Source organism: Sinomicrobium halophytocola, from assembly GCF_052983395.1.
Genome location: NZ_JBRKIT010000036.1, coordinates 1 through 57,671, shown reverse-complemented (window position 1 = coordinate 57,671; position 57,671 = coordinate 1). Strand labels below are relative to the sequence as shown.

Genomic DNA, 57,671 nt, shown 5'->3' with positions numbered 1-57,671 from the left:
TAAATTTCATATTGTCCTATGTCTTCGCGGCTTTTGCGGATCTTGGGAAAGATAACCGTTAAGTCCTGGGAAAGAACAAGTGTTTTTTTGACAGGAAGCAATCTCTTTAAGTCCGGAAAATAACGCTATTCGTGACATAGTTGGGTGCGCTGGTCGAAAAAGTTTTAGCATATGGACCATATTGAATAGTTTAGTTTCGAAAAAATAATCACATTCATACCGTTAGTTATGCATCGATATTTAGTACAAGCTAATGATATTAGCCACAAGGAAGTGGGGAAATTCGAAGAAACCCGTTACGAAAGGTTTCACAATGAGGTCTTTGAAAATTCTTACCAGGCTTCTGTCCTTGTTGCCGAGGAAATAGCGCAACTTATTAAGGACAAACAGGAAAAAGGGAAAAACTGCGTGCTCGGTCTTGCTACGGGATCTTCACCTATAAAGGTATATGAAGAACTGGTGCGTATGCATCGCGAAGAGGGGTTGAGTTTTGCTAACGTAATTACTTTTAACCTGGATGAGTACTATCCTATGAATAAGGATAACCACCAGAGTTACCATTACTTTATGCATCAGCACTTGTTTGATCATATCGATATAAAACCGGAGAATGTTCATATCCCTGACGGCAGGGTGTCCCTGGAAGAGATCCACCAGTATTGTATCGATTATGAAATGAAGATCAAGGAACACGGCGGGCTGGATTTCCAGTTGCTCGGAATCGGCCGTACGGGGCATGTCGGATTTAACGAACCGGGGTCTCACTACAATTCCGGGACGAGGATCATTACCCTTGACTACTTGACCAGGGGAGATGCCGCATCGGACTTTAACGGTATTGAAAACGTGCCGAAAAGGGCTATAACCATGGGCATAGGTACGATACTTAAAGCCAGGCGTATTGTACTGCTCGCGTGGGGTCATAAGAAGGCGGATATCGTCAAGAAGACGATAGAAGAAGATATTACCTCCAATGTTCCCGCAACATACCTGCAACAGCATAAAAATACTACGTTTATACTGGATTATGAGGCAGCTTCGGAGCTTACACGTTTTAAAACTCCATGGCTCGTAGGGCAATGTGTATGGACTGATGAGTTGAAGCGCAAGGCGATGGTGTGGCTCAGTTTAAAAACAAACAAACCTATCCTGAAACTGACAGACAGGGATTATAACGATAACGGTATGTCCGGCTTACTGGCTCAGGAAGGCTCTGCTTACGAGTTGAATATACAAATGTTCAATGTGTTGCAGCATACCATTACCGGCTGGCCCGGAGGAAAACCCAATGCGGATGATACCAATCGTCCGGAAAGAGCGGAACCTGCCAAAAAACGGGTGATTATATTCAGCCCGCATCCCGATGATGATGTGATCTCTATGGGAGGTACCTTCTGTCGTCTGATAGATCAGGGGCACGATGTGCATGTAGTGTACCAGACTTCCGGTAATATTGCCGTAACGGACGCGGAAGCCCTGAAGTTTGCCGAGGTAGCCAAAGACATTAACGGGGATGAAACCCCATCCGTATTTAAAGAAGCTATAGATTTTCTCAATAACAAAAGGGAAGACCAGATAGATTCCCTGGACGTAAGGAAGCTGAAAGGGCTCATACGAAGAAGGGAATCCTACGGGGCTACACGTTACGTGGGTCTGGAAGATAAAAAAGTACATTTCCTCGATCTGCCTTTTTACGAAACCGGCGAAGTAAAGAAAAATCCGCTCGGGGAGGAAGATATACAGATCATCGTAGATATCATAGCGGAGATAAAACCGCACCAGATATACGCTGCCGGAGACCTGGCCGATCCGCATGGTACACATAAAGTGTGCCTGGACGGTATTTTTGAAGCGTTGAAGCGATTAAAACCCGAATCTTACATGGATGACTGCTGGGTGTGGTTATATCGCGGAGCATGGCACGAATGGGGGTTGGATGAAATTGAAATGGCAGTGCCTATGAGTCCGGACCAGGTGATCCGTAAACGGAATGCTATTCTTTTCCACCAATCGCAAAAAGACCGGGTGATGTTCCAGGGAGATGATTCCAGGGAGTTCTGGGTCAGAGCAGAAGAGAGGAACAAAGCCACCGCAAGGTTATACGATGCTTTAGGGTTGGCCGAGTACGAAGCCATAGAGGCGTTTAAGAGATATCATTTTTAGTGTTTTTCAATTATTAATCATTACGTTCCGATCCGCCTGTTTTTTAGCAGGCGGATTTTGAATTATAGATGGCGGGATATTGTTGGTTCTTTGTCAGGAAAGAGGGAGTTTTTCCGGTAACTTTATATGGATCAAAAAAGGTTTTCGTCAGTCCCCATACTTATAATAAAATTGTAGAAATAGCATTTATAGGTCGATGAATGGCTTTTCGTGTTAAATAATGAACGCTGAAAGTTAAAAGTTTTTAACGAAAACGTTAGAAATGCACAAACATCCGCAATAAGATTTTTAAGTAAAAAATTATTAAATATCTTTGGTAGCTTTTAAAACAAAAATCATGTCAAACATTATAAAAAAGGTTGCTGTTCTAACTTCCGGAGGGGATTCTCCCGGTATGAATGCAGCAATCCGTTCCGTTGTTCGTACCTGTGCATATTATAAGCTGGAATGTGTTGGTGTCTACAGGGGGTACCAGGGAATGATAGAAGGCGATTTTAAGGTTATGAATGCCCGGAGTGTGAATAACATTATCACCAGGGGCGGCACCATCCTGAAATCGGCAAGATCTAACGATTTTCGTACTGTTGAGGGCAGAAAGAAGGCATATGAGAAGCTGAAAGAACACGGAATAGAGGCCTTTGTGGTCATCGGAGGAGACGGGTCTTTTACGGGGGCGATGATCTTCAGTGAGGAATTCGGTTTTCCGGTAATGGGTATTCCCGGTACTATTGATAACGATATTTATGGTACGAGTTTTACGCTTGGTTACGATACGGCATTGAATACGGTGGTGGAAGCCATTGATAAAATACGGGATACGGCTATTTCCCACAACAGACTGTTCTTTGTTGAGGTTATGGGACGTGATGCGGGGCATATTGCACTGAATACCGGTGTTGGTGCCGGTGCTGAGGAAATTCTTATCCCCGAAGAGAACCTGGGGCTGGAAAGATTGCTCGAATCCCTGGAGAGAAGCCGGCTGTCCGGAAAATCTTCCAGCATTGTCGTAGTAGCCGAAGGAGATAAAATAGGGAAAAGCGTTTTTGAACTTAAAGAATACGTGGAACAAAACCATCCGGACTATGATGTCAGGGTAACAGTACTCGGGCATATTCAGCGGGGCGGAAGCCCTACCTGTTTTGACCGTGTCCTGGCCAGCAGAATGGGCGTGAAAGCGGTAGAAAGCCTGCTGGAAGGTAAGTCCAACTATATGGTTGGTTTCCGTGAAGATAAAATCCTGCTTACCCCATTGGAAAAGGCAGTAAAAGGAAAAACCGAAATAGACAAGGAGCTTTTGCGCGTGTCGGATATTATGACCACATAACCCCCGTTTTTTCGTAACTTAGAGGAAAAATAAAAACAGCAAATCAAAGTAAATCATAAATAATTATTTAGATCATGTCAAACTTAAAAATTGGTATTAACGGTTTCGGAAGAATCGGACGACTAGTGTTCAGGGAAACCGTAAAAAGAGATAATGTAGATGTAGTAGCTATTAACGACCTGTTAGACGTAGATCACCTGGCATACCTGTTGAAATATGATTCTGTACACGGTACATTCCAAGGTACCGTAGAAGTAAAGGACGGTAACCTTGTGGTAAACGGAAAAACTGTCAGGATCACTGCCGAAAGAGATCCTAAAAGCCTGAAATGGGACGCGGTAGGAGTTGATGTAGTGGCAGAGTGTACAGGTATTTTTACTACCCTCGATACTGCTCAACAACACATAGAGGCCGGAGCCAAAAAAGTAGTTATCTCTGCGCCTTCAAAAGATGCTCCTATGTTTGTAATGGGGGTAAACCACAAAGAAGCAAAATCTACCGATAATATAGTGTCTAACGCTTCCTGTACCACCAACTGTCTTGCGCCGATTTCTAAAGTGCTGAATGACGCTTTTGGTATCGAGGAAGGTCTGATGACTACCGTACACGCCACTACGGCGACACAACTTACTGTAGACGGTCCGTCCAGAAAAGATTTCCGCGGGGGAAGAAGTGCGATGCTCAACGTTATTCCTGCAGCTACGGGTGCTGCCAAAGCCGTTACCAAAGTAATCCCCGAACTGGAAGGTAAACTTACCGGAATGGCATTCAGGGTTCCTACTGCGGACGTATCTGTAGTAGACCTTACCGTCAGGCTTAAAAAAGAGACTTCTTACGAAGAGATCAAAAAAGCGGTAAAAACCGCTTCCGAAGGCGAATTAAAAGGAATCCTCGGATACACGGAAGAATTGGTAGTGTCTCAGGATTTCGTAGGAGATACCCGTACCAGTATCTTTGATGCGGATGCAGGAATAGAGCTTAACTCCAAATTCTTTAAAGTTATAGCATGGTATGATAACGAAGCGGGATATTCCAGCAAATTGGTAGATCTGGCACTTCACGTATCTTCATTATAATAAGATAGTAGTCAAAAAAGATAAATAGAGTAAAGGAAAATATATACAGCTTCTCTATTTGTACTTTATTAATAAATTATTGAGAATATGATATTAATTGTTGATAGTGGAGCCACAAAATCAGATTGGATCGCCTTAGATGAGGAAGGAAACAAGTTATTTTTAACAAAGACCCTGGGGCTTAGTCCGGAAGTGCTTACCCGGGAAATTATAGACGAACGTCTTGCCAATAATTTCGAACTGAGTAATAATAAAGATAAGGTAACCCAACTCTATTTTTACGGTGCCGGCTGCGGTACGGACAGGATGAAGACATACCTTACGAAGATTTTTAAGAATTTCTTCGTAAATGCCAAGACATTCATCAAAGAAGATACCTATGCGGCAATACACGCTACGGCAGAGCCGGGAGAGCATGCTATTGTCTGTATCCTGGGAACCGGGTCCAATTGCAGTTATTATGACGGCAGCGAAGTTTTTCAGAAAGTGATATCCCTGGGGTATATACTTATGGATGATTGCAGCGGAAATTATTTCGGTCGTCAACTGCTACGGGATTACTATTACCACAGGATGCCGAAAAGTCTGGCACATAAGTTTTCGGAAGCTTATGACCTGGAGGCGGATGTCATTAAAAATAACCTTTATAAACAACCTAATCCGAATACGTACCTGGCAACATTTGCAAGGTTTGTTATTGAAAACCGCGAACATGAATACAGCCAGAAGCTTATTCGGAAAGGAATGCAGTTGTTTATAGATAATTCCATACGCCAATACGAACAGGCGGAATCAGTCCCCGTACATTTTATAGGTAGTATTGCATATTATCTTCAGGAAGAACTGAACGAAGTTATGGCGCAGAACAATTTGAAAGTGGGTAAGATATTACGTCGTCCTATCGACAACCTTGTAGAATATCACAGGTCTATTGTATTCAATAAGTAGCATATAGAATATACAAATGTGAAAAGAGGTTGCCTAAAAAGGTAACCTCTTTTTTTATTCCGTATATATGGTTAATGCTTTCTGTGTAGGCACCACCGGCCGGGGAAAAGCACACTCCTTTCTTTTCCGGATATCATTTTTAAGTTATCTAAGTGTTCTTTTTAGAAGTATAAAGGAACATCTTTTTATAGCTAAATTCAATTCTATATGCTTGTAGGGTATAAAAAAACAGATCCCGAAAATTATCGGGACAAAGAATTTTCCCTCCAAGCCATAAAATGCACGACGAATCTGCTACAATGAATAATTCGTATATCCGTGGCAAAACAAACAGACGCTAAAGTTCGTAACAGTTTATTTTCCCGCAATCATGGAGATCTCCACGTTTACGAACTTAGGTAAATTGGCGACTTCCACAGTTTCTCGGGCAGGGGCATTTTCTTCACTGAAATACCTGCCGTAGACTTCGTTTATTTTGGCGAAGTTGTTCATGTCGCTTATAAAAATGGAAGATTTTATCACGTTTTCAAATCCCATTCCGGCGGCTTTGAGGATGGCCTCCAGGTTTTGCATTACCCTGGTAGTCTCTTCTTCTATGGAGTTCAGGTTTAATTCCCCGGTGATGGGATCCAGCGCGATCTGTCCTGAAATATAAAGCGTATCTCCTGTGAGTACGGCCTGGTTATAAGGGCCTATCGGTGCCGGTGCCTGATCGGTGTTGATTATTTTTTTCATATGCTTAGAGTTTTTATCGTTTCGTTTTTGGTTCCTTTGAAACGTGTTACTACAGGTTTCTGTCCGGAGCTCGTCTCTTTTCCCATTTGAGATCGCTGAGCATGGAACTTTTTATCCCGATAAAGAAGTACCAGGCGGTGCGGGTACCGAAGGGAGTCCAGCTAAAATTCATACGCCAGCTTTCGAGGTCCCTTTCAAAACGGAGCTGGGTGTAGGAGAACCCTCTGTTCTTAAAATCATATCCGGAAGACACACCTACCCGCCATTTGGGCGATAGCTCTACGTTGCCCGAGAACATCAGCGAGTTATTGCTGATTTCGTTCTGCCTGTTCGAATTGGAATATGTCATAGAATACGCCAGTCTCAAGTCCCACGGCAGCGTAGCGCCATAATACTTGGTCTCTTCCTCCTCTTCCTCGTCTTCTTCATCGTCGGCAAACATCCGGCCGTCACTAAAGTCCTGGTTAGTACCAAAAAGATCGTCATCTCTTCCTCCGCTGGACGTATTGTCCGTTTCACGATCCACGCCGCTGCCCTTAAATGTTTTACTTGAAATGGTGTAACTGGTTGTAAGGTTGGCATTGGTAAGCCGGAACAGGCTGCCACCATTGTCAATGTTGAATTTTTCTATCCTTCTCCCGCTGTTGTCTATGGCATAAGGGTCTAATGTGGCCCCGAAATTGACTGTCATTTTATTGTCAAACAGGGGGATTCCTCCGGTAACTCTCAGCGGACTCCAGGGTAGGGAATCTGCCGCAATATTATAGCTTGTTGAGAAATTCAGGTTATTGAGCAGGATTATCTTTTTGGGTTCGGTTGCCGTGGTGTCTTTATCCGTTACTTTAGCTTCGAGGGTGTTGCTTAGAGAAATTCCGATGTTGTTGGAATTTCCTCTGCTCGGCGTACCGTAAACACCACCTTCGAACCTGGTATATTGTTCGACATCTCCTTCTTCGTTGGCAATATATTCGTCGTAATACTGGTCAAATCCGGGGGTGTAACCATAGCTGATGGATGGTCGCATAACATGCCGGATAGCCTGTATTTTTTTACCTTCTTTAAAAAGGAACGTACCATAGACCGTAGTACCCAGACTGGCGCTGAAATTGTACTGTCCGAAACGGTCAAAACCGCTTATGGTATCTATGGGAGCCTCTTCCAGTTCCTCGCTGTAATCATGCCTTTTAATGGTTTTCAGTTGCCATACCTCGTCGTAATTCACACTTGTGGATACGCTCAGGTATTTCATTATCTTAAAGTTGGTGCTTACCGGAATACTGTGTCGAAACCCGGTTTTGGCGTCTTCGAACATTTCCTTTTTAAAAAACAGCGAATCCGTGGTCTGGAAACGGTTTTCAGCCCTCAGGTTGTACTGGAAGTTAATGTTCTGGAAAAATCCTTTTTTAATACCGGATTTCGGGGCAAAAGGATAAATGCGCTCCACACTGGCCTGCAAAGTCGGAAGGGTCATATTTATAACCTCGGTATTGGTATTTTGGGAATGCGTGGCGGTCACGCTCAGGTTGACCGCAGGGTATCCCGGAAATGATTTGGAATAAGACACGGACGAGGACAGGGTATTGTTCATAAAGTTCCCTGTATTGATCTGGTTGTAAGAGTCTTTATAGTAGCGGCTGCTTCCCAGGTTTACACTTGCCGAGAACCTTGAACTGGGGTTGGATTTGGCATCCTGCGAATGCGACCACTGTAAGTTGTATGTCGTCCCCCTGCTGTAATCCGGAAATCCTTTTTGTCCCTGCACCAGGTTCTCAAACCGAAAATTAAAGTTTCCCCGGAAACGATATCTCACCGCGTAGTTTGTCTCTGTGCGGAAACCATAACTGCCATTGGTGTAATAGTCTCCCAGTACGGCCAGGTCTAAAAAGTCATTAATGGCAAAGTAATAACCCCCGTTCTGTAAAAAATACCCCCGGTCGTTGATCTCTCCAAAGGTTGGGAAAATGAGCCCGGATTCACTGCTTTTTTGGGACATGGGAAAATAGGCGAAGGGTACGGCTATGGGGGTTGGTACATCAGCAATATACATGTTGCTGAACCCGGCGATAACTTTTTTCTTCGGAACGAATTTTGCCTTACGAACCCGGATATAGTATTCCGGATCATCCAGGTTCTTGGAAGTGGTGAGTTTTCCTTCATGCAGGAAATACACCGAATCATTTTCCTTTTTAGTGATCTCTGCAAATACATTCATCTCACCACCTACGGTCTGTTCTGACCTGGAGTTCCATATCAGGGCCTTTTGTGTGTCGAAATTATACCGGATGGAATCGGGTTCGACAATATTGCTCCCCTGTTTAAAGTAAGGGGTCTGGGTCAGGGTGCCGGTAGAATCTTTGATCCGTCCTGCATATACCTCCTTTTTTTCGTAGTCAATAACGATGATCCCTGCTTTCAGTTCGGTATCCTGGTAATAGACTTCCGCTTCGTTATACAGGTGTATTTTGTTTTCGCTGCGTATGGTCTTCTGGTAGTCTTTGGCCTTGTATTTGATCTGATCGTCCAGGAACCCTTTTTTTTGGGGTACGCTATCTTTTTGTATACTGTCTCGTTGTATACTGTCTGTGAGCTGTGTACTTTCTGTTAAAATGTTATTGGCAATAATGGAATCACGTACCTGTATGTACGGTGGTAACTCATTTACAGGGACCTGTGTAGAGTCTTGTTTGGCTTCAATGTTTAAAGGCCGCTTTACCGGAGTTTCCTGTGCGATGAGAAACGATTGGCCGAACAGCAAAATAAGCATTAAAAGTATGTAAGGGTTGTTTGCTCGCAACGCTTTAAATCCTATTTTTGTAAAAATATAGCTTGGTGTTCCGTTTGTGATACAGGACTTTATTCCCATCCTGGGTTTCACACAGGCAAAGATGTAAAAAAAATATACGAATTCCTCGTAACGGGTTTTGATTTTATGTTTTTTTTGGCAGCTTCATATAATCCTCTGCGCGGAAAACATCCGGAGTTGTGTATTCCTTTTCAGGATGTAAAAATAGGCGGATTACCGTTAATAACGTCATCCTTTTTGACAATATTTCAGATTCGTGACGTTTTAATTATAATTAAAGTATAGGTAACTGCAGTAATGTTTGCTGTAAAACAAAAGTAAATGATAAGAAAAATTTGGTTATTACCGGTTTTGCTTACCGGATTTATCTGGTTGAGTTCGTTTGGAGGAGGAGATAAGAAAGAAAAGGCAAAAAAAGTTTTTACCGTCGTCCTGGATGCAGGACATGGAGGGCACGATCCTGGGAATATAGGTAATGGAGCCAAGGAGAAGGATGTGGCTTTGGATATTGTCCTGGCTGTCGGAAGGGAGTTGGAAAAACATCAGGATATAAAAGTAGTTTACACGCGGAAAACAGATAAATTTATAAATCTGTATGTCAGAGGTAAAATAGCCAATGAGGCTAATGCGGATCTCTTTGTGTCTATACATTGTAATTCGCATAACTCCAATGCTTACGGAACCGAGACATTTGTACTTGGGCTGCATGCAAACAAACGAAACTTCGAAGTGGCCAAAGCGGAGAACGAAGTGATTTACCTGGAAGAAGACCACGAATCCAATTATGCTCAATACGATATTAATTCCCCGGAATCTGTTATTGGTCTTACTATTATGCAAGAAGAATTTTTAGGACAAAGTATTCGGCTTGCCAAGTTTTTGCAGGATAATTTTACCGTAAAGCTCAAACGGAAAAACCGGGGCGTAAAACAGGCCGGGTTTATTGTACTGCATCAAACCTTTATGCCTAGTGTGCTGATTGAAACCGGTTTTTTAAGCAACAAGAACGAAAAGAGCTATCTCGCATCTAAAAAAGGCAAGACGGAAATGTCAAATAATATAGCTGAGGCTATTGTCCGTTATAAAAAAGAACTCACCAGTAACATAGCGGTCGATGATGTGCCCGTAAGCCCGGCCCCGGAAAGTGATGTCGCTACCGGGGTGGTGTTTAAGGTACAGGTGGCCGCCGGAAGCAATAAAATAGAACCCAAACGCTATAATTTCAGGGGGCTTGAGCCTATATCTATGGAGAACGTTGGCAGTGTTTACCGTTATCTTTACGGAAAGACCCCCAGTTATCAGGAAGCTAAAAACCTGCAACGCCAGGCTAAAGATAAAGGATATACAGAGGCTTACATCGTTGCATACAGGGACGGGGAGCGGATTTCGGTAGATGAGGCCTTAAAGGGAAATTAACCCTTTTTGCCCGGCTGCCGCTTATAGCGTACTTTCTTATATTACCCGGAAGGAGATGTCTCCGGGCAAAATTATTGGTTGTAATACGTTGGAAATACTTAATAGCGAATTTTGTGAATGGCGACTTCCTAAAAATAGCATCTTTAATATCCGTAATCTAAAAAGCGTCTTAAGAAAATTATTTCTAAATTTGTTCACAACGCAAAAGTGAGAACATTTGAAGATATCAAGAGAAATTAAGACAGCTATAATAGTACTAGGCGGTATATTGTTGTTTATACTGGGATTTAGCTTTTTGAAATCCAATCCAATATTTAAATCATATCGTACCTATTATGCTGTGTATGATCATGTGGGAGGACTGGCAACGGGCACTTCGGTGAGTATTAACGGTTTCCCGGTAGGGAAGATCATGGATATTCGCTTTCTGGATGAAAAAGGTAAATTACTGGTGACGTTTTCCGTGGAGAATGATTTCGAATTTTCCCAGAGCAGCAAGGCCGTGCTTTTCGATACGGGTATCATAGGCGGAAAAGGCATCCAGATCGTTCCGGTCTTCGATGGCAGCCCGGTATCGGTTTCCGGGGATACTCTCCCTTCTTCCATAAAACCGGGACTTACGGAACTGGTAACACAAAAACTGACCCCTTTACAGGCGCAACTGGGCAGTATGCTGGAGCATGCGGATTCTGTCCTTTCAGGGTTCAATACCATATTGGATGATGAAGCCAGGGCAAACCTCCAGGGCAGTATGGCCAATTTAAAGGAAATAACAGATAATTTTAAAAGCAGTTCCGCTGCGCTAAACGGGCTTTTACGGGATAATAAAGAAAAACTGGACAACTCCATTAATAATATTGAAGGGCTCACCGGTAACCTGAAAGATGTTTCCGGCACACTTGCTGAAGCCAACCTGGGCCAGACAATGGCGGAGTTACAGCAAACGATCAACGGTTTTAACAATGTCATTGCAAAAATAGACCGGGGAGAAGGTTCCGTGGGAAAACTGTTGAAAGACGAAGAACTTTATGATAACCTTGCCGGGGCTTCCCTGCAGTTGGAACAACTTCTGGAAGACATGAAGCTCAACCCCAAACGATATGTTCATTTTTCCCTTTTCGGCAAAAGACCGAAACCTTACGAAACCCAGGAAGAAGAAACCGGGAACAAAACAGAGGATCAATAAGGAAAGGATGTAAGAGTTGGTCCGGGTTATAATCCAAAAAACGTACTATGGCTATCATACCTAACATAATTTTTGCTGTTATCCTCTTTGCAGGGATTTTCTTTTTCGTAAGGAATGTACGCAAGCTGATCCGCAACATCAGGATGGGGAAAGCTACGGACAGGTCAGATAACAAAGCTGAACGTTTCAGGAACATGGCCCGTATTGCCCTGGGGCAGCAAAAAATGGTAGTTCGCCCCGTGGCGGGGATACTGCATATCATCGTTTATCTCGGGTTTATTATAATAAATATAGAAGTACTTGAGATTATTATTGACGGCCTTTTTGGTACCCACCGGATATTCTCATTCCTCGGGGGTTTTTATGCTGTTCTTATAGGAGGTTTTGAAATCCTGGCCTTGTTGGTATTGGTCTCTGTTGTTGTCTTCTGGATACGGAGAAATATTATTCGTCTACAGCGTTTCTGGAAGCCGGAGATGAAAGGATGGCCCAAAAATGACGGTAATTTCATCCTGTATTTCGAGATGGTATTGATGGTGCTTTTCCTGGTGATGAACGCCACCGATGTTTCTTTTCAGCAAATGCAGGCGGGTAATGTGGTAAGCGGATTCATAGCGCCGTTATTTAACAGTCTGCCGGAGTCTACACTGCATGTCATCGAACGAAGTGCATGGTGGTTGCATATTACGGGAATACTGATTTTCCTGAATTACCTGTATTATTCCAAACACCTGCATATTTTACTGGCATTTCCGAATACTTATTTTGCAAGCCTGAACCCGAAAGGACAGATGGATAATCTGGAAGCGGTGACTAAAGAAGTAAAACTGATGATGGACCCCAATGCCGATCCGTTTGCCGCTCCTGCCGAAGGAGAAGCTCCCCCGGAAAAATTCGGGGTATCGGATGTAGCAGATCTCAACCGGGTCCAGTTGTTGGGTGCTTATACCTGTACGGAATGCGGAAGATGTACCAGCGAATGTCCGGCGAATCAGACCGGGAAAAAACTTTCCCCGAGAAAAATTATGATGGACACTCGGGATCGTCTCGAAGAAGTTGGAAAAAATATAGATAATAATGGTACTTTTGTAGAAGATAATAAATCATTATTGGATGATTATATAACCAGGGAAGAACTCTGGGCCTGTACTTCTTGCAATGCATGTGTGGAAGCCTGCCCGGTAAGTATCAATCCCATGTCGATTATCCTGGATATGCGGCGTTATCTCGTTATGGAACAATCGGCTGCACCGGCCGAGCTGAACAATATGATGACGAATATAGAGAATAACGGAGCGCCATGGCCGTATAATCAAATGGACAGGCTTAACTGGAAGAATGAATAAAGACAAGTAAATTAAAGTATAACCAATCCAAATGAGGTCCGCGAGAGGACGAGAAACTATGAAAAAGGAAGACGTAGAAAGGCTGTTGCACGATAAAGTAGAAGCAGGAGAACATGTAAGCCCGGTATTGCCCGAGGGAATAAAAAACTACCTGATCGACATTGACGGTACCGTTACCGAAGACGTGCCGAACGAAGAACCGGAAAGAATGGCAACCTGCGAGCCGTTCCCGGATGCCCTGGCAACGTTGAACAAATGGTATGAAGAGGGACATGTGATAACCTTTTTTACCTCCCGTACGGAGGATCACAGGAAGGTAACCGAGGAATGGCTGGATAAACACGGATTTAAATATCACGGGTTGCTTATGGGAAAACCCAGGGGTGGTAATTATCATTGGATAGATAACCACCTGGTAAGGGCTACAAGATATAACGGTAAGTTTACAGATCTTATCGAAAAAGAAGTTACCATCGAGGTATTCGATGACGGAAAGCACGACTAAAAAGTATTTGTGATTTCGGGTCGACGGTTTGCAGATACATAATATAGCTTCTGGCCGAAGATCCGAAATCGTAAATCCAAAAATCGTATATTTATGAAAGTACCTACCATGGCCGAAATGATGGCGGAAGGAAAACAGCCCGAAGTACTGTTCTGGGTAGGCTGTGCCGGAAGTTTTGATGACAGGGCCAAGAAGATCACCAAGGCACTTGTAAAGTTGCTTAACAAAGCCAATGTGGAATTTGCCGTACTCGGAACAGAAGAAAGTTGTACGGGAGATCCGGCAAAGAGAGCGGGGAACGAATTCCTTTTCCAGATGCAGGCGGTGACGAATATAGAGGTGCTTAATGCTTATGAAATTAAAAAGATAGTAACCGCATGCCCGCATTGCTTCAATACCCTGAAGAATGAATATCCTTCGCTTGGCGGGAATTATAAGGTCATGCACCATACCCAGTTCCTGAAGGCCTTGCTGGAAGAGGGCAGGCTTTCTATAGAAGGAGGTAAATTCAAAGGTAAACGGATTACCTATCACGATCCGTGCTACCTGGGACGTGCCAATGACGTCTATGAAGCCCCACGCGATCTTATACGAAAGCTGGATGTGGAACTGGTAGAAATGCGCAAATGTAAAAAAGCCGGACTGTGTTGTGGTGCCGGAGGGGCACAGATGTTCAAAGAACCCGAAAAAGGAGCTAAGGATGTCAATGTCGAAAGGACCGAACAGGCGCTGGAAACCCAGCCGAATATCATAGCGGCCGGTTGTCCTTTTTGCAATACCATGATGACAGACGGAGTGAAAAGTAAGGAAAAAGAGTCTGAAATAGCGGTTATGGATGTTGCGGAACTCATAGCCAATGCAGAAGACCTGTAATTCATCCGGATTTTAATTCAAGGGTTCAGGGAAAAGTCTTCATCCCCCAGGATTCTCATAGGAGTATAAACAAATCTAAAATCGTAAATCCATCATGTATATTGCCTTTAATGAACTCCCCGAAACATCGAGGATATGGATATACCAGGCCAACAGGAGCTTCACCGAGAAGGAGCTGACAGAGATCAAGGCCAGGACAGAAGTATTTTTAAAAGAATGGACGGCTCATGGCGCTGCATTGCAGGCCGCTTTTGAGATCAGATACAATCGTTTTATTGTAATTGGGCTCAACCAGGATGTGCACACCGCTTCCGGATGCTCCATAGATGCGTCCGTACATTTTATCCAGCAACTGGAAAAAGACTATAATGTGGATCTTCTGGACAAAATGAACGTATCTTATAAACAAGGTGATTTTGTCGCTTATAAGACCCTTATGGAATTTAAGAAGATGGCCAAAGACCGGGCCGTTTCCGGAAAGACGATCGTTTTCAACAACCTGGTGTCTAACAAGCAGGAATATGAAGAACACTGGGAAGTACCCGCTGAAGAAAGCTGGCATTCCCGCTTTATAAAGTAAATGAGTTCAATGCCCATTGTTGTCTGACCCGTAATTTCGGGTCTTTTTGTATACTGAGAATACAGACCCTGGTTCCGGAGTTGGGAGTCACGAAAGATGAATTAGCTTTTAATCTCTCATAATGATGTTTTCTTGCTCGATAGTATCAGGGGATGTCCGAATCGCTATCGAAGATAATTGCATTAAAAAACGCAGAACTACCGACTAAAGACTTCATAATTTTCACACCCGATCCTATATAAAAAGTGCTTGAGCACATAAATCCGGCATTGTTGATAATCCTGTCAGTAATTTTGTCTTTTTAATTTACCGAGATAACCGTATATTGCCTGTGTTTTCCAGAAAACAAGGTGATTTATGAAGAAAATATTGGTATTGCTGTTAGTGATCCCGTTATGGTGTTTTGCACAGGAAACTGACCCTCTCTCGGTAGGAAATGAGTATTTACAGCAAAAATGGGTAGACAGTATCTATACGAAAATGAGCCTGAAGGAGAAGATCGGGCAATTATTTATGGTAGATATCTTCCCGGAGAAAGGAGAAAAACAAGTAGAACGGGTAGAAAAACTGATCCGGGAATACCATGTTGGCGGCATTATTTTCTTTAAGGGGCATCCCTATGAACAGGCCCTGCTTACCAATAAATTTCAGGCTATGTCCAAAGTGCCACTTATGGTGGGGATGGATGCCGAATGGGGATTGTCCATGCGCCTGGACTCCACATTTGCCTACCCGTGGAATATGACCCTGGGAGCAGTGAAAAATAATAAACTGATAGAGCAGGCAGGATACCAGATAGGAAAGCATGCACGAAGATTGGGAGTCCATATCAATTTTGCACCGGATATCGATATCAATACCAATCCGGAAAACCCGATTATAGGTAACCGCTCTTTCGGAGAAGACAAATACAATGTAGCGGATAAAGGTGCCGCTTTTGCCCGGGGAATGCGGAATGCCGGTATACTGGCCTGTGGAAAACATTTTCCCGGGCACGGGGACACCCAGACCGATTCGCACAAAACGCTTCCCATCATATCTTTCAGTAAAACCCGAATCAGCAATGTGGAATTATTTCCCTACAATCGCCTTATTTCGGAAAATCTCGAAAGTGTTATGGTCGCGCACCTGGATGTGCCGGCGCTGGAAAGCAGGTCCGGGTACCCGTCTTCCATATCCAAAAATATCATTACCGGGTTGCTTAAAGAAGAACTGGGATTTGAGGGGCTCATATTTACCGATGCCCTTAATATGAAAGGGGCTTCCGATTTTACTGTTCCCGGAGATATAGATCTCGCAGCTTTTATGGCCGGCAATGATATGCTGGTTATGTCTCTCGATGTCCCGAAAGCGACTCAGAAACTTACACAAGCTTATGAAAAGGGAGAAATTACTGAAGAAAGGCTGGCCTATTCCGTAAAAAAGATACTCAGGGCAAAGTTTAAAGCCGGACTGCAGCGCTATGTGCCCATACAGACTGAAAACCTTTATCAGGATCTGAATACCCGTAGGGACAGTATTCTGGAAGAAGATATTTATGCCCATGCCATTACCGTGGCAAAAAATCAGGATAGCCTGTTACCGCTTACTTCCCTGGAAGAAAAAAAGATAGCTTACGTGCATTTGGGAGATGATAGGGGAGGTGATTTTTTAAAAGCCCTGAACCGGTACGCACGTGTGGATTATATTACCGCAGAGAAACCGGATAGGCTTCTCAAAGACCTGGAGCCCTATAATACGGTGATTATCGGGCATCACAGGTCCAATGCTTCTCCGTGGAAACCTCATGATTTTACGGTAAAAGAGTTGACATGGCTTTATGAAATTGCCAGGGAAAAGAAAGTAATACTCACCACTTTTGTAAAACCCTACAACCTCCTCAAATTAAATACCCTGGAGAACATAGAGAGTATAGTTATTGGCTATCAGAACAGTCCGGTGGCACAACGTAAGGCTGCTGAGGTTATCTTCGGGGCTATCGGTGCCAGTGGAATATTGCCTGTCACGGCAAACAAGGACCTTTTGGTAAATACCGGTATAGAAACTGTTCCGTTGGGAAGGCTGCAATACGGTATTCCGGAGAGCGTTGGAATGAGTTCGGATATCCTTAAGAAAATTGATTCCATAGCAAAAGATGCTATAAAGACCCTGGCTATGCCCGGAGCACAGATCCTGGTGGCCAGAAAAGGAAAAGTAGTTTATAATAAAAGTTTCGGGAGGCATACGTATACCGGTAATACCGCGGTTGCAAATGATGATATTTACGATGTGGCTTCCCTGACCAAGATACTTGCCACACTTCCTCTGATAATGAAAATGGACGATGAGAAAAAAATAGCGATAGATTCTACCCTGGGCAGTATTTTGCCGGAGTTTAAAGGGACGAACAAGCAGGACCTTACCGTTAAAGACCTCTTGCTCCATTATGCCAGGGTAAAACCCTGGATACCGTTCTATCGGTATACGCTCGATAAAGAAACCAAAAAACCGCTGGAAAAATATTATCGCAAGAGTCCGCAGGGTAATTTTAACGTAAAGATAACGGAGCATCTCTACATGCGTGAAGATTATAAAGATTCTATTTTTAAGGATATAAAAGAGAGCGACCTGTTGGCCAAAAAAGAATACAGGTACAGTGATCTCGGTTACTTCATACTGCAAAAATTCATTGAAAAGGCTTACGGGAGCTCAATGGATTCTCTCGGGGAAAAGTTTTTTTACGCTTCTCTGGGGGCGGACCATACCATGTTTAACCCGCTGGACCGTGGAATGGAAAAAGAAAAGATAGTACCTTCAGAAGCCGACGATTATTTTCGTTACGAAGTCATCCAGGGATATGTTCATGATATGGCGGCTGCGATGAAAGGCGGGGTTTCCGGACATGCAGGCTTGTTCTCGGATGCCAATGACATTGCCAAGATTATGCAGATGTATCTTCAAAAAGGATATTACGGGGGGAAGCAATATTTTAAGGAGGGCACGGTAGATAAGTTTAATACCTGTTACTATTGCAGCAGAGATGTAAAACGAGGGCTGGGATTTGACAAACCCCGGCCGGAAAGCCTGGGCAAGGAAATGTATGACAGGGTTCCGAAAAGCAGTTTCTGCCATTCCGGTTTTACCGGCACCTATGCCTGGGCAGACCCGGAAAATGAAATAGTATACGTATTTTTGTCCAACCGGACCTATCCGACAGCGAGTAACCGAAAACTTATAACCCAGGGGACAAGGACCGAAGTATTACGCGTTATTTACGACGCTATAAAAAATTAACAAGTACGATACGGAACAGAGAAGGAAAGTAAACCTATACCCTGAATCCGGACTCAAACACAACACACATGAAAATAGCTATAGTATGTTATCCGACCTTTGGCGGAAGCGGGGTGGTCGCTACAGAACTGGGCATCGCCCTGGGCAACAGGGGACACGAAATTCATTTTATTACATATAAACAACCTGTGAGACTGGCTTTGCTGAACAGTAATATCCATTTCCACGAAGTGCATGTGCCCAAATATCCGCTCTTTCACTATCAGCCTTATGAACTGGCCCTTTCCAGTAAGCTGGTGGATATGGTAAAACTGCACAAGATAGAACTTCTTCATGTGCACTATGCCATACCACATGCTTATGCCGGGTATATGGCCAAACAGATGCTTGCGGAAGAAGGAATTTCCATACCTATGGTAACCACACTGCACGGTACGGATATTACCCTCGTAGGGAGCCATCCGTTTTACAAACCGGCGGTGACTTTCAGTATCAATAAATCCGATGTGGTGACTTCCGTGTCCCAGAGTCTCAGGGAAGATACATTACGACTGTTTGAAGTGAAGAACGATATTCACGTTGTTCCGAACTTTATAGACATGAGCAAGTACAAAAAGAAATTTGAGGATTGCAGGCGGAGTATGATGGCCGATGAGGGAGAGAAGATAATAACCCACATCAGTAATTTCAGGAAGGTAAAGCGTATCCGGGATGTGATAAAGATATTTTACGAAATACAGAAAAAAGTGCCGGCCAAGTTATTGATGATAGGCGAGGGGCCGGAAAAAGAGGGTGCCGAATTACTGTGTGAGGAATTGGGAATCGCGGAAAAAGCTTTGTATCTTGGTAACAGTAATGAAATAGACCGTATTCTCTGTTTTTCAGACCTGTTCCTGCTCCCGTCCGAAACCGAAAGTTTCGGGTTGGTTGCACTTGAAGCCATGGCCAACGGTGTTCCGGTAATTTCCAGCAATACAGGAGGGATTCCGGAAGTAAACAAAAACGGGGTAACCGGTTTTCTAAGCGAGGTCGGTGATGTGAAAGATATGGCTCACAATGCCATTAAACTGCTGACCGATGAAGAAAAGCTGGAAACATTTAAGAAAAATGCAAGGAAAGAAGCGGCTAAATTCGATATAGAGAATATAGTTCCTTTATATGAAGAGATATATCAAAGGGCCTTTACGGTAGCATGATGAAAAAAGGGGCTTAATGCTCCCGATATGTTTCCGGTTTATCCCGAATCAAAATCATATACCATGAAAAGATCCATATTACTGCTGTTTATACTCGTTGGCTGGTACTGCACAGGCCAGGAAGATAAGATTGCGGATAAGCAGGTTTTGGATAAAGCCTTTGATGCTTTTCGGGAAAAGAGTATTACGGATCGTAAATTTACACATAGCGACATTGAACCTCTGATACGTAAAAGGGAAGAGAACGGTGTTTTTTCCGTTCATAAACTCGGTGCATCTGTGGAGGGAAGAAGTATCTACCAGTTACGTTGCGGAAGTGGAAAGACAAAGGTAATGCTGTGGTCGCAAATGCATGGTAACGAAAGTACGGCTACTATGGCGTTATTTGATCTTTTTAATTTCCTGGAAGGCAGGAACGATGGTTTTGACCAGCTTCGTAATCGTATTCTGGAAAACACCATATTGTATTTTATCCCGATGCTCAATCCGGACGGGGCAGAAAAATTCCGCAGAAGGAACAGTTATGATTTTGATCTTAACCGGGATGCCGTGAGAGCTGCTGCACCGGAATCTGTTATCCTGGGTGAAGCAAGGGCCGGAGAAGAACCGGATTTCGGTTTCAATCTGCATGACCAGAGTATATATTACAATGTTTCCGGAACTTCCGAACCTGCGACGATCTCCGTTCTTGCACCGGCCTATAACCGGGAGAGGGAGATAAATGATGTTCGTAAACGTGCTATGCAGGTTATTGTAGGGATGGACCGGCTTTTACAGGAGTACATTCCCGGGGGTGTTGGGAAATACGATGATACTTTTGAACCCCGTGCTTTCGGCGATAATTTCCAGAAATGGGGAACCAGTACCATTCTTATAGAATCCGGGGGATACCCGGATGACCCCGAAAAACAATTTATTAGGAAACTGAATTTTTCGGTTATACTTCATGCCCTTTCGGAAATCGCATCGGGCAATTATGAACAATACCATACCGAAGACTATTTCAGGATTCCGGACAATGATTCCAAACTGACGGACCTTCTTATCCGTAATGTGGAAGTAATAGGGAGGAGCGGGGAACGTTTCCTGACGGATATCAATATTCGTAAGGGAGAGGAAACTCCCCGTATCACCGACCTGGGAGACCTTTCGGTATTTTACGGATATAAGGAACTGGATGCATCCGGTTATACCTGGATGCCCGGTAAGGTCTATGAAAAAACTTATTCATCGGTTCGTGCCATTAGTCCCGATGAAGCTATGTCGCTGCTTCGAAAAGGATATGCCGCGGTTCGGATAGGCTCTTCAGAAAAAGATGAAAAAACAGATATTCCCTTGTTGCTTCTCGGGGAAAAAGAAAATCTTTCCGAAGGGCTGTTTATCGGAAGACCGGGCTATTTTTTCCTGGCCAAAGATGGTAAACCGGTCTATGCTGTGGTGGATGGAGAAGTAGTGAAGTTATAATCTGGCTTTACCCGTTTTTCGGGCACGACCTCATTTCTTAATTTTTATCCTTTTTCTTTCCCCCGAAAAGTCGCTTAAAGAATCCTTCTTTTTTCTTCTTTTTCTTTTCTTTTGTCTTTTTTCTGTTTTCCCGTAGCTCCTTTTTGCGCACTTCGTCCGGATTTCCGAAGATTTTTTCAAGGAAAGTATCTTCGCGGATATTGTCACAGTTCAATTCTTCGAGAACGGAGGCCGATGTGGCCGGAAAACGGGCAGCGGTATAGTTGACATAAGTAGTGTCCCGGTTCATTTTTTGCATGAATTTCGCAAAAACGGGTAGTGCGGAGTTAGCTCCCTGTCCCATGCTTGTGCTGCGGAATCCGATCCGGTGATCGTCTGCCCCTACCCAGGTCACGGTAACGAGGTTAGGCGTAATACCCACAAACCATCCGTCTTTGTTGGATTGTGTAGTGCCGGTTTTTCCGGCGATGGCATTTTGCAGTTTATAAGAATAACGTAACCTGGATGCTGTGCCTTCGTTTACCGTGGCTTTCATCATTTCCAGCATGACCTGCCTGGTGTGTTCAGAAAATGCGGGTTTGGTTGTTTGTTCCGGTTCGAATTCCACAAGTACGTTACCCTCATTATCTTCTATACGGGTAATGAAAAAAGGTTTTACAGGCCTGCTTTTGTTTACATAGGAAGCATAAGCCCCCGCCATTTCTTCCACACTGATCCCTGCTGTACCCAATGCCAGCGAAGGTACTTCGGGTAAAGGAGAAACGATGCCCAGTTTTTTGGCCATAGCAATGGTATTCGGAATGCCAGCGTAGTCAAGTACCTTTACCGCCACAGTATTTATAGAACGACTCAGGGCGTATTTGAGGGAGTAGTTTATAAATTCCTCTTCTTCTTTATCCGTAGCATTGGAAGGGCTCCATCCGTCATATTCTTCGTAAACTACTTTTTTCGGAGAAAAGTACGTGCAGGGATACAGCCCGTTTTCAAGGGCCGTGGTGTAAACGATCGGCTTAAAAGTCGATCCCACCTGCCTTTTGCTCTGCCGTACATGGTCGTACTTGAAATATTTGTAGTTAATGCCACCTATCCAGGTGCGTACCGCCCCCGTTTGCGGATCAATACTTATCATCCCCGTATTGAGGAATTTCAGATAATGCAGTATACTGTCTATGGTACTCCTGTTCGCTATCGTATTTTCTTTCCAGTCAAAGAGCTCGATCTTCCGCGGTTTATTCAGGGAGTCCATGATCTTTTCTTCATCCCATCCCTGCTGTTTCAGGGAAAGGTAAGGTTGCGATCTTTTTATGGCTTCTTCCGTTATTTTTGCATTTGCCATCCAGGGTGCACGTTTGCCGTAACTTTTTTCAAACTGTTGCTGTAGTTTGGAGAGGTGCTCTTGCATGGCCTCTTCGGCTAATGATTGCATTTTGGCATCCAGGGTGGTGAATATCCGGAGGCCGTCCCGATAAATATCATAGGTTTTACCTTCTGAATCGGGGTTTGCTTTGCACCAGGTTTCCACTTCTTTTTTTACCTGTTCCCGGAAATAAGGGGCAATGCCTTCGTCATGAGAATACGCAGTATAATGTAATTCGGTCGGAATTGTTTTCAGGCTGTCATAGACATCCTCTTCCAGGTAGTCATATCGGACCATCTGGTGGAGTACGGTATTACGGCGCTCCCGGCTTTTTTCAGGGAACAGCCTGGGATTGTAATAATAATTGGCCTTGAGCATACCTACCAGGGTGGCTGCTTCATCTGCAGAAAGCAGCCTGGCTCTTTTACCGAAAAATTTATAGGAAGCACTCTCTATACCGTATGTATTATCGCTGAAAGGTACGGTGTTAAGATAAAGGGCCAGGATCTCTTTTTTGTCATATACCCTTTCTATACGCCTGGCGATGATCATTTCACGAAATTTGTTTACCGCGATACCGAGCCTGCCGTAGTTTTTCCTTTTATAAAGGTTCTTTGCCAGTTGTTGTGTGATGGTACTCCCTCCTCCGGAAGAATCGTCACGGAGCAGGATACTTTTGAAGAATACCCGGAAAAAACTGCGGTAATCAATACCGCTGTGGTCATAAAAACGGAAATCTTCCGTGGCGATCAGGGCATCTATCAGGTTCCCGGGAATATCCTCATAAGGGATAGATTGCCTGTCAAACATGTAGTATTTTCCGATGAGTTTATCTTCCTGACCGTATACTTCCGAGGCCTCGGTCTGTACGATCTCTTCTAGTTCTTTCTTGTCCGGAATATGCCCCCACAAGCCAAAGTAGATACTCCAGTAAAACAATAAAAAAGCGAGGGTAAGCCCGCCAATTCCCATAAGGGACCATCGTAACCATTTGGATTTGATCTTTCGCATACGCTAATATATACGCAAAATGAACAATATTAGTATGTCTGTTTGAGATTTTTTTGAATCTGCTGTTGAAATTTCATCGGCATTTCCCGTAAAAGAGATAAAGTATGTATATTTCCGGTAAAAGTCTGCCCTGATTCTTATCGGGTTAAATTTTACGGGATACGGGACAGAACCTTTTTATTTTTGTATTTTGACAACGAATGTAAGGACAGGTAAAAAACAGGTTATGGTAGATATTACACATAAAATAACAACACTGCGTGTAGCTACGGCACAGGCGGAAGTGCAGGTGGGGAAAAAGGAAACGATAGACGCTATCCGGAATGACCTGGTACCCAAAGGAAATGTCCTTGAAATGGCGAAGACAGCAGGCCTTTTTGCCGTGAAAAATACCAGCCAGGTTATCCCGGATTGCCATCCGTTGCCCATCGAATACACTGCGGTGGATTACGAGATCGAAGAACTTAAAATACGTATTGTTTTTACAGTGAAGACCGTGTATAAAACCGGGGTAGAGGTAGAGGCCATGCACGGAGCATCGGTAGTCGCTCTTACGATGTACGATATGCTGAAACCCATAGATAAGGAAATAGAGATCAAACACATTAAACTGTTGCATAAAAAAGGAGGGAAATCTTCTTTTGTTAATACCTTTTCCACACCCTTACTGGCCGCTGTAGTGGTCTGTTCCGATACTATATCCGCCGGAAAAAAGGAAGACCGTGCCGGAAAGGTGATCATAGACAAACTGGACCAATTTGGTGTGCAGGTAGCGGCATATGATATTATTCCCGACGAAGCTGATATTATAGAGAACAAAGTACGTGAGCATACAAAGAACAATGACTTACTGATCTTTACCGGTGGAACGGGGCTTTCCGGGAGAGATGTTACTCCCGAGGCCTTGTCTTCCCTTCTGGACCGCCGGATACCCGGTGTGGAGGAGGCGATCCGCAATTACGGACAGCAACGCATGCCATATGCCATGTTATCCCGGAGCGTGGCCGGAATGGCCGGAAATTGTCTCGTACTGGCATTACCGGGGTCTACCAACGGAGCGGCAGAATCCATGGACGCGGTATTTCCGCATCTACTGCATATTTTTAAGGTAACCGGAGGGCAGCGGCACGATTAACCCCTTTTTTATCCGGCCTGTAAGGCTTTGTTGACAAGTAAAAGTACTTCCGGGGATAACTTTAATTGCAATGCGGCCTCCTGACCGGAAACAGACATTTTTGCCCAGGTCTTACGTACGATGTCCACAACCTTGTCTTCCGGATGTTTGGTGGCAAAATCCTGGAAATAATATTGCAGGAAAACCAGGCACACCACATCTTCCAGTATCTGGCTTTCTTCATCCTTTTTGAGTTGCTTTTTGCGTATAAGCGCTGCAACCCGCCCGGTGAAGTCATCCGTAAAGCCGAGGTCTTTTAATATTCCCGTAGTTTTTTCCGCGTGGAACTTTTTCAGTTCTTCCCGCCATTTCAGATAACCTATCCTGTCCATGGCATACGCATCCCTGTTTATTTTCCACCGGCATATATGCTGCGCCCTGGCCGCTATTTGAAGTTCTCCGGAAGCATCGGGGTAATAATCCAGCAGTTTTTCCGTCATGCGCCTGGAATAAAGGAGCTCTTTTGGAAACTCTACTCCACCGATGATCTCTGCATTCGGGTCTTTTGCATTTTCCGCATCTATTTGTGCGATAGCCATTTCAATTTTGGATACGTGTTGCATCTTATGGGTTTTTCTGGATTGGAATGCGTTTCTAAAAGAAAAACAATATACATATTTTTCAGATTTTCCCTTTAAACCGGGAAACATTTTTACCGGGCTTCCGGAATGCAGAGCCAAAAGTATGAAAGATTTGTTTTTATATCGGGAGATACAGAACCATCACCCACGTATGTTTTCTATAATTTCTTTGAGTTGTAACAGGTCCATTTCCACAAGTTTTGCATCCTGGACATACTGTTTTTCCGTCATTCCCGGTAATTGGAATAACGTAAACACCACTTCACAGCCGTCGGCATTAGAAAATGCCCGCATAGGGTTATATACGGTTTCTCCGGAAGGAAGAGTTACATTGTGGTCCTGTATGCCAAGATCATTATGTGGTACAAAGGCTACTTTCACGGCACCCATAGGAGATGCTGCGATCCATGTGTCGCCTTCCTTTCTGATCGATCCGCTCAACCCGGCGGCCCACTTTGGCAGGTTGGCAGGATCGGAGGCAAAATCATAGACCAGTTTTACCGGTTTTTTAATAGATATGCTGATATGTCTTGATGGTAAGGTCATTTCGCTTTTTTGATGATTATCAAAGTTAGGGACTTTTTCAGAGAATGAGAGCAGAGAAAATAACAATGTGCATAATAGTTGACTTTGTCAACTATATTTATTAATTTGCCCTTGTTTTAAAACATGGTAAATATGGAACAGGTTCTGGTGGATGAAATACGGGCATTCAACCGTTTCTATACGGATATCATCGGCCTGCTGGACCGCAATTTTCTGAACAGTCCGTATTCTCTTGCGGAGATCAGGGTTATATATGAAATTTTCCATCAACAGGGAATCAAGGCTTCGGAGATCATGGATATGATGCACATTGATAAAAGTTATCTGAGCCGTATGCTGAAAAAACTGGAAAAGGGTGGGTTGGTTACCAGGGAGCAATCCGGAGAGGACGGACGTGCTTATCTGTTATTCCTTACGAAAAAAGGGAGAACGGAATTTACCGGTTTGAACGAGGCTTCAAACAAACAGATTATAGGATTGCTGGAGCCGCTAACCGAAAATGAAAAAGAACGATTGGTAGAAAAAATGAGAGGCATAATACAAATATTAACCCCGGAAACATAATCATCATCATGCAAAATACTGTAAATTCAGAGAGTATTAAGATAAGGACAGGTTTACGTCCTGGAGACCTTGGCTACATTGCCTATCTGCACGGCAAAATATATGATGAAGAATGTGGTTACGGCCGCGGATTCGAAAGCTATGTGCTGGAAGGACTGGCAGCGTTTTTACGGGAATATAATCTGTCCAAAGACCGGGTATGGATATGTGAGGACGGAAATAAGATCGTAGGTTTTCTGTCCGGGATGTATCGCGATCATCTGGTACAACTGCGGTACTTTATTCTATTGCCCGAATACCGCGGTTATGGATTGGGGAAAAAACTCATGCAATCTTTCATAGCGTATATGAAGGAAATCAAATGCCCGAAAGCATATCTCCGGACCACAAGAGAACAGGAAACGGCTATAGCTCTTTACAAAAGGTTTGGTTTCCGGCTTAGCGAAGAAGCCCCTTCCGAATCTTTTGATAAGCCTTTAGTGGAACAGCGTTACGATTTGGAACTTTAAAAAAATGCACAGGATCACAGTACTACGATCCTGTGCAAAAACATTAATTCTTGCCGGAAAGTGCCCGGTCTACCGAATGTTTTCCTCCACCGAGAATAAAGATAACGATACTTAGAAGCAGAAAAACAAAGGCGATTGCTTTTGTATCAAAGGGGTCGGCTGCGTGAGCAACAAAAAAAGCTACGCACATGGTAATAAAGATCGGAATTACGGCAAATCGCGTAAACAGCCCTATAGTGACCAGGATACCACAGAAGAATTCCGCAAAAATCACCAGGATCAGCGATAATTCCGAACCAATACCTATAATATCTCCAAACATGGGCAGGATGTCATTGTAAGACACCAGCTTCATATAGCCATAACGGATAAACAACCCCCCGAAAATAAGTCGAAGGAATAATGTTGCCACATCGGTGTTCAGGGAACGATAGTCAATAAATTTTTTCATATTTGTCTGGTTTGGTTAACATTATGTTAGATAAATGTAGAAATTATTTTTTTATTTTGAACAGATCAGGGAGAATACATTGGAAATAAATCCATTTTAGCCCATACACTACCGGTCCGGAAATGAGATTTGTACAATAATGCCCTGTTTTCGGATTATAGTACTCCACAAAATAGATATATTTATACCGAACCTTAAGGTGAATATTAGAAAATAGATAATTTATGGTTTTAATTATTTTTATTTTCCAAAATATTAACAATATTTACAGGGTTATTTTTAAAAACTGATTATCCTTGATAAAAGGAAGTGGATTTGCTTTTTCATCGTAGTGAATGTTGTACACAAATGGATATGCGTCGTATTTTTCACCTCATTTTTCCCTTATTTTTTTTGCCGTTAACTACAGCGTCCCAAAATGACGTATATACTTTTCGGCATTTATCTACTGCGGACGGACTTTCCCAGAGTTCAGTAATTGCTATCAAGCAGGATGGTTCGGGGCAGATGTGGTTTGGAACACGCGATGGTCTCAACAAATACGACGGTACCAGCTTTTCGGTTTATCGAAATGACCCGGAAGATCCTTTGTCCATAAGTAATAGTGATATACTTTCCCTGGAAGAAGATCGTTCCGGTTATGTCTGGGTAGGGACATATAACGGCCTTAACCGGTACGATCCCCGCAAGGATATATTCAGAAGATATTTTCATACCAATTCCCCCCATTCTCTCAGCAATAATATGGTGCTGGGCATACGTGAACTTAAGAACGGGGAGATCTGGATAGGGACCGCAAACGGCCTTTCCATATATGATCCTGAAGAGGATAGTTTTATTTCCGTTTCCCACACGCAAGGCGAACCGCGCAGCCTTCCGGGTAATTTTGTCTCTGCCATCCTGGAAACTACAAACGGAGATGTCTGGGTAGGAACTTCCCGGGGAATGTGCAAGGTTTTACGAAGAGAAGGAAACCTCTTTTATTTTAAATCATACCGGGCTTCGGACGGATCGGAGCTTTTTATCCGGGATATGGCCGAAAGTCCGGATGGGGATATTTGGATAGGGACCAAAGACCACGGTCTTTACAAACTTTATACCGCTACAGGTGAAATAAAGTTGTTTTCCGGCGACGGTGCCGAAGAAAAAATAGATGAAGATGTCCGGACACTTACCCTTGATAAAGACGGGGTGTTATGGGCCGGGACCTATAATGGGATCAATACCATAGCGCCGGATGGTACGGTGCGGAAAATTCTGAACCAACAGGGAAATATATCCGGTCTTAGCAGGAACACCGTAAAATCCGTATATACCGACAAGAAGGGATCGGTATGGATAGGGGCTTACTATGGGGGGATCAATATCTGGGATAAAGCCAATGTTAACTTCACCAATTATCGTCGCACCACAGAACCTAACACCCTTGGGTATGATGTAGTGAGCTCTATTGAAGCCGACAGGCACGGAAACCTGTATTTCGGAACAGAAGGCGGAGGGATAACCGTAAAGAATAATGAATCGGGGAAAGCAGATTACATACAGGTTAATAACGGTTTGCCGGGGAATAATATAAAATCCATGTACCTGACCGGCAAAGAGCAATTGTGGATAGGTACCTTTAACGCGGGAATTACGGTTTATGATACCCGAAGTAAAACATTTGCAGATGGTATATTATCCCGGTCCCTCAGGAATTTTCTGGATCAGGCAGGGGTTTATGCCATCGGGCAAAGTGATACAAATACTTTCTGGCTCGGAACATTCGGTGAAGGACTGGTACGTTACGATAGCAAGAACAAGACTTTTTTTGTGCTCAGACATGATCCGGAGGACCTGAATTCTATCTCCAACGACCAGGTAAGGACCATCCTGGCAGATTCTGTAGACACGGTATGGGTAGGAACCCCAAGCGGGCTGAATCGCCTTGTTTTTGACAAAAATAATCCGGATAAGCCGAGAATAAAACACTTCTTTTATGACGCGGAAACACTTTCGGGAGATGATATCCTTACCGTTTTTAAAGATAGTAAGCGAAATTTATGGGTGGGTACAAAATCCCGGGGATTGTTCCGGCGGGACGGAGATACATTTACCAATGAACAATTACATACGGATAATCAGTCCATAACTGCAATACACGCTATTGTTGAGGATGAAGAGGGATATCTGTGGATCAGTTCCAACCAGGGAATCGTAAAATACAACCCTGTTGCCAGGAAGACAAAACTGTATAACCAGAAAGACGGGCTGGTGAGCAATGAATTTAATGATAATGCCTGTCTGAAATTGGCCTCCGGGAAAATGTATTTCGGGGGACCGATGGGAGTATCTTCTTTTGACCCGGCTAAAATTGCAGTGAATTCATACACCCCCGGGGTCATCCTTACCGATTTCAAAGTGCGTAACGAATCGGTATACAAAAGGAAAGAGGGAGAAATACTGGATAAAAGTATTAACCATACCAAGGCTTTGACGCTGAACTATGACAAAGCCAATTTTTCGATTCACTTTGCCATTCCGAATTTTATAAATGCTACAAATAATCAGTATGCCTATCGGCTTATAGGGCTCGACGATCAATGGAATATCACCTCCGCTACGGAAGCTTCCTATACGATACAAAAACCGGGGACATACCGTTTTGAAGTAAAAGGGGCCAATAATGATGGCGTATGGAACGAAATTCCTACGGTACTGGAAATCACCGTCCGCCCCGCTCCCTGGAGGAGCTGGTGGGCGTTTACACTCTATGCCCTGCTGATAATGCTGGCACTTTACGGCCTGATACGAATTATGAAATCCAAAGCCAGGCTCCGGCATGAACTGGAACTGGAGCACCTGGAAAGAGAAAGGGTCAAAGAAATAAACCGGGCCAAATTACAATTTTTCACCAATATTTCCCACGAATTCCGGACACCGCTGACGCTTATACTCGGACCCCTGCAACAACTTCTGTCTGACTATAAAGGCAGTAACAAAATGTACAAAAAGCTATTGGTCATAGAAAGCAGTGCCAATCATTTGCTGCAGCTCATCAACAGGTTGATGGACTTCAGGAAACTGGAAAACGAACGATTTAAGCTACAGTCGGCCGAAGGGAATATGGTGAAATTTCTCCGGGAAATATACCTCTCTTTTACCGAATACGCCAAAGCAGGAAATTATACCTATACTTTTGATACTACAGACGAAGAAATACCGGTGTATTACGACAGAGACAAGCTGGAACACGTGTTTTATAATCTTATTTCCAACGCATTCCGTTATACCTCCAATGGCGGACAAATAAAACTGGAGGTAAGAAAAGGAACTAAAAATATTATCGTCGAGGTAAAGGACTCCGGAGTCGGGATACCCGAAGCGTATATAGACAAGATCTTCGACCGTTTCTTTGAGGTCGGAATGCAGGGCAAACCCGAAAACTATAACAAAGGTACGGGTATAGGCCTTTCCCTGGCCAAGAGTAATGTAGAACTGCACAAAGGGAATATTACCGTAAAAAACCGTAAATCGGGGGGAGCCGTATTTAAAGTGAAATTACCTTTGGGTAAAGAACATCTCTCCGGCGAAGAGATCCTGACCGATTTTAAATTCAGTGACGATATTTCCCTGTACACCGGGCAGCCGGAAAAGATCGAATGGACAGAGGAACAGGAAGTACATGACCTGTTAACGGATGAACTAAAAAATACCGTTATGATTGTTGAAGATAACACCGCCTTGCGTTCTTTTATCGTCAACCTCCTTCGTAAGGATTATAACGTCATAGAAGCTGAAAATGGCAAAGTAGCCCTGAAAAAGGCGCTTAAATATATCCCTGACCTTATTGTAAGCGATGTTATCATGCCGGAAATGGTAGGTACAGAACTCTGTTCCAATCTCAAGGAAAACCTTAAAACAAGTCATATTCCGATAATACTGTTAACGTCCAGGACCTCCCTGGTGTATAAATTCGAAGGCTTGGAGAGCGGTGCGGACGACTATATCAGTAAGCCTTTTAATGTAAAGGAGTTCTTCCTGCGGATTCGAAACCTGCTGGAATCCACCCAGCGCCTGAAAAAGAAATTCTCCAGTGAAGACCACCTTAGCCCTGCGGAGATCACCGTGTCTTCCATAGACGAGCAGCTGCTTAAAAAAGCCCTGCAGATCGTTGAGGACAATATCTCGGACGAACAGTTCGATATCCCAGCTTTCTGTACCGAACTCGGGGTAAGTCGTACCATGCTGTTTACCAAGATCAAAGCCTGGACTAATTTTACCCCTAACGAATTTATCCGGGAGATCCGTCTCAAAAGAGCTGCCCAACTACTCGAACAGGATAAACTCAATATTTCACAGGTGGGATATAAAGTAGGATTTCGCAATCCGAAATACTTTGCCAGGTGTTTCCGTAAAAAATACGGGCTGACTCCCACCGAATATATAGACAAATTTTCGGCAGACTACGTCTGATAGTAACTTTCCCGCTAAAATAACTCTTCAGAAGGACAGATTGGATGTTTGTACACCCATTTTTGAACTTTTACGTCTGGTCGTATACCTAATTTTGAAGAGTTGAAGATAAAAACGGACACGGGGAAAAGCCTTCAGGACAATAATATATCCCCTTCATAGTAAAAACCAATCAAAACCAAAACACATGATAATAAGTGAAAAAAAGAAGTATGTCTTCGGATTTTTATTGCTTGTATGTACTGCATTGACCGCGCAGGAGCGAAAAATAACCGGTACGGTAACCGGTGCTTCGGACGGACAGCCGTTGCCCGGGGTGAATGTGGTGATAGAAGGATCAACCACAGGAGTCACTACAGACTGGGATGGTATTTATGAAATCACCATTCCATCCGGATCGGCCGTACTTAAATTCAGCTATATCGGGTTTATCACCAAAGAGATTACCGCGGGAAACCGGCAACAGATAGATGTGGCGCTGGAAGAAGATGTGAGTAAGCTGGAAGAGGTGGTGGTCATCGGGTATGGTTCCCAGAGAAAGAGTGACATTACCGGGGCCGTATCCTCCGTAAAAGCGGAAGAACTGGCAGCCTATCCGGCTTTAAGCGCCGAACAGGCTTTGCAGGGACGTGCAGCCGGGGTGGCCGTACAATCGAACAACGGTGGGGAACCGGGGGCTCCCGTTAAAATACGTATACGGGGCGGTACATCTATTAATGCCAGTAGCGATGCGCTTATCGTGGTAGACGGGTTCGTGGGAGGTTCCATGCCCCCTCCCGAAGATATAGCTTCCATGGAAATATTGAAAGATGCTTCCGCAACTGCTATTTACGGTTCACGCGGATCTAACGGGGTGATTCTCGTGACGACCAAAAAAGGAAAACCGGGAAAAGCCTCCATAGAGCTGAATTCCACATATTCCGTACAGGAAATAAGTAACCAGATCGATCTCCTGGATGCCAATCAGTTTGCGGCATATCGCGAGTCTTATAATAACAATTATACAAGAGGTCCGGCCAATACCGACTGGCAGGATCAGATATACCATACCGGAAGTATAGCCAGTCACCAACTCTCCTTTTCGGGGGGAAGCGACACGGCACGGTATTATATATCAGGAACGTTCTACGACCAGGAAGGAATCGTTATCAATTCCGATCTGCAACGCTTTTCCTTTTTAAGTAATGTAGACCTGGATGTAACGGACAATCTTAAGGTGGGGCTCAATATGTTCGGCAGGAGAAATACCGCAAACGGAGTTATCACACAGGTAGCTTCCGGGGGTGCGGGAGCGGCTGGAGTAGTATCTTCCGCATACCGGTTTGCCCCCGACCTGGGGATTTACGATGCCAATGGCGACTATACCATAAACTCACTCGGCGATGATATAGACAACCCGGTGGCAACGGCCCGGGAAAATGTGAACGAAAGGGTTTCGGACCTCTACAGGGCCAATTTCTATGCGGATTATACTATTCTCGAAGGCCTGTCATTCAAAACGACATTCGGTTACAGTACGTCCAACAGTACCACCGGAACGTTTCGTCCGACTACCCTAATCGCGGGGGCGGGAGTAGGAGGTGAAGCCACTATAAGAGATTCCAGGTCTACCAACCTCTTATCAGAAAATTATCTGACCTATAAAAAAGATATCGGTAAGAGCTCTTTAACAGTGATGGCAGGTTACTCCTATCAGAAAAACAAATCGGAAGGATCATTTGCAGGGGCCAGGGGATTTGTGTCCAATTCCGTCTCTTATAGGAACCTGGACGGGGGATCCGTTTACCTGCAACCCGAATCTTCGCTCTCCGAAAGGGAACTGGTCTCCGTGTTCGGCAGGGTGAATTTTGAATATGACGACCGGTATATGCTGACGTTTACCGGGCGTCGTGACGGGTCTTCCGCATTCAGTAAAAACAATAAATACGCATTTTTTCCTTCCGGGGCCATTGGCTGGAACATGGCTAACGAAGAATTTTTGAAAGAAAGCAGTGTGATTTCCAGCTGGAAATGGCGTGCGAGTTACGGGGTTACCGGAAATCCATCCATCCCGGCATACGGTACCCTGGCCAGGTTTTCGGAAATCTATTCCGTTATAGGTGACAACCTGGTGAACGGAGTGGCTGTAACGGTATTGGCCAACGATAACCTGAAATGGGAGTCGTCTTACCAGACCAACCTGGGAGTGGATATAGGTTTGCTGGATAACCGTCTGAACCTGACAGTAGATTACTATAACATAGAAACACGCGACCTTTTGTTTGCACGCCCCCTGCCCGAATATATCGGCCTGGCCAGTCCTTTCCAGATTCAGAATATAGGGGTTCTGGAAAATAAGGGATTGGAGGTGACAATATCTTCCAGGAACATATCCAATGAAAATTTCAGATGGAATACCGATTTTAATTTTTCCATGAACAGGAATAAGGTAAAAAAACTACCGGACGGCGAAGATATTCTCATCGATTCTTCTCCCGGGCATTTTCTGCAAAGCGATTCGCAGGTACTCCGGGAAGGAGAGCCCGTCGGGTCCTTCTTCGGATATGTTTACGACGGTGTTATTCAGGAAGGACAGGAGATCCCGCAGGGATTTGAAAACCAGCCCGGAGGAGAACTGTTCCGGGATATCAACGGAAGGGACGCTAACGGCGATCTTACCGGCATGCCCGACGGGATGATCAATTCGGATGACAAGACCATTATCGGAGATCCTAATCCGGATTTTATTACCAGTCTCAATAACACCTTTACTTATAAGAATTTTGATCTGAACGTATTCTTCCAGGCTTCCGTAGGCGGCGATGTTCTCAATTACACGCTTCTGGAACTGGCTTCGGGAGATTCCAATGCCACGACAGAAGTACTGAAGGCCTGGACGCCTGAAAATACGGATACCAATGTACCGGCAGCCGCTGTACGGGAAAAAAGGATAAGCTCAAGGTTTGTGTATGACGGTAGTTATGTGCGCCTGAAAAATCTTTCCCTGGGATATTCCCTTCCCGAACGGATACTGGAAAAATTAGGGTTTCAAAAGATCCGGTTCTTTATGAGCGGTCAGAACCTCCTCACCTTTACGAATTATCCCGGAGCTGATCCGGAGGTTAACTACAGGAATAACAACGATGAGAGGAGCAATACATTCCTGGGCCTCGATTACGGTAGCTATCCCAATGTAAGGTCGCTGACCATGGGAGTGAATCTAAAATTTTAAAGGACTCAAAAAAGGTATTAAGACATGAAGATTAACATATATAAAATAACATGGTACATAGGTTTGGCTTTTCTGACAGCAGGATGTTCTGACCTCGAAGAAAAACCTGTGGGGATACTGGCCCCGGAAACGTTTTTCCGCACAACGGATGACCTTCAGGCTGCCGTCAACGGAAGTTTTGCCTATATGGCTTCGGAAGAATATTGGGGAAGAAAGTTAACTACGGCCTTGCTTTTAAGGGGAGATCTTGCCGATATCGGAGATCTCGGAACTTCCGCGATGAGGGTAGATCTCAATAACTTCGAAATGAATGATGCCAATGGTATGGTAGCCAGTTTCTGGCCGCGTTCTTATGCCATTATAGGGGCAGCGAACCAGGCTATTGCCGGTGCCGGACAGATTGATGACGATCCGGAAAAGGTAAATGCCATTGCTGCACAGGCTTATTTTTCAAGAGCTTTTGCCTATTATCACCTCGTTCGGATATTCGGGGACATCCCTTATATTGATTTTGCTGTTTCCGATGTTTCCGATGTGAGTGATATTTCCAAAACACCGGAAACCGAGGTGTATACGAAGATCATTGCCGATCTCGAATTTGCCAAAGAGTGGCTTCCGGATGAGCAGCCTTACCGGTCTTTACCGTCAAAAGCTACGGCAGCAGCTTATCTTGCTTCCGTATACCTTACACGGGAAGAATACCAGAAAGCTTATGACGAGGCAAAATTTGTCATCGATAATGAGGGAACTTTCGGACTTGCCCTGGATGCGGATTTCCAGGACCTGTTTGACGCGGATAAGGCAGCCGGGCTTCGGGAACCTCTTTTCACGATTGATTTTATCGGGCAGAATGCGGACGGAAATCTCGGGACCGATTATCTTGCTTCTATGACAGGTATACGTGAAGATGAGACCGGGAGGGCAATTGGAGGAGGATGGACCGTTGCAGTGCCTCACCTGAGGGTATTCGAAGAATGGGATGAAAAGGACTATCGCAGGGCAGTGAGTTTTGACACTATTGCCGTATTTAACGGAGAGACCATGCCCTATACGGTTTTTGCCAATTTTTCCGACAGAGGGGTCAACCGACCGCATATAGCCAAGTATTATCGTTATCCGGGACTTGCAGGAAGCAATGGCCGTCAATCCAGCCATAACTATATTGCCATGCGCTATGCGGAGGTATTGCTTATAGCAGCTGAAGCACTTAATGAAATAAACCCGGGATCTTCGGAAGCGGCAGGATATATCAACAGGTTGCGTGAAAGAGCGAGAAACCGTGCCGGGGTAGTGTCCTCTTACCCCGAAGATGTACCGGCTGGCCTGTCTCAAGGCCAGTTCCGGGACTCGGTAATCCGGGAAAGACGTATTGAACTCGCTTTTGAGTTTAAGCGCTGGTATGATATAAAGAGACTACAGATGGGGGAGGAAGCATTCGGGCCTGATGGACTGGAGCCCCAATCGAATTTCGATCCGGGCAGGGATTATCTGTTTCCGCTACCAGGCGACGAGCTAGCCCGAAACCCGAACCTGCAACCTAATAACCCCGGTTATTAGGGGCAATAAGGATAATTAAGTTAATAATGCGAATTAAGGGTTGAAATTCAATATTTATCCTTCAGGGGGTATATTTGATAAACGGTCCTGCTCGTCCGATAGGCGGGGAAATTGTATTTTAGTTATTGGTTATTAGGTTACTGAGTTATTTAGGCAATACCCGTAAACTGAATAACTCAATAACTCAGTAACCTAATAACCCGACTGTTTTTTTATTGAAAAATCACAACTGACTGATCTTTAACTAAAACAAAAATCTGACCCTTAATTCACATTAATACGAAATTAGTTAGTTTGATGATACTTACCCGGGAGGCTATTTTAAAGTTTGGCATGAAGGTCTCCCGGTAAGTTATTTTACAAGTTTCCGGATTCGGAAAGGTCCATCGCATATATGATATTCTTTTTCTCATTCCGGGTAAGATAAGCGGTTATGATCTGCTGAATATCCCCGTTGTATTTTTGCGGGGTAATAAAGTCGCGGAAACTCTCATAATGTTCAATGCGTTCTTCTTCCGGAATAAATCCGTATCCGGCATAATTTCCGTTCCTCACCTCAATCAGGGATTTTTCATCCGGTGTCCTGCCTTTCTCCACGATGAGAAAATTTTCCTGCAAATCTTTGATATCCTGTATCGCCTGTTCGGCACGCTCATTATAAGTTTCCGGGTTCTCTTCTCCCCGGCATACGCCCCTGCAATTTTTTAGTTTGTAATGGGAACAGTGCGGGACATTAGCCTGTAATTGGGTGAACTTCGGACAAAGGTCGTATTTCTCACATACTTGTTCCAGGAAAGAAAGACATTCCGTAACCGTGTAAAAAACCTTGAGCGGACCCGTGACCAGTTTGAGCTGGTTATACCCGAAGTGGAGTACACCCCGCCGATCTGTATACGTTATAATGCCATATCCTCTTACCGGTTTCTTCTGAGCGGTATTGAATTTCGGGAAGTGCTGTTTGATCTGTGTGGATTCCCGGATAAGAGCGAGCAATTCGCTTCCGGTCTCCTCACAATCAATATGTGCGGTTTCCCTGGCCAGGGCAATTTCTTTGGCTGTTTTGTCATAGAAGTGCCCCAGAACCCTTTTTTTAACATTAATGGCTTTTCCTACGTAGATGATGGTATCCCTTTCATCTATAAAATAATATATGCCCGGTGTTTCAGGTAATTTGTCAAATACTTTTTTCGGGAGCAACGGGGGAAGGGTTATTTCTCCCGAACGCGGATTTAACTGTTTGGTAAAGATACCCTGCGTATCGTTTTGAAGCAATTTCTCAAAAAGGATAACAGTGGCATCCGTATCTCCCTTGGCACGGTGCCTGTCCTGTATTGGTATGTTCAAATGGCTGCACAATTTTCCCAGGCTGTATGATTTCAGCCCGGGGAATAGCTGTCTGGACAGCCGTACCGTACACAATTTCTTTCTTCGGAATTCTCTGCCGTTCCTTTGAAACTCCTTCCGGATGACATTGTAATCAAACCCCACATTATGGGCTACGAATATCTTTTCTTCCGTGAGTTGTGCTATGGTATCGGCAATGTCGGCAAAAACAGGAGCATCCATGACCATATCATTGTCAATTCCGGTTAATCCTGTTACATAGGGAGAAATAGGAACTTCAGGATTTACAAGACTATGAAATTCTTCTACCAGTGTGTTGCCGTCGTGTATGGCAATGGCTATTTCGGTAATCCTGTTGGCATCACCACCCAGCCCGGTGGTTTCCACATCGACAATGGCATACATCTGATTGTTTTTTTGGAAGCTATAAAGATACCAAAAAAACATACTTCCCGGGGTTTGAATTCCCTGTTTAACGTCAGGCCTTATCTATTCCATTGGTTCCCCGCGGATGCTATTAAAGAATTCATAAGCTTTTTCTATCTGCTTTTTGTCTGCATGTTCAAACTCTTCTTCTGTGATACCGTAGACTTTTTGCAGGGAATCGATAGTTGTCTTCAATTGTTTCCGGATATTGCGGTATCTCGTGTTGTCATAGATATTTTTATTTTCCTCCGGATCGGTTTCCAGGTCATACATTTCCCAGGTGTCGATATCGTCATAAAAGTGCATGAGCTTGTAGCGTTTTGTGCGTACACCGTAATGTTTTTTTACCATATGAAAATCCGGATAACCGTAGTAATGATAATAAATGGCATTCCGGAAATCTTCCTGATCGGCGCCGTCTTCGAGAAAGGGGCGGAAAGATTTCCCCTGAAGATCTTCCGGTATAGGGGCTCCTGCAAAATCGAGCAGGGTAGAGGCAAAGTCAAGGTTTTGGGTAAGGGCACGGACATCCGTTCTTTCGGATATATGCCCCGGATATTGCATGAGCAATGGCATACGCAGGGATTCTTCATACATAAAGCGTTTGTCAAACCAGCCGTGTTCCCCGAGGTAGAATCCCTGGTCGGAAGTATAGATGACAATGGTATTTTCCTCCAGGTCGTTTTCCTCCAGGTAGTCCAGTACACGACCCACACTTTCGTCCACGGAAGCAATTGTGGCCATATAATCCTGTAAATAACGTTGTGCTTTCCATTCGGCCATGGCCTTTCCGGTTAAGTCGGCACGGTGCATAGCATCGTTTTTCGGCAGGTAAATACTGTCCCAGGTTTTACGTTGTTCGGGAGACATACGGTCAAAATCTGTGGTCCAGGGGTTACTGGCCAGTTCGGTACTTCCTTCGGCAACACTCATTTTAAGGTCATGTCCTTCGTACATGTCCTTGTAAACCGTCATTAACTGTTGTTGTGCGGCAAGTTGTCCTTCGTGTTTGGAAAAATAATTGTCCGGCAACGGAAATTTTACAGAGTCATACATAGCGGCATGGCGAAGTGCGGGCATCCAGTTGCGGTGAGGCGCCTTGTGATGCATCATGACAAAGAAAGGGCGGTCTTCTTTTGTGTTTTTTTCCAACCAGGAAATGGTTTTATCCGTGATGAGGTCTGTGGCGTAACCGGGTGTAACTACAGTATCCTGCCCGTGGATGAATTCCGGATTGTAGTAATTTCCCTGGTCATTTAATATATCCCAGTAATCAAACCCGGTCGGAGCACCATATAGATGCCATTTGCCGATCATTGCGGTCTGATATCCTTCTTTTTTAAGATATTTCGGTAGGGTAGGCTGGCTACCGTCAAATTTTTCCCCATTTTTACGAAAACCGTTCTTATGGCTGTGTTTCCCGGTAAGTATTACTGCACGGCTGGGACCACAAATGGAATTGGTACAAAAATTATTGCGGAAAATAGCCCCGTTTCGTGCGATCCGGTCAATATTAGGGGTAGGAGCTATCTGCCCTATGGGATGACCGTAAGCGCTAATGGCTTGTTGTGCGTGGTCATCGGCCATGATAAAAATAATATTGGGTCTTTTGGTCTCAGAAGTCTTTCTTTCCTCCTTCTTATTCTTACAGGAAGAAAAGCTGATAATTATACAGAAAAGTAAAAATAACGTTTTGGTATGCATAGCATTTGTTTTCCGGTTAACAGGTATAAAATTAAAGATCAGGGCAAAGATATAAGGTTTGTTATAGGAAAGAGTCGGATTTATTCTATATATTGTTGTTTTAATATGTTGTTTTTTAATTGTTTATATCTATATGGAGAAGTTGATTATGAATATGTTTTAACAAACTGATGTAGTGATGATGAGTTGATTTTTAATAAAAACAAGGAAATTCCAATAAGGAATTGATAAAATACCGATGTTTTTTATGCAACAATGAAATTAAAAACCCGTCTTCGGTGAAAAAGACGGGCTTAAAAAGGGCCTCTTTGTCAAAAAAGGATAGTAATGTCGTATTTCCGGTATAAGAATGTTTAATTCCGGAAAGTTTAGTCACAATCGAGACAGGTCCATTCTACGATCCCGGACCCGGACCCGAAGCGCTGCATAGAGTATTTTTCTATGTCTATCAGAAAACCAATGCCATTTTGATCTGCATTGGCGGTACAACAGCCATTGCAGTCGGTATCGGAACAAAAATCGTACACCACGGCATCTATTTGCCGGCCTCCCTGTCTTATGCGCAGGGTTTTTAATTTGTATTCATAAGCATCGCGGGAATGCAGGGCAATTATATTGTGTGAGGCTACCCAGCTTTCGGGCATCACACCCGAAACAAAGGCAAACTGGCCGGCCCATTGGCAGCCGTTGTATAAAACACATTCGTCGCTTCCCGGATCCGGATAGGATTCAAAATTGGTGAGATTGGCCTGGTGCCATACTGCTGCCGTAGACAGTTCGGCTTTCGGGTTTATCAATTCCGGATCAGTTTCCATTTCGTCCTGTGCACAGGAAATGACAAATAATAATGCGGCAGGGAGGATCATGGCTTTTAGCCTCACATAAGATAAAGTTTTCATGGTGTCAAAGATTTAGAGTCAATAAAATAGTTGGTTAAAGTAAAAGGGGCGCGAATTCCAAAATATATTTTCACTTTTTTAAACGTTATTAAAGTTAACGTTTTCTTAAAAAAGTAAGAAATTATTTATACGTACAACATGATTTTAATAACAAACAGCTTAATTTTAAAGACGAAGGTAATTTCTTCTTGACTTAATGTATTTATCTTACAAAATAGTATCCTGGTCAAAAAAACAGGATATGTCAATTCTGCATAGACATATCCTGTAGGTTTTGTATTATATTCAGAACCGGTTTAACTATTGGCTAGTTCTTTTAGTTCTTTTATGGTTTGCAAAGGGGTCTCGCTTTTAAACACAAAACTTCCGGCTACCAGCACGTCCGCACCGGCATCTATGAGTTGTTTTGTATTTTCGGAAGTAACACCCCCGTCTATTTCTATTTTGGTTGTTGCATTGTTTTTCCGGATGATCTCCTTCAGCTCCGAAACTTTTTTATAGGTATTTTGGATAAACGACTGTCCTCCGAATCCCGGATTGACACTCATAATGCAAACCATATCAATATCATTGATTATATCTTCCAGCAGGATAACAGGGGTATGCGGGTTCAGGGCTACACCTGCCTTCATACCTTCTGCTTTAATAGCTTGCAAGGTACGGTGGAGGTGGGTGCAAGCTTCGTAATGTACGGTAAGATTATCAGCTCCCAGTGCGGCAAAAGTTTTGATGTACCTGTCCGGGTCTACGATCATCAGGTGTACGTCTATTGTTTTTTCAGCGTGTTTTTTTATGGCTTCGAGTACAGGCATACCGAAGGATATGTTTGGCACGAATACTCCGTCCATGATATCAATATGAAACCAATCGGCCTCACTTTTATTAACCATTTCAATATCGCGTTGCAGGTTGGCAAAGTCAGCTGCCAGAACGGAGGGGGCTATGAGTTTTTGGTCCATTGTAATGTGTTGTCTTTTGTCGAAGCAAAAATAGGAGAAATCTTTGACTTTGGAGAGGAATGGTTATAAAGAAAAAAACTCCGGTTATCAGCCGGAGTTCATCCATCAATCAAAAAACGAACAGTTATGATAAACTGTTGTTACCTTCTCGTTGAGGCACACGGGCGTGCATCCCAACTATCGGGGGTTAACCCAGATAAGTTTTTAATATTTTACTGCGTGAGGTATGTTTCAACCTTCGGATGGCCTTTTCTTTGATCTGGCGTACCCGTTCACGGGTCAGGTCAAAGGTTTCGCCTATTTCTTCCAGGGTCATCGGGTGCTGATCTCCCAGTCCGAAATACAGGCGGATCACATCCGCTTCCCTTGGAGTAAGGGTTTCCAGTGCTCTTTCTATTTCTGTACGAAGCGATTCGTGCAGGAGATCTTTGTCCGGGTTAGGGGACTCTCCGCTACGCAAAACGTCATACAGATTGGAATCTTCACCTTCTACAAGAGGGGCATCCATAGAAACGTGGCGCCCGGAATTTTTCATGGATTCCTTAACGTCGTTTACGGTCATGTCCAGTTCCTTGGCAATTTCTTCGGCAGAAGGAACACGTTCGTGTGCCTGCTCAAGGAATGCATAGGTCTTATTGATCTTGTTTATAGATCCGATCTTGTTCAAAGGCAAACGTACAATACGTGACTGCTCCGCTAATGCCTGTAATATAGATTGGCGAATCCACCAAACTGCGTACGAAATAAATTTAAAACCACGGGTTTCGTCAAAACGTTGCGCGGCTTTAATTAGTCCCAGATTACCTTCGTTGATAAGATCGGGAAGGGTTAACCCCTGATTTTGGTACTGCTTTGCTACGGAAACCACGAAACGCAAGTTGGCTTTCGTTAACTTTTCCAGGGCACGTTGGTCCCCGGCTTTGATTCGTTGTGCCAGTTCTACTTCTTCATCTGCAGTAATTAAGTCAACTTTCCCTATCTCCTGAAGATACTTATCCAGGGAAGCAGTTTCCCTGTTGGTTACCTGCTTCGTAATTTTAAGCTGTCTCATCTAATCTTCTCCTTGATTTTTTTATGTGTATAATTGCTTATGCTATTGGTTATACGTATTATTGACGTTAAATGTTACAAAAGGTTTAATTTAATTTCCATTATTTTCCGGATTTCATACCTGTTTTTAAGTTACAGTTCGGATTTTCAGGCTGTTTCTAACCACATTGTCCGTTTCCGGAAAATGTAGTTATCAATTATATAGACTAAACATGGGGCAACGTGTTACACCATATTTCTTCTTTTTTATTTGTCTTATTACAGGTGTCCGGCTTTTTTATGCACAGCAGGCTGTTCTGCCGGTGAGCAATTTTTCCGTGAATGACTATTATGCCGCTAACCAGAACTGGGATATAACTACCGATGATAACGGGCTTACTTTTGTGGCAAATCACCAGGGTTTACTCGTTTTTAACGGACAATACTGGAAATTATACACGTTGCCTAATAATACCATTATACGATCGGTATACCGGGACGGAGACAGAGTGTATACCGGATCGTATGAAGAGTTCGGATACTGGGAGAAAAATGAATTCGGAGCGTTTGAGTATGTTTCGTTAACCTCGGAAATAGATGTGGCCCATGAATTCAGGAACGAAGAATTCTGGGAAATAACCAGGTGGGGTGAAAATATCGTATTTCGTTCCTTCGCTATGGTGTATATCTATAACGGAGAAAAGATAACCGTACTGAATCCCGGGTTTATAATCACCAAAGTGATGGCCTACGGGGAATCCCTCATATTGGGGCAGAATAACGGCAGGGTGCATCGCTACACGGAAAAGGACGGACTGATACCACTGCCCGAAACCGAGAACATAGGTAATCCCGTTGCCGATATTGTTGCGGACGGGGATAAACTTATTATAGGTACGAAATCTGCCGGATGCTTCAGCTATGATTTCGAGTATCATAAACTTCAACGATGGGACCAGGCCATAAATGAGACGCTTTCCGCATATGAACTCAATAAGATCTGCATTGTGGGAGAAAACCGCATTGCTTTCGGAACCATAAAGAACGGCGTTATTATTTATAACAGGACTACCCGGACCAGCCAGTACATCAACAGGCACCTGGGACTGCAGAACAACACGGTGCTGGGGGTTGATGTCCGCGGGGATAAACTCTGGCTGGCGTTGGACAACGGTGTGGACGTAGTCAAAGTAAATTCGGAATTTTCCTTTTTTAAAGATGATACCGGGGAATTGGGGACCGTTTATGATATTGCTTTCTATAACAATACTGTTTATATGGGAAGCAATACCGGGGTATATTATTTTAAAGGAGATAAAATGGTTTTCCTGGAAAACTCCCAGGGGCATGTATGGGACCTGGAAGTGGTTAACGGCAGGTTGCTTTGCGGCCATAACTCGGGTACTTACGATATAAGTAATAATACATTCGACCGGATCTCCGGTTTCTCCGGCGGTTATGCAATACGCGGCGTGCCTGGCAAGGAAGATACTTTTATACAATGCACCTATATAGGATTGGTGGTGTATGTCTATGGTAAGGAAGGTTGGGAAGTGAGCCGGGTAGAGGGTATAGATTTTCCGATAGACAATATTGTTTTTGAAAATCGCCATACCGTGTGGGCATCGCATCCGTACAAAGGCTTTTTTCGTATCCGGTTTGGTGATGATTACAAGAAGGCAATAGCTATCCGTGAGTTTGACCAGGGCGAATTAAAGAGCCTGAGAACGCAGGTGTTCCGGGTGGGGAACGATATAGCTTTGTATAATGCGGGAGAATGGTACTCCTATAATCCGGTTAAAAAAGATCTGGAAGCATTTATTCCTTTTGAAAAATATAAGGGTAAAAAGTTGCTCTACCAGGACGGAGGGCATTTCTGGTTTACGGATACGGGAAAGAACGGGGTGATCTACACCGACCTGGTGAAAGATACGGTCATTGTACAGCGGGAGCTTGGCAGAAGGTTGACCCCTTTGTTTGAAAAAGTGGTAAAGAGGAACGATTCTCTTTATTACTTTACCCTGAACGACGGTTTTGCCGAATTCAATTTTCACAAATACAGGCAATGGCACAATCAGCCACTAACCGTAACAGACAAGGTACGGATAGACCACGTAGAAACAGGAGATTCCCTCTATGCCTTTTCCAGGAACCCGGGTATAGCTTTCCGCAATGCCGGAAATATTCGCTTTTTTGTATATTATCCCGATCATTTCGGCCAGGATTTCCAATACCGTTTAACCGGACCCCTTACCCAGGAAGGAAGGGTAGGGAATGGAGTGATTACGTTGCAAAACCTGGCATACGGAGATTACAGGATTGATGTTTCGCCCGTGTCTTTTGACCTGAACAGCCCCGTAGCGCTTCATTATGATTTTCGCATACATCCTCCCTGGTATTTGTCCCAGGCCATGAAGGTTATATATCTTCTGTTGTTTTTTGCCATAATATACCTGTTTTTCCTGTGGAACAAAAGGCTTATTAAAGATCATCAGCGCAAACTTACCCGGCGGATGTACCGGGAAAGTCAAAGAAAAATGGAACTGCTGGAGCGGCAAAACCTGGAAAAGGAAGTGAAATTGAAAAGGAAAGAGTTGATGAACTCTACCCTGATGATCAGTAAGAAAAATGAACTTCTTCTGGAGATCCAGAACGAATTGCGGCGTATACGAAAAGATAATGTCAACGAATACCGGGTAAAAAGCCTTATTGCCAGGACTACAGAAGCCATACACAACCAGGAAGACTGGCAGGTTTTCGAAACGAATTTTAACGAACTGCACGACGATTTTTTCAAGAGACTGGTACAGCGCTATCCGAAATTAACTTCCAAAGACATGAAATTGTGCGGTTATCTGAAGATGAATCTCACATCCAAAGAAATAGCACCCTTAATGGGAATTACTTCCAGGGGCGTGGAGATACACCGGTATCGCCTTCGTAAAAAACTCGAACTGGAAAAGGATCAGGATTTGGTGAAATTCCTGCTCGTAATTTGACTATTCCATTAAAAACAAGTGTTTTAATCCAAAAACGACCGCATCATCTTTACAAAAGCTTTTCGTGCAGATTAACAGGTTGAATTGTTAAAGAAGGATGAAGAAAACAGAAAGGCAACAGGTTTTGAAATCAGTATTTGACAAAATTTTCACCTGTTATTTGGTGTTTCGATAAAAATAACATGCATGTTTTACGATAAAACAACTCATCATCCCTACATCAACATGTTAAAATTTTAGGAAACAACTAATTTTTGTGATATTTCAATGTGTTGATTATAAGGTATTTAGTGTGTTTGGTGTTGTTTGGTCATTTGATGTAGCCCTACTACTACAGTTAAAACCTCCGGGAGTCTCTAATTTTATCTTCGACTAAATCAAATCTTTTATTATGAAGGTAAAATTGTTTTGGCTTATATGCTGTATAGCTATATTTCCTGCGGGAGTTTATGCGCAGGAAACGATAACCGGTAAAGTTATTGATGCCGATAATCAGCCGTTGCCCGGTGCCAATATTTTAGTGGAAGGGACCAACAGGTATGCGGTGTCCGATTTCGACGGGAATTTCAGTGTCGAGGCTTCTCCGGGAGAAGTGCTGGAGGTGACTTATATAGGGTTCCAGTCCCGGCAAATAACCGTTGGAGATGACGATACGCTTACCATTACACTACAGGAAGATACTTCCGAACTGGATGAAGTGGTGGTTGTGGGGTATGGTACACAACGGAAAGCAGACCTTACAGGGGCGATCACCACAATAGAATCTGAAGACATTGAAAAAACTCCCGCTGCCAATGTTGTACAATCATTGCAGGGTAAGGTTTCCGGTGTACAGGTGGTAAGTGCCGGCTCCCCGGGAGATTCTCCGACGGTAAGGTTACGGGGAGTGGGTAGCTATGTCGAGGACGGAGGATCACCACTTTACGTTGTAGACGGAATGTTCTACGACAATATTGATTTTCTCAATTCCAAAGATATTAAATCCATAAATGTCTTAAAGGATGCATCGTCATCAGCTATATTCGGTGTACGGGCAGCTAATGGAGTTATTATTATTGAAACCAAGTCCGGACTTCCGGAACAGAAACCACAGTTTGAATACGATGGTTATACCGGGGTACAATATGCCCGCAATGTCGTGAAAATGGCTAATACGGAACAGTTTGTGACAATGGCCCGTGAGTCGGGATCACAACCCGATATGGATTTTGTACAGAATGCTATTAACAGGTACGGACCGAGCAGTTCAAATCCTGATCTTCCGGGGGTGGATACGGACTGGTATGAGGAAGTAATGCGACCCGCAACTATTATGAACCATAGTATCGGCGTTACCGGAGGGAGTGAAACGGTAACATACTCGGCAGGTGCTAATTATTTTGCCCAGGAAGGTATACTGGATATGAAAAACGAATACGAACGTTTTAATATTCGTTCTAAAGTGGATATAAAGCTTTCGGACAGGGTACGGATAGGAACAAATATGATATTTAGTAATGCTACCAAGTATCAACCAGAAAATGCTGCCTGGTTCAAGTCATATTTCGCGGTACCTGTTATGCCCGTAATTGATGAACAAAACACAGAAGCGGCCCCTGTACGATATTCCAATGCACAAATACTCGGGTACAGGAGTACACAAAACCCTTTTCCGGATATGGCGTACAATAATGACAGATTAAAAATAAGGAAATTATTGGCAAACCTGTATTTCGAAGCGGATCTTATTCCGGAAAAGTTGACATTCAAAACAACTTACAATCATGATTTTTCTGCTCTTGATGAACGTTATGTAGATCTGCCTTTTACACTGGGGAATAATCAGCAGCGCATTTCTGCAATTACCCAGACACAGAATACCTATTCCAATCAGATATGGGATAATGTTCTTACTTTTAAAAATGATTTCGGGGACCATCATCTTACATTAATGGGAGGTAGTTCTTTCCGGGATGAAGCGTTTCATAAACTTTCTGCAAAGGGAGAAAATATTAAAGGCGTTGAATTTGAGGATTCCTGGTATCTTGACTTTGCCGATGAAGAATCTTTTCGTGGTAATGTAGAGGATAACGGAACGAGGATTTACGGATTGTCTTTCTTTGCAAGAGCATCCTATAATTTTAAAGATAAGTATCTCCTTTACGGAACTTTCCGTGCAGAAGGCTCTTCAAAATACACTAAAAAAACCTGGGGATATTTTCCGGCTTTCGGTGCCGGATGGGTAATCTCAAAAGAAGATTTTATGAAAGATAACGGGGTTTTCGACTTTCTGAAGTTACGTGCCGGATGGGGTAGGCTGGGTAATGATAAGGTGGCTGCAAGTGCAGGGACAAATACGATTAATGTAATCTCCGTTCCTTTCGGAAATGAACAAACCTCCGGGGTGACCGCCACAAGTGTATTCAGTAATAACGAATGGGAATTTGTGGAAGAAAAGAACGTGGGGATTAATATTATTACGCTGAACAATCGTCTTTCCATTGATGCTGATTATTACATCCGGGATACTAAAAACGCCATTATGCCGGTCATGCAGCCTATTATAAACCTGGAAGTAGATAGAAATTCCGGAGTAATACGTAACCAGGGGCTTGAAGTGGCTGTGAACTGGAATCATCCTGTGTCAGAAGATTTCAGTTATAGTATCGGGACTAATTTTTCCACATTGAAAAATGAAGCCAAAAGCCTTATTGGCCCTTATATTGATTCCGGTTCGGCAGAATTCAGGCAAAGAACAATGGTAGGAGAACCTATTAAAGCTTTTTACGGATATGAAACCACAGGAGTATATCAAAATGACGAACAGATAGCAAATGATCCTATTGCGGTTACCAATAATCTCGTGCCGGGAGACCTGATATTCAAAGATCAGAACGGAGACGGAGTTATTGATGATGACGATAGGGTGGTACTCGGTTCCTACCTTCCCAAGCTCATGTATGGAGGAAATCTCGGAGTTACTTATAAAGCCTGGGATTTGTCCGTAAGTGTTTACGGGCAAGCAGGAAGCAAAATACTCAACCGTAAGAGAGGGGAAGTGATTTATACTCCCGATACCAATATGGATGCGGACCTTGCCAAGAACAGATGGCATGGAGAAGGGACGAGTAATACTTACCCTTCATCCGCAGGACTTCGTAAAGGCTGGAACCAAAAACTCAGTAATTTCTGGGTCGAAGACGGAGACTTTTTCCGTATTCAGAATATCCAGTTGTCCTATACACTAAGAGGTAAAAAATTATTAGGCAAAGATATGCCTGATACCAGGATAACCTTTACAGCAGACAGACCCTTTACTTTTTTCAAATACAATGGATTTAACCCCGAAGTACCGGATGGAGTGGACAGACAGACTTATCCTATACCGGCGGTATATACTGTGGGAATCAACGTAAAACTTTAAAATGCCACTATGAAAAATATCAGGATTTTATATAGCTTCAGTTTAATTATCCCGGCATTATTGGTGTGCCTGGTTTCCTGTACGGACAAACTGGAAGATCGTGAAGGACAACTTGACGCCAATGATCTGGATTATACCAATACGGAAGAGGCAATTCTTCCGTTAATAGGAGCGTATTATGAGTTTTCTACCCGGGGATGGGAGGAATTATTATTACTCGGCGTACGAGGTGATGACGTAAATGCAGGAGGGTTGGGAGACCAGCAGGACTATGCGGAAACTGACCTGTATAATTACAACAAAGATTTCTGGATGTATAATTCTCTTTGGGAACTGCATTCCAGAGATATTGTGAACATGAACAATGCATATGAGAAACTACAATTGTATAAGGATTTTGCAGAAGAAAGTGATTATGCATTGTTGGACCAGTATATGGCAGAGACCAGGGTTTTAAATGCATGGCTTCATTTTAATCTGGCCAGAGTGTGGGGGGATGTTTTTATTATAACTACTTCCCAGCCCGAAGAAGAAATTGAAAACGGACCGTCTTCCAAAGAAGAAGTGATGACCTATATTTCCGATTTGATGGATGAAGTTATTCCTCATTTACCGGATCAGCGTCCCAATGAACGTGAAGACCTTCAGGGAGGAGTCACCAAGTATACGGCTTTTGCCATAAAAGCTATGGCTAAACTTGAACTTGAAGATTACCAGGGTGTGGCCGATGCCTGCGGGGAAATTATCAACTCCGGTAAATTCAGCCTTTATCCCGATTTCTATCAGCTCTTTAAAAAAGAAGGGGAACTTAGTAATGAAAGCCTTCTGGAAATGCAGTATTCCGACTATGGGAATTCTACAGGGGACACCCATTACCACGAGTGGGCACCGTTCGGCCCGCAAAACTGGACGCCTGCCAGGGAAAATGCATCCGGTGGATGGGGATTCTATGAACCAAGTATTAAGTTTATTAAGTTTATGCTAGATCGGGGAGAAAAAATAAGGTTGGAAACCAGTGTTCTCTTTACAGATCGTGGTATCGCAGAGATTCAGGAAGACCCGCAATACGCCACCCTGCCGGAATGGGTGTCTAATACAACACGTGACGGTGATATTATCAATGATTTTTCAAGGGCTTTGTTCTCCAGCGGTAAACATTACCTGCCTTCTGTACAGCTTACGGATAGCCGGAACCAGTATAGTGCCGGAAAAAACCTGATCTGTATCCGGTATGCAGAGGTATTATTAATGTATGCAGAAGCTCTCACACAAGGAGCTTCCTCCAATGGTGGCCCTACGGCGTTGGAAGCAGTAAATGAAGTTAGGGACAGGGCAAATATGGAATTATTGGGAGCAGTAACCCATCAGGATGTGATCGACGAAAAATTTGCCGAAATGGCTATGGAACTGGGAGTCCGTTATTTCGATATGATACGACTGAAAACCTATAATGAACTTAGCTATGATGGCCGTACTTTTTCTGCCGATAAAGAATATCTGCCTTATCCTCAGGAACAGATAGATCTTTTACCCCTGGAAAATTGACCCGCAAAATAGACAAAATAGATAAATCGAAAGCAGGCCACAGACCTTGAGATATTAAAACTCCGGGCTTTGTTTTGAATGCTTTTAAAATAATAATAAAAATTGCTTAAATGAATAATCTGAAGATTAAAACCGGGAACTTGTTATTTCTCATATGTGCCTTCATAATATCAAGCTGCAAAGAGCCCCCACAAAAAGCTAAAGAAGAAAAGACAGGACGGAAGGAAATAGGCATGACAGACGATGCCCTGTTGGATATTGTCCAAAAACAAACCCTCAAATATTTCTGGGATTATGCAGAACCCAATTCCGGAATGGCTCGTGAACGCTATCATCCGGATGGAGATTATCCTAAAAATGATGCACATATCGTTACTACAGGAGGTTCCGGTTTTGGACTAATGGCTATTGTAACCGGAATGGAGAGAGGTTTTATTCCACGGGAAGAAGGGGTTAAGCGTTTGCATAAAATTGCCGGTTTTCTGGCGACCACCAAGCGTTATCACGGTGCCTGGCCGCATTGGATAAATGGTGAAACAGGAGAAACACAATCTTTTGGGGATAAAGATGACGGAGGAGATATTGTGGAAACCTCATTTCTGGCACAAGGTTTTATCGTGGTCAGCGAATACCTTAAAAACGGAAATGAAGAAGAAAAAGCGGTAGCTCAACAATATAATGAACTTTGGAAAGGGATCGATTGGAATTGGTATACCAATGGTAAAGATGGTATTTTCTGGCATTGGTCTCCCGAATATGAATTTGAGAAAAATTTCAAGATCGAAGGCTACAATGAATGTTTGATCACTTATATCATGGCCGCTTCTTCACCGGATCATGCTATTGATCCGGAAGTTTATCACAAAGGCTGGGCAAGGAACGGGAATATCACCACCGATGAAAAAGCCTATGATTTACCACTTATCCTGAAACACAATACCGTTGGTGGTAAAGGCGGGCCGCTTTTTTGGGCACATTATTCCTATTTGGGATTAAACCCGAAAAACCTTCAGGATAAATATGCCAACTACTGGGATTTGAATGTAAACCATGCAAAGATCAATTATAATTACTGTGTGGAAAACCCGGATCATTCCGAAACATATAGCCGAAAATCCTGGGGATTGACAGCCAGCTATTCCAGAAATGAAGACAATAGTATCGGATATACGGCACATTCCCCCGATCATGATAAAGGAGTGGTTTCTCCTACGGCCGCTGTGAGTTCTATACCGTATACCCCGGAAGAATCTCTGAGGGCTATTCGTTATTTTTATACGGATTTGAAAGATCTCGTCTGGGGTCCCGCCGGTTTTTACGACGCCTTCAGTCTGGATGGAGAACCCTGGGTAGCGGATAAATACCTGGCCATAGACCAGGGACCGATAATTGTTATGATAGAAAATTACCGCAGCGGTTTAATATGGGACCTGTTCATGCAGAACGAAGATGTACAAAACGGGTTGAAGAAACTAGGCTTTACAACTCCGCATATACCATGAAAAGCATTACTAAATATTTGTTTTTCAGTATACTGATATTTCATATGATGTCCTGTAATTCCGAAAGTCAGGAAGTGCGTGTTATATTATTGCCCGATACCCAGACCTACGCGGAAAAATATCCCGAAATACTCCGTGCACAATTAGAGTGGGTAGTCAACAATGCCGGGAAAACAGACCTGGTCATACAACAGGGGGATCTTACCCAGAACAACAGCAAAGAAGAATGGGAGACCGTCCAGCAGGCATTTCGTATGCTGGACGGCAAAGTCCCCTATGTACTTGCGGTAGGCAATCACGATATGGGCAGCGCCCCGGGAAAATTTGCCGACGTGAGGAACACTACATTGTTCAACGAGTATTTCTCTTATTCCCGAATGTCAAAACTTCCGGGTTTCGGGGGCAGCTTTAAACCGGATACTGTGGACAATACCTGGTACGCGCTCCAAACCGGAAAAGTAAAATGGCTGGTACTCTCCCTGGAATTCGGTCCGAGGAACAAGGTACTGGAATGGGCGGGAAGGGTCATTGAAGAACATCCCGATCATCTGGTTATCATCAATACCCATAGCTATATGTATGCTGACAACACCCGGCAGGGCGAAGGTGACGACTGGCGTCCGCAGGCATATGGCGTAGGAGAGGATACGGGAGAAGATGCGGTAAATGACGGGGAAGATATCTGGCAGAAACTGGTAAAACGATATCCGAATGTGAGATTTGTCTTTTCGGGGCATGTCCTTCATGCCGGAGTCGGTACATTGGTCAGTATCAACGACGGGGGCTACCCGGTCTACCAGATGCTGGCCAATTACCAGGAAGGCGTTCAGGGTTCGGAAAAAGGAGGGAGCGGCTGGTTGCGTATCCTGGATATGGACTTAAAAGAAGGCACCCTTGACGTAAACACCTATTCTCCTTACCTCGATATGTATAAGGAAGACCCGGCACATCACTTTAGAATAAAAAATGTGCTTTTCGCTCCTGAAGGGTAGTGACCTTTGCATCCGAATGAATTTGTTTTACTAACTTGAAAAGCAAAAAAATAACCATGAACAATCGAACGGTCTTTCCGGTTTTGTGTTTTATGTTACATACGGTCCTGTCCTTTGCACAGGGGGACAGTTTATACCAAAAAAAACAATTCATTTATGAAAAAGACACCCTTTTATACCGCATTTCATATCCGGATAATTATACGGTAACCAAAAAATACCCGGTAGTACTTTTTCTCCATGGGGCAGGAGAACGCGGGAATGATAATGAAGCCCAACTTGCACACGGCGGTTTTCTTTTTCAGAAAGATACGGTAAGACAACAGTTTCCCGCTATTGTGATCTTTCCGCAATGTCCTGCAGAAGATTACTGGGCCAATACCAAAGTAAAACGAAACCGGACCCCATTGAAGATCAGGTTTCGTTACGGACGTAAACCCACAAAGGCGCTCGGCCTGGTCATGAAACTGATGGATAGCGTTACTGCAACGCCCTATGTGAAAAAAGACCAGGTGTACGTCATGGGATTATCCATGGGAGGAATGGGAACCTTTGAGCTCCTGTACCGCGAACCGGAGATGTTTGCTGCGGCTATCCCCATCTGCGGAGGAGGCAGACCTGCATCGGTAAAAAAATACGCTTCGGAAATCCCGCTATGGATTTTTCACGGGGCAAAAGACAATGTCGTAAATCCCATACTTTCCGTAAAAATGGTCGGTCGATTACTCCGGGAAGGTGGCAATCCGAAATTCACGCTATATGAAAATGCCAACCACAATAGCTGGGACCCCGCTTTTGCAGAACCGGAGTTGCTGCCATGGCTTTTCTCCAAGACTTTAACAAAATAAAAAGACAGTATGATAACTATAACCAGACGAATCAGTATACTCTCCCTTTTATTATCGGTGTTAATGTCCTGTACAGATAGCCCCGGGCAGGATAAAAAAACGGAAAATCCATATGCAGCAGAGGTTGATTCCGTTCTCGGACTTATGACCCTGGAGGAAAAAATAGGACAGACCGTTCTGTTTACCAGCGGATGGGACGTTACCGGGCCTTCAATGGATGATAATTATAAGGAATATTTGGAGAATGGTAGTGTAGGGGCGGTTTTTAATGCTTTTACCACCAAGTATAACCGGGAATTACAAAAAATAGCAGTAGAGCATACCCGGTTGGGTATTCCTTTACTCTTTGGCTATGATGTAATACACGGGCACCGGACAATTTTTCCCATTCCCCTGGGAGAATCTGCAAGCTGGGACCTTGAACTCATGGAAAAAACGGCGAGGATAGCCGCGGTGGAAGCTTCGGCAGAAGGGATTAACTGGACGTTTGCGCCTATGGTCGATGTAGCCAGGGATGCCCGGTGGGGCCGTATAGCGGAAGGAGCGGGGGAAGACACTTATCTCGGTTCACTCATTGCCAGGGCACGGGTGAAAGGCTTTCAGGGCAATGACCTGTCTGCCAGTAACACCATACTTGCATGTGCCAAGCATTATGCGGCATATGGAGCAGCCCTTTCGGGAAGGGATTACAATACCGTAGATATGTCCGAAAACGAATTGCGCACCACCTATCTGCCCCCGTTTGAAGCTGCGCTCGATGCAGGAGTGGCAACATTTATGAATTCCTTTAACGACCTGAATGGTGTACCGGCAACAGGAAATAATTTCCTGTTGAGAGATATACTTAAGGGCGACTGGGAATTTGACGGTTTTGTGGTAACCGATTATACTTCCATGAACGAAATGGTAGCACACGGTTATGCACGTGACGATAAGCATGCAGGAGAAATTGCCATGAGTGCAGGCGTGGATATGGATATGCAGGGCGGTATTTATATGAAGTACCTTAAAGAGTCCATAGGGGAAGGGAAAGTAAGTGAGACTGACCTGGATGATGCGGTACGCAGGATACTGGAAATGAAATTCCGGTTGGGATTGTTTGAAGACCCGTATCGCTATATGGATGAAACCCGGGAAAAAGAAGATGTTCTCAATAAAGAACACCTGGAAGTGGCCAGGGATGCCGCCAGAAAATCCATGGTATTGCTAAAGAATAGTAATGATGCGCTTCCCTTGCGTAAGGATAGTAAAGTGGCATTGATAGGCCCTTTGGTGAAAGATGAAAAAAATATTATAGGTAACTGGGCAGCAGCAGGCGACCGGGAAGGTACGGCCGTAAGTGTTTTTGAAGCATTTGAAGAAAGATTGGGGGCAGATAATTTTTTGTACGCGGAAGGATGTAAGGTGCTTGGAGAAGACGTATCCGGTTTTGATGAAGCCGTTTCCGTAGCCCGAAAAGCGGATATAGTGGTGATGGTTGTCGGAGAGCTGGAAGGGATGACCGGAGAAGCAGCCAGCCGTACCGATATTAATATTCCCGGCAGGCAAAAGCAGCTTATAGAAGCCGTAAAGGAGACCGGGAAACCGGTGGTACTGGTATTAATGAACGGCAGGCCTCTTACCCTTGAGTGGGAAAACGAAACCGTGGATGCCATACTGGAAGCCTGGTGGCCCGGAACCATGGGAGGACATGCCGTGGCAGACGTGCTTTACGGAGATTATAATCCCTCCGGTAAATTAACAGTAAGTTTTCCGAGGACAGTGGGACAATTGCCGTTGTTTTACAATCACAAAAATACGGGGAGGCCTATAAAACAGGAAGATCCGGATCAAAAATATGTCTCCAGGTATCTTTATACACCCAACACACCGTTGTATCCTTTCGGGTACGGGTTAAGTTATACTTCGTTTACTCATGAGATAACGACGGATAAAAGCAGGATAACACCGGGTGATACGCTTATCATAACGGCCAAAGTAACCAATACAGGAGAAAGAGACGGAGAGGAGATAGTGCAGTTATATGTGCATGATAAAGTGGCCTCCATAACCCCGCCGGTAAAGCAACTGAAAAGATTTGAGAAAATATTCCTTAAGAGAGGAGAAAGTAAAAATGTTGTTTTTTCTTTGTCCGCAGAGGACCTGAAGTTTTATGATCAGAACCTGGAATGGGTATATGAACCGGGAGAATTCGAATTTTTTGTAGGCGGAAGTTCGAACATGCAGTTTACACATACATTTGAACTTTTGGAGGAGTGATAACGAAAGAGCAAAGGAATAAAGAAAAAAACACCCCGGTTATGCCAGGGTGTTTTTTAAAGAATTGTGTCTCGTCCTGAAATAGCGTTACACTAAAATGAAAGTGTAATGAAAAAAGAACCACAGACGACTTATGTAAAGCGCACACAGAAAGACTATACGATGTCTTTTAAACTTCGAGTAGTGGGCGAAATAGAGCGCGGAGAGCTTACCCGATCACAAGCGTTAAGCAAATATGGGATTCAGGCTAAATCGACTATAGTGGATTGGTTGAAAAAATATGGTAATTTTGATTGGGATAATCAAAGTTATAACCCCATGCCCAAGAGTCCAGAACAACGAATCATCGAGTTAGAGCAAAAAATAAAGCTCTTAGAAAAACAGAAAGCCCGTGCAGAGCATATCGCCGAACGAGCAGACAAAAAGGCTATTTTGTTCGATATGATGATAGAGCTTGCTGAAAAAGAATATAACATTCCTATCAGAAAAAACTCCAAACCCAAGTAATCGATATGTTTAGGGCATATTATGATGAAAGTATCTCATCGACCTGTGAGTTACTTGGGGTCAGCAGGCAGGTGTATTACAGAGCAATTACATCCAGAAAAAAACGGCAAGCCACGGCCGAAAAAGTCCTCGAACTGGTCAAAGAGGTCCGTATGGAACTTCCTAAGGTTGGAACAAGGAAGCTGTACCATATCTTACAAGACCCCTTACAAGATCTGTCCGTAGGGAGGGATCGTTTATTTGCTATACTTAAGGCTAATCATTTGTTGATAAAGCACAAGCGAAGTTACCATATAACCACCAACTCGCACCATCGCTTCAAAAAGCATAAAAACCTGATCGAAGATAAGGTTATTGATAGACCAGAACAACTATGGGTAGCGGATATTACCTATATAGGAACCAGGCAAAACCCCATGTATTTATCGCTTATCACAGATGCATATTCCAAAAAGATTGTTGGATACTCCCTATCCAATACCTTGGAAACAGATAGCTCTGTTAAAGCATTAAAATTTGCTATTAAAAACAGAAGTTACCCTAAAAAGCGATTAATACATCATTCCGACAGAGGTTTTCAATATTGCAGTAAAGAGTACCAGAAAATATTGGCGAAAAACCACATAAAATGCAGTATGACTGAATCCTATGACCCTTATCAAAATGCTGTTGCCGAACGTATCAATGGTATTTTAAAGCAGGAGTTCTTGATCGATATCCAAAAGTTAGATATCAATACCGTGAAACAAATCGTGAAACAAAGTATCGCTATTTACAACGCAAAAAGACCACATCTGTCATGTGCTATGAACACGCCAGAAGACATGCACAAACAAAATGAAGTAAAAATAAAATCGTACAAAAAGAAAATATCCCATCAAACGATCGTTTGATGGGATATTTAGTATTTTTAATCCTGTTAATCCTGTAACGCTTTTTTAGGACGCTACA

The 57,671-nt window shown here is 43.7% G+C and carries 39 protein-coding genes; 28 read left to right on the top strand and 11 right to left on the bottom strand.

Features of this window, described 5'->3' with window-relative positions:
- The first annotated feature begins 228 nt into the window (after positions 1-228).
- The 4 genes from nagB to ACVBDY_RS15415 all read left to right on the top strand — a co-directional run bounded on the left by nagB (position 229) and on the right by ACVBDY_RS15415 (position 5,511).
- Positions 229-2,163: a glucosamine-6-phosphate deaminase gene (gene nagB, locus ACVBDY_RS15430; RefSeq protein ID WP_447176358.1), complete on the top strand. Its 1,935-nt coding sequence runs from the start codon at positions 229-231 to the stop codon at positions 2,161-2,163.
- Positions 2,164-2,500: 337 nt separating this feature from the next.
- Positions 2,501-3,487: a 6-phosphofructokinase gene (gene pfkA, locus ACVBDY_RS15425; protein WP_447176357.1), complete on the top strand. Its 987-nt coding sequence runs from the start codon at positions 2,501-2,503 to the stop codon at positions 3,485-3,487.
- Between the two features lie 74 nt (positions 3,488-3,561).
- A complete protein-coding gene (gene gap / locus ACVBDY_RS15420; RefSeq protein ID WP_447176356.1) occupies positions 3,562-4,563 on the top strand; it encodes a type I glyceraldehyde-3-phosphate dehydrogenase in 1,002 nt (333 codons plus the stop codon).
- 87 nt (positions 4,564-4,650) lie between these two features.
- The gene (locus ACVBDY_RS15415) at positions 4,651-5,511 is read left to right on the top strand and encodes an N-acetylglucosamine kinase (protein WP_447176355.1); all 861 of its coding nucleotides are present in this window, start codon (positions 4,651-4,653) and stop codon (positions 5,509-5,511) included.
- 354 nt (positions 5,512-5,865) lie between these two features.
- Here the strand turns inward: ACVBDY_RS15415 and ACVBDY_RS15410 are convergent, their stop codons facing one another.
- Positions 5,866-6,246 carry a RidA family protein gene (locus tag ACVBDY_RS15410; protein WP_447176354.1) on the bottom strand — a complete coding sequence of 127 codons (381 nt, stop codon included), beginning with the start codon at positions 6,244-6,246 and terminating at the stop codon, positions 5,866-5,868.
- A gap of 49 nt (positions 6,247-6,295) precedes the next feature.
- A complete protein-coding gene (locus tag ACVBDY_RS15405; protein ID WP_447176353.1) occupies positions 6,296-9,010 on the bottom strand; it encodes a putative LPS assembly protein LptD in 2,715 nt (904 codons plus the stop codon).
- 360 nt (positions 9,011-9,370) lie between these two features.
- Between ACVBDY_RS15405 and ACVBDY_RS15400 the strand changes: the two genes are divergently transcribed.
- From ACVBDY_RS15400 to ACVBDY_RS15360, 9 genes are all read left to right on the top strand, one after another.
- Positions 9,371-10,465: an N-acetylmuramoyl-L-alanine amidase gene (locus tag ACVBDY_RS15400; protein WP_447176352.1), complete on the top strand. Its 1,095-nt coding sequence runs from the start codon at positions 9,371-9,373 to the stop codon at positions 10,463-10,465.
- 217 nt (positions 10,466-10,682) lie between these two features.
- Positions 10,683-11,651, top strand: a complete 969-nt coding sequence (locus tag ACVBDY_RS15395; RefSeq protein ID WP_447176351.1) for an MlaD family protein — start codon at positions 10,683-10,685, stop codon at positions 11,649-11,651.
- Positions 11,652-11,698: 47 nt separating this feature from the next.
- Positions 11,699-12,997 carry a 4Fe-4S dicluster domain-containing protein gene (locus ACVBDY_RS15390; protein WP_447176350.1) on the top strand — a complete coding sequence of 433 codons (1,299 nt, stop codon included), beginning with the start codon at positions 11,699-11,701 and terminating at the stop codon, positions 12,995-12,997.
- A gap of 58 nt (positions 12,998-13,055) precedes the next feature.
- Complete coding sequence (locus ACVBDY_RS15385) at positions 13,056-13,502, top strand: LNS2 domain-containing protein (RefSeq protein ID WP_447176349.1); 447 nt, start codon at positions 13,056-13,058, stop codon at positions 13,500-13,502.
- 93 nt (positions 13,503-13,595) lie between these two features.
- Positions 13,596-14,375: a (Fe-S)-binding protein gene (locus tag ACVBDY_RS15380; RefSeq protein ID WP_447176348.1), complete on the top strand. Its 780-nt coding sequence runs from the start codon at positions 13,596-13,598 to the stop codon at positions 14,373-14,375.
- Positions 14,376-14,469: 94 nt separating this feature from the next.
- Positions 14,470-14,955, top strand: a complete 486-nt coding sequence (locus ACVBDY_RS15375) for an ABC transporter ATPase (RefSeq protein ID WP_447176347.1) — start codon at positions 14,470-14,472, stop codon at positions 14,953-14,955.
- 357 nt (positions 14,956-15,312) lie between these two features.
- Positions 15,313-18,228 carry a serine hydrolase domain-containing protein gene (locus tag ACVBDY_RS15370; protein WP_447176346.1) on the top strand — a complete coding sequence of 972 codons (2,916 nt, stop codon included), beginning with the start codon at positions 15,313-15,315 and terminating at the stop codon, positions 18,226-18,228.
- 68 nt (positions 18,229-18,296) lie between these two features.
- Complete coding sequence (gene bshA, locus ACVBDY_RS15365) at positions 18,297-19,424, top strand: N-acetyl-alpha-D-glucosaminyl L-malate synthase BshA (RefSeq protein WP_447176345.1); 1,128 nt, start codon at positions 18,297-18,299, stop codon at positions 19,422-19,424.
- A 63-nt stretch (positions 19,425-19,487) separates the two neighbouring features.
- Positions 19,488-20,888 (top strand): M14 family zinc carboxypeptidase, encoded by a 1,401-nt coding sequence (locus ACVBDY_RS15360; protein ID WP_447176344.1) that lies wholly within the window; start codon positions 19,488-19,490, stop codon positions 20,886-20,888.
- A 37-nt stretch (positions 20,889-20,925) separates the two neighbouring features.
- Here ACVBDY_RS15360 and ACVBDY_RS15355 read toward each other — a convergent pair whose 3' ends face one another.
- Positions 20,926-23,256, bottom strand: coding sequence for a transglycosylase domain-containing protein (locus ACVBDY_RS15355; RefSeq protein WP_447176343.1), 2,331 nt, complete (start codon positions 23,254-23,256; stop codon positions 20,926-20,928).
- 226 nt (positions 23,257-23,482) lie between these two features.
- Between ACVBDY_RS15355 and moaCB the strand changes: the two genes are divergently transcribed.
- Entirely contained in the window at positions 23,483-24,391 is a 909-nt protein-coding gene (moaCB, locus tag ACVBDY_RS15350; RefSeq protein ID WP_447176342.1) for a bifunctional molybdenum cofactor biosynthesis protein MoaC/MoaB, read from the top strand.
- Positions 24,392-24,399: 8 nt separating this feature from the next.
- On the opposite strand, the gene ACVBDY_RS15345 is transcribed toward moaCB, so the two are convergent.
- Entirely contained in the window at positions 24,400-24,993 is a 594-nt protein-coding gene (locus tag ACVBDY_RS15345; RefSeq protein WP_447176341.1) for a DUF4202 domain-containing protein, read from the bottom strand.
- 159 nt (positions 24,994-25,152) lie between these two features.
- Entirely contained in the window at positions 25,153-25,557 is a 405-nt protein-coding gene (locus tag ACVBDY_RS15340; RefSeq protein WP_447176340.1) for a hypothetical protein, read from the bottom strand.
- A 132-nt stretch (positions 25,558-25,689) separates the two neighbouring features.
- On the opposite strand from ACVBDY_RS15340, the gene ACVBDY_RS15335 reads away from it, so the two are divergent.
- Positions 25,690-26,121, top strand: coding sequence for a MarR family winged helix-turn-helix transcriptional regulator (locus ACVBDY_RS15335; RefSeq protein WP_447176339.1), 432 nt, complete (start codon positions 25,690-25,692; stop codon positions 26,119-26,121).
- 8 nt (positions 26,122-26,129) lie between these two features.
- The gene (locus ACVBDY_RS15330) at positions 26,130-26,630 is read left to right on the top strand and encodes a GNAT family N-acetyltransferase (RefSeq protein WP_447176338.1); all 501 of its coding nucleotides are present in this window, start codon (positions 26,130-26,132) and stop codon (positions 26,628-26,630) included.
- Positions 26,631-26,673: 43 nt separating this feature from the next.
- Here ACVBDY_RS15330 and ACVBDY_RS15325 read toward each other — a convergent pair whose 3' ends face one another.
- Positions 26,674-27,081: a DoxX family protein gene (locus ACVBDY_RS15325; RefSeq protein ID WP_447176337.1), complete on the bottom strand. Its 408-nt coding sequence runs from the start codon at positions 27,079-27,081 to the stop codon at positions 26,674-26,676.
- A 354-nt stretch (positions 27,082-27,435) separates the two neighbouring features.
- On the opposite strand from ACVBDY_RS15325, the gene ACVBDY_RS15320 reads away from it, so the two are divergent.
- From ACVBDY_RS15320 to ACVBDY_RS15310, 3 genes are all read left to right on the top strand, one after another.
- Positions 27,436-31,536 carry a hybrid sensor histidine kinase/response regulator gene (locus ACVBDY_RS15320; protein WP_447176336.1) on the top strand — a complete coding sequence of 1,367 codons (4,101 nt, stop codon included), beginning with the start codon at positions 27,436-27,438 and terminating at the stop codon, positions 31,534-31,536.
- Positions 31,537-31,723: 187 nt separating this feature from the next.
- A complete protein-coding gene (locus ACVBDY_RS15315) occupies positions 31,724-34,747 on the top strand; it encodes a SusC/RagA family TonB-linked outer membrane protein (RefSeq protein WP_447176335.1) in 3,024 nt (1,007 codons plus the stop codon).
- A 24-nt stretch (positions 34,748-34,771) separates the two neighbouring features.
- On the top strand, positions 34,772-36,304 hold the full coding sequence (locus tag ACVBDY_RS15310) for a RagB/SusD family nutrient uptake outer membrane protein (protein WP_447176334.1): 1,533 nt from the start codon (positions 34,772-34,774) through the stop codon (positions 36,302-36,304).
- A 357-nt stretch (positions 36,305-36,661) separates the two neighbouring features.
- Here the strand turns inward: ACVBDY_RS15310 and ACVBDY_RS15305 are convergent, their stop codons facing one another.
- The 5 genes from ACVBDY_RS15305 to ACVBDY_RS15285 all read right to left on the bottom strand — a co-directional run bounded on the left by ACVBDY_RS15305 (position 36,662) and on the right by ACVBDY_RS15285 (position 42,687).
- Complete coding sequence (locus tag ACVBDY_RS15305; protein ID WP_447176333.1) at positions 36,662-38,053, bottom strand: exonuclease domain-containing protein; 1,392 nt, start codon at positions 38,051-38,053, stop codon at positions 36,662-36,664.
- An 84-nt stretch (positions 38,054-38,137) separates the two neighbouring features.
- A complete protein-coding gene (locus tag ACVBDY_RS15300; protein ID WP_447176332.1) occupies positions 38,138-39,778 on the bottom strand; it encodes a sulfatase family protein in 1,641 nt (546 codons plus the stop codon).
- A 368-nt stretch (positions 39,779-40,146) separates the two neighbouring features.
- Entirely contained in the window at positions 40,147-40,677 is a 531-nt protein-coding gene (locus ACVBDY_RS15295) for a hypothetical protein (RefSeq protein WP_447176331.1), read from the bottom strand.
- A 296-nt stretch (positions 40,678-40,973) separates the two neighbouring features.
- Positions 40,974-41,636, bottom strand: a complete 663-nt coding sequence (gene rpe, locus ACVBDY_RS15290; RefSeq protein ID WP_447176330.1) for a ribulose-phosphate 3-epimerase — start codon at positions 41,634-41,636, stop codon at positions 40,974-40,976.
- Between the two features lie 187 nt (positions 41,637-41,823).
- Positions 41,824-42,687 carry a sigma-70 family RNA polymerase sigma factor gene (locus ACVBDY_RS15285; RefSeq protein WP_072317189.1) on the bottom strand — a complete coding sequence of 288 codons (864 nt, stop codon included), beginning with the start codon at positions 42,685-42,687 and terminating at the stop codon, positions 41,824-41,826.
- A 211-nt stretch (positions 42,688-42,898) separates the two neighbouring features.
- Here ACVBDY_RS15285 and ACVBDY_RS15280 point away from each other — a divergent pair, with 211 nt between their 5' ends.
- The 9 genes from ACVBDY_RS15280 (at position 42,899) to ACVBDY_RS15240 (ending at position 57,613) form a co-directional block, all read left to right on the top strand.
- Positions 42,899-45,664 (top strand): helix-turn-helix and ligand-binding sensor domain-containing protein, encoded by a 2,766-nt coding sequence (locus ACVBDY_RS15280; protein WP_447176329.1) that lies wholly within the window; start codon positions 42,899-42,901, stop codon positions 45,662-45,664.
- A gap of 391 nt (positions 45,665-46,055) precedes the next feature.
- The gene (locus tag ACVBDY_RS15275) at positions 46,056-49,067 is read left to right on the top strand and encodes a SusC/RagA family TonB-linked outer membrane protein (protein ID WP_447176328.1); all 3,012 of its coding nucleotides are present in this window, start codon (positions 46,056-46,058) and stop codon (positions 49,065-49,067) included.
- A gap of 9 nt (positions 49,068-49,076) precedes the next feature.
- Positions 49,077-50,612, top strand: a complete 1,536-nt coding sequence (locus ACVBDY_RS15270) for a RagB/SusD family nutrient uptake outer membrane protein (protein ID WP_447176327.1) — start codon at positions 49,077-49,079, stop codon at positions 50,610-50,612.
- A 110-nt stretch (positions 50,613-50,722) separates the two neighbouring features.
- Entirely contained in the window at positions 50,723-52,114 is a 1,392-nt protein-coding gene (locus ACVBDY_RS15265) for a glucoamylase family protein (protein WP_447176326.1), read from the top strand.
- On the top strand, positions 52,111-53,106 hold the full coding sequence (locus ACVBDY_RS15260; RefSeq protein WP_447176325.1) for a metallophosphoesterase: 996 nt from the start codon (positions 52,111-52,113) through the stop codon (positions 53,104-53,106). The genes ACVBDY_RS15265 and ACVBDY_RS15260 overlap by 4 nt, the downstream gene beginning before the upstream one ends.
- A 56-nt stretch (positions 53,107-53,162) precedes the next feature.
- Positions 53,163-53,954: a carboxylesterase family protein gene (locus ACVBDY_RS15255; RefSeq protein WP_447176324.1), complete on the top strand. Its 792-nt coding sequence runs from the start codon at positions 53,163-53,165 to the stop codon at positions 53,952-53,954.
- 9 nt (positions 53,955-53,963) lie between these two features.
- Complete coding sequence (gene bglX, locus ACVBDY_RS15250) at positions 53,964-56,213, top strand: beta-glucosidase BglX (protein ID WP_447176323.1); 2,250 nt, start codon at positions 53,964-53,966, stop codon at positions 56,211-56,213.
- A 108-nt stretch (positions 56,214-56,321) separates the two neighbouring features.
- Positions 56,322-56,720 carry a hypothetical protein gene (locus tag ACVBDY_RS15245; protein WP_447173800.1) on the top strand — a complete coding sequence of 133 codons (399 nt, stop codon included), beginning with the start codon at positions 56,322-56,324 and terminating at the stop codon, positions 56,718-56,720.
- A gap of 5 nt (positions 56,721-56,725) precedes the next feature.
- A complete protein-coding gene (locus ACVBDY_RS15240) occupies positions 56,726-57,613 on the top strand; it encodes an IS3 family transposase (protein ID WP_447173799.1) in 888 nt (295 codons plus the stop codon).
- The last annotated feature ends 58 nt before the right edge of the window (positions 57,614-57,671 follow it).

What these genes read in the sequence shown, in the direction of transcription:
- nagB (WP_447176358.1), top strand. Translation starts at nt 229, where the DNA reads ATGCATCGATATTTAGTACAAGCTAATGATATTAGCCACAAGGAAGTG.
- pfkA (WP_447176357.1), top strand. Translation starts at nt 2,501, where the DNA reads ATGTCAAACATTATAAAAAAGGTTGCTGTTCTAACTTCCGGAGGGGAT.
- gap (WP_447176356.1), top strand. Translation starts at nt 3,562, where the DNA reads ATGTCAAACTTAAAAATTGGTATTAACGGTTTCGGAAGAATCGGACGA.
- ACVBDY_RS15415 (WP_447176355.1), top strand. Translation starts at nt 4,651, where the DNA reads ATGATATTAATTGTTGATAGTGGAGCCACAAAATCAGATTGGATCGCC.
- ACVBDY_RS15410 (WP_447176354.1), bottom strand. Translation starts at nt 6,246, where the DNA reads ATGAAAAAAATAATCAACACCGATCAGGCACCGGCACCGATAGGCCCT.
- ACVBDY_RS15405 (WP_447176353.1), bottom strand. Translation starts at nt 9,010, where the DNA reads ATGCTTATTTTGCTGTTCGGCCAATCGTTTCTCATCGCACAGGAAACT.
- ACVBDY_RS15400 (WP_447176352.1), top strand. Translation starts at nt 9,371, where the DNA reads ATGATAAGAAAAATTTGGTTATTACCGGTTTTGCTTACCGGATTTATC.
- ACVBDY_RS15390 (WP_447176350.1), top strand. Translation starts at nt 11,699, where the DNA reads ATGGCTATCATACCTAACATAATTTTTGCTGTTATCCTCTTTGCAGGG.
- ACVBDY_RS15385 (WP_447176349.1), top strand. Translation starts at nt 13,056, where the DNA reads ATGAAAAAGGAAGACGTAGAAAGGCTGTTGCACGATAAAGTAGAAGCA.
- ACVBDY_RS15380 (WP_447176348.1), top strand. Translation starts at nt 13,596, where the DNA reads ATGAAAGTACCTACCATGGCCGAAATGATGGCGGAAGGAAAACAGCCC.
- ACVBDY_RS15375 (WP_447176347.1), top strand. Translation starts at nt 14,470, where the DNA reads ATGTATATTGCCTTTAATGAACTCCCCGAAACATCGAGGATATGGATA.
- ACVBDY_RS15370 (WP_447176346.1), top strand. Translation starts at nt 15,313, where the DNA reads ATGAAGAAAATATTGGTATTGCTGTTAGTGATCCCGTTATGGTGTTTT.
- bshA (WP_447176345.1), top strand. Translation starts at nt 18,297, where the DNA reads ATGAAAATAGCTATAGTATGTTATCCGACCTTTGGCGGAAGCGGGGTG.
- ACVBDY_RS15360 (WP_447176344.1), top strand. Translation starts at nt 19,488, where the DNA reads ATGAAAAGATCCATATTACTGCTGTTTATACTCGTTGGCTGGTACTGC.
- ACVBDY_RS15355 (WP_447176343.1), bottom strand. Translation starts at nt 23,256, where the DNA reads ATGCGAAAGATCAAATCCAAATGGTTACGATGGTCCCTTATGGGAATT.
- moaCB (WP_447176342.1), top strand. Translation starts at nt 23,483, where the DNA reads ATGGTAGATATTACACATAAAATAACAACACTGCGTGTAGCTACGGCA.
- ACVBDY_RS15345 (WP_447176341.1), bottom strand. Translation starts at nt 24,993, where the DNA reads ATGCAACACGTATCCAAAATTGAAATGGCTATCGCACAAATAGATGCG.
- ACVBDY_RS15340 (WP_447176340.1), bottom strand. Translation starts at nt 25,557, where the DNA reads ATGACCTTACCATCAAGACATATCAGCATATCTATTAAAAAACCGGTA.
- ACVBDY_RS15335 (WP_447176339.1), top strand. Translation starts at nt 25,690, where the DNA reads ATGGAACAGGTTCTGGTGGATGAAATACGGGCATTCAACCGTTTCTAT.
- ACVBDY_RS15330 (WP_447176338.1), top strand. Translation starts at nt 26,130, where the DNA reads ATGCAAAATACTGTAAATTCAGAGAGTATTAAGATAAGGACAGGTTTA.
- ACVBDY_RS15325 (WP_447176337.1), bottom strand. Translation starts at nt 27,081, where the DNA reads ATGAAAAAATTTATTGACTATCGTTCCCTGAACACCGATGTGGCAACA.
- ACVBDY_RS15320 (WP_447176336.1), top strand. Translation starts at nt 27,436, where the DNA reads ATGCGTCGTATTTTTCACCTCATTTTTCCCTTATTTTTTTTGCCGTTA.
- ACVBDY_RS15315 (WP_447176335.1), top strand. Translation starts at nt 31,724, where the DNA reads ATGATAATAAGTGAAAAAAAGAAGTATGTCTTCGGATTTTTATTGCTT.
- ACVBDY_RS15310 (WP_447176334.1), top strand. Translation starts at nt 34,772, where the DNA reads ATGAAGATTAACATATATAAAATAACATGGTACATAGGTTTGGCTTTT.
- ACVBDY_RS15305 (WP_447176333.1), bottom strand. Translation starts at nt 38,053, where the DNA reads ATGTATGCCATTGTCGATGTGGAAACCACCGGGCTGGGTGGTGATGCC.
- ACVBDY_RS15300 (WP_447176332.1), bottom strand. Translation starts at nt 39,778, where the DNA reads ATGCATACCAAAACGTTATTTTTACTTTTCTGTATAATTATCAGCTTT.
- ACVBDY_RS15295 (WP_447176331.1), bottom strand. Translation starts at nt 40,677, where the DNA reads ATGAAAACTTTATCTTATGTGAGGCTAAAAGCCATGATCCTCCCTGCC.
- rpe (WP_447176330.1), bottom strand. Translation starts at nt 41,636, where the DNA reads ATGGACCAAAAACTCATAGCCCCCTCCGTTCTGGCAGCTGACTTTGCC.
- ACVBDY_RS15285 (WP_072317189.1), bottom strand. Translation starts at nt 42,687, where the DNA reads ATGAGACAGCTTAAAATTACGAAGCAGGTAACCAACAGGGAAACTGCT.
- ACVBDY_RS15280 (WP_447176329.1), top strand. Translation starts at nt 42,899, where the DNA reads ATGGGGCAACGTGTTACACCATATTTCTTCTTTTTTATTTGTCTTATT.
- ACVBDY_RS15275 (WP_447176328.1), top strand. Translation starts at nt 46,056, where the DNA reads ATGAAGGTAAAATTGTTTTGGCTTATATGCTGTATAGCTATATTTCCT.
- ACVBDY_RS15270 (WP_447176327.1), top strand. Translation starts at nt 49,077, where the DNA reads ATGAAAAATATCAGGATTTTATATAGCTTCAGTTTAATTATCCCGGCA.
- ACVBDY_RS15265 (WP_447176326.1), top strand. Translation starts at nt 50,723, where the DNA reads ATGAATAATCTGAAGATTAAAACCGGGAACTTGTTATTTCTCATATGT.
- ACVBDY_RS15260 (WP_447176325.1), top strand. Translation starts at nt 52,111, where the DNA reads ATGAAAAGCATTACTAAATATTTGTTTTTCAGTATACTGATATTTCAT.
- ACVBDY_RS15255 (WP_447176324.1), top strand. Translation starts at nt 53,163, where the DNA reads ATGAACAATCGAACGGTCTTTCCGGTTTTGTGTTTTATGTTACATACG.
- bglX (WP_447176323.1), top strand. Translation starts at nt 53,964, where the DNA reads ATGATAACTATAACCAGACGAATCAGTATACTCTCCCTTTTATTATCG.
- ACVBDY_RS15245 (WP_447173800.1), top strand. Translation starts at nt 56,322, where the DNA reads ATGAAAAAAGAACCACAGACGACTTATGTAAAGCGCACACAGAAAGAC.
- ACVBDY_RS15240 (WP_447173799.1), top strand. Translation starts at nt 56,726, where the DNA reads ATGTTTAGGGCATATTATGATGAAAGTATCTCATCGACCTGTGAGTTA.